This is a genomic window from Leifsonia sp. Y878, from assembly GCF_057669685.1.
The window spans coordinates 56,603-114,273 of sequence record NZ_JBYHFS010000005.1 but is presented as its reverse complement, the minus strand read 5'-3'; the positions used below and the strand labels follow the sequence as shown (position 1 = coordinate 114,273).

Annotated in this window: 46 protein-coding genes and 1 pseudogene (2 of these 47 running past the window's edge); 28 read left to right on the top strand and 19 right to left on the bottom strand. The window is 64.1% G+C overall.

The window, feature by feature from the left end:
- The 6 genes in view from AC25Y4_RS15650 to AC25Y4_RS15625 are tightly spaced (at most 49 nt apart) and all read right to left on the bottom strand, a layout consistent with a single transcriptional unit that may run on beyond the window.
- Positions 1 to 790, bottom strand: partial view of a family 43 glycosylhydrolase gene (locus AC25Y4_RS15650; RefSeq protein ID WP_488121360.1) — the 5' portion only. The gene continues 290 nt to the left of window position 1, outside the view; 790 of the gene's 1,080 nt are visible here — the first part of the coding sequence; the start codon lies at positions 788 to 790; its stop codon lies beyond the left edge, outside the window.
- Positions 787 to 2,028, bottom strand: a complete 1,242-nt coding sequence (locus AC25Y4_RS15645; protein ID WP_488121359.1) for a glycoside hydrolase family 1 protein — start codon at positions 2,026 to 2,028, stop codon at positions 787 to 789. The genes AC25Y4_RS15650 and AC25Y4_RS15645 overlap by 4 nt, the downstream gene beginning before the upstream one ends.
- A 3-nt stretch (positions 2,029 to 2,031) precedes the next feature.
- Positions 2,032 to 4,557 carry a family 78 glycoside hydrolase catalytic domain gene (locus AC25Y4_RS15640; protein ID WP_488121358.1) on the bottom strand — a complete coding sequence of 842 codons (2,526 nt, stop codon included), beginning with the start codon at positions 4,555 to 4,557 and terminating at the stop codon, positions 2,032 to 2,034.
- 2 nt (positions 4,558 to 4,559) lie between these two features.
- Entirely contained in the window at positions 4,560 to 6,836 is a 2,277-nt protein-coding gene (locus AC25Y4_RS15635) for a glycoside hydrolase family 3 N-terminal domain-containing protein (RefSeq protein WP_488121357.1), read from the bottom strand.
- Positions 6,837 to 6,845: 9 nt separating this feature from the next.
- Complete coding sequence (locus AC25Y4_RS15630; protein ID WP_488121356.1) at positions 6,846 to 8,168, bottom strand: MFS transporter; 1,323 nt, start codon at positions 8,166 to 8,168, stop codon at positions 6,846 to 6,848.
- A gap of 49 nt (positions 8,169 to 8,217) precedes the next feature.
- Positions 8,218 to 10,662 carry a glycoside hydrolase family 2 TIM barrel-domain containing protein gene (locus AC25Y4_RS15625; protein ID WP_488121355.1) on the bottom strand — a complete coding sequence of 815 codons (2,445 nt, stop codon included), beginning with the start codon at positions 10,660 to 10,662 and terminating at the stop codon, positions 8,218 to 8,220.
- 124 nt (positions 10,663 to 10,786) lie between these two features.
- On the opposite strand from AC25Y4_RS15625, the gene AC25Y4_RS15620 reads away from it, so the two are divergent.
- Entirely contained in the window at positions 10,787 to 11,746 is a 960-nt protein-coding gene (locus tag AC25Y4_RS15620) for a LacI family DNA-binding transcriptional regulator (protein ID WP_488121354.1), read from the top strand.
- Positions 11,747 to 11,791: 45 nt separating this feature from the next.
- Here AC25Y4_RS15620 and AC25Y4_RS15615 read toward each other — a convergent pair whose 3' ends face one another.
- The 3 genes from AC25Y4_RS15615 to AC25Y4_RS15605 all read right to left on the bottom strand — a co-directional run bounded on the left by AC25Y4_RS15615 (position 11,792) and on the right by AC25Y4_RS15605 (position 16,166).
- Complete coding sequence (locus AC25Y4_RS15615) at positions 11,792 to 13,489, bottom strand: ABC1 kinase family protein (RefSeq protein WP_488121353.1); 1,698 nt, start codon at positions 13,487 to 13,489, stop codon at positions 11,792 to 11,794.
- A gap of 38 nt (positions 13,490 to 13,527) precedes the next feature.
- The gene (locus AC25Y4_RS15610; protein ID WP_488121352.1) at positions 13,528 to 14,073 is read right to left on the bottom strand and encodes a PadR family transcriptional regulator; all 546 of its coding nucleotides are present in this window, start codon (positions 14,071 to 14,073) and stop codon (positions 13,528 to 13,530) included.
- Positions 14,074 to 14,165: 92 nt separating this feature from the next.
- Positions 14,166 to 16,166 carry a DUF7507 domain-containing protein gene (locus AC25Y4_RS15605; RefSeq protein WP_488121351.1) on the bottom strand — a complete coding sequence of 667 codons (2,001 nt, stop codon included), beginning with the start codon at positions 16,164 to 16,166 and terminating at the stop codon, positions 14,166 to 14,168.
- Between the two features lie 303 nt (positions 16,167 to 16,469).
- Between AC25Y4_RS15605 and AC25Y4_RS15600 the strand changes: the two genes are divergently transcribed.
- The 4 genes from AC25Y4_RS15600 to AC25Y4_RS15585 all read left to right on the top strand — a co-directional run bounded on the left by AC25Y4_RS15600 (position 16,470) and on the right by AC25Y4_RS15585 (position 19,107).
- A complete protein-coding gene (locus AC25Y4_RS15600) occupies positions 16,470 to 17,240 on the top strand; it encodes a potassium channel family protein (protein ID WP_488121350.1) in 771 nt (256 codons plus the stop codon).
- A gap of 68 nt (positions 17,241 to 17,308) precedes the next feature.
- Positions 17,309 to 17,869: a dihydrofolate reductase family protein gene (locus AC25Y4_RS15595; RefSeq protein WP_488121349.1), complete on the top strand. Its 561-nt coding sequence runs from the start codon at positions 17,309 to 17,311 to the stop codon at positions 17,867 to 17,869.
- Positions 17,870 to 18,006: 137 nt separating this feature from the next.
- Entirely contained in the window at positions 18,007 to 18,504 is a 498-nt protein-coding gene (locus tag AC25Y4_RS15590) for an N-acetyltransferase family protein (protein WP_488121348.1), read from the top strand.
- A gap of 60 nt (positions 18,505 to 18,564) precedes the next feature.
- Positions 18,565 to 19,107, top strand: a complete 543-nt coding sequence (locus AC25Y4_RS15585) for a dihydrofolate reductase family protein (protein ID WP_488121347.1) — start codon at positions 18,565 to 18,567, stop codon at positions 19,105 to 19,107.
- Positions 19,108 to 19,195: 88 nt separating this feature from the next.
- Here AC25Y4_RS15585 and AC25Y4_RS15580 read toward each other — a convergent pair whose 3' ends face one another.
- The 3 genes from AC25Y4_RS15580 to AC25Y4_RS15570 form a co-directional block, all read right to left on the bottom strand.
- On the bottom strand, positions 19,196 to 19,537 hold the full coding sequence (locus AC25Y4_RS15580) for a hypothetical protein (RefSeq protein ID WP_488121346.1): 342 nt from the start codon (positions 19,535 to 19,537) through the stop codon (positions 19,196 to 19,198).
- Positions 19,538 to 19,708: 171 nt separating this feature from the next.
- Complete coding sequence (locus AC25Y4_RS15575) at positions 19,709 to 21,175, bottom strand: HNH endonuclease signature motif containing protein (RefSeq protein ID WP_488121345.1); 1,467 nt, start codon at positions 21,173 to 21,175, stop codon at positions 19,709 to 19,711.
- Between the two features lie 313 nt (positions 21,176 to 21,488).
- Positions 21,489 to 22,196 (bottom strand): alpha/beta hydrolase, encoded by a 708-nt coding sequence (locus AC25Y4_RS15570; RefSeq protein ID WP_488121344.1) that lies wholly within the window; start codon positions 22,194 to 22,196, stop codon positions 21,489 to 21,491.
- A gap of 357 nt (positions 22,197 to 22,553) precedes the next feature.
- On the opposite strand from AC25Y4_RS15570, the gene AC25Y4_RS15565 reads away from it, so the two are divergent.
- From AC25Y4_RS15565 to AC25Y4_RS15535, 7 genes are all read left to right on the top strand, one after another.
- Positions 22,554 to 23,576 carry a LacI family DNA-binding transcriptional regulator gene (locus tag AC25Y4_RS15565; RefSeq protein ID WP_488121343.1) on the top strand — a complete coding sequence of 341 codons (1,023 nt, stop codon included), beginning with the start codon at positions 22,554 to 22,556 and terminating at the stop codon, positions 23,574 to 23,576.
- A 45-nt stretch (positions 23,577 to 23,621) separates the two neighbouring features.
- On the top strand, positions 23,622 to 24,878 hold the full coding sequence (locus AC25Y4_RS15560; RefSeq protein ID WP_488121342.1) for a sugar ABC transporter substrate-binding protein: 1,257 nt from the start codon (positions 23,622 to 23,624) through the stop codon (positions 24,876 to 24,878).
- A gap of 55 nt (positions 24,879 to 24,933) precedes the next feature.
- On the top strand, positions 24,934 to 25,902 hold the full coding sequence (locus AC25Y4_RS15555) for a carbohydrate ABC transporter permease (protein ID WP_488121341.1): 969 nt from the start codon (positions 24,934 to 24,936) through the stop codon (positions 25,900 to 25,902).
- Positions 25,899 to 26,717 (top strand): carbohydrate ABC transporter permease, encoded by an 819-nt coding sequence (locus tag AC25Y4_RS15550; protein WP_488121340.1) that lies wholly within the window; start codon positions 25,899 to 25,901, stop codon positions 26,715 to 26,717. The genes AC25Y4_RS15555 and AC25Y4_RS15550 overlap by 4 nt, the downstream gene beginning before the upstream one ends.
- A gap of 4 nt (positions 26,718 to 26,721) precedes the next feature.
- On the top strand, positions 26,722 to 28,656 hold the full coding sequence (locus tag AC25Y4_RS15545) for a glycoside hydrolase family 127 protein (RefSeq protein ID WP_488121339.1): 1,935 nt from the start codon (positions 26,722 to 26,724) through the stop codon (positions 28,654 to 28,656).
- A gap of 67 nt (positions 28,657 to 28,723) precedes the next feature.
- A complete protein-coding gene (locus tag AC25Y4_RS15540; protein WP_488121338.1) occupies positions 28,724 to 31,762 on the top strand; it encodes a LamG-like jellyroll fold domain-containing protein in 3,039 nt (1,012 codons plus the stop codon).
- A gap of 74 nt (positions 31,763 to 31,836) precedes the next feature.
- Entirely contained in the window at positions 31,837 to 33,564 is a 1,728-nt protein-coding gene (locus tag AC25Y4_RS15535) for an amylo-alpha-1,6-glucosidase (RefSeq protein ID WP_488121337.1), read from the top strand.
- A gap of 37 nt (positions 33,565 to 33,601) precedes the next feature.
- On the opposite strand, the pseudogene AC25Y4_RS15530 reads toward AC25Y4_RS15535, so the two are convergent.
- The 4 genes and pseudogenes from AC25Y4_RS15530 to AC25Y4_RS15515 all read right to left on the bottom strand — a co-directional run.
- Positions 33,602 to 34,561, bottom strand: a pseudogene (locus AC25Y4_RS15530) (Ig-like domain-containing protein); the annotation flags it as partial.
- A 15-nt stretch (positions 34,562 to 34,576) separates the two neighbouring features.
- Positions 34,577 to 35,896 carry an LCP family protein gene (locus AC25Y4_RS15525; protein ID WP_488121336.1) on the bottom strand — a complete coding sequence of 440 codons (1,320 nt, stop codon included), beginning with the start codon at positions 35,894 to 35,896 and terminating at the stop codon, positions 34,577 to 34,579.
- A gap of 172 nt (positions 35,897 to 36,068) precedes the next feature.
- Positions 36,069 to 37,712 carry a GmrSD restriction endonuclease domain-containing protein gene (locus AC25Y4_RS15520; RefSeq protein ID WP_488121335.1) on the bottom strand — a complete coding sequence of 548 codons (1,644 nt, stop codon included), beginning with the start codon at positions 37,710 to 37,712 and terminating at the stop codon, positions 36,069 to 36,071.
- 321 nt (positions 37,713 to 38,033) lie between these two features.
- A complete protein-coding gene (locus AC25Y4_RS15515; protein ID WP_488121334.1) occupies positions 38,034 to 39,230 on the bottom strand; it encodes a RimK family alpha-L-glutamate ligase in 1,197 nt (398 codons plus the stop codon).
- A 25-nt stretch (positions 39,231 to 39,255) separates the two neighbouring features.
- Here AC25Y4_RS15515 and AC25Y4_RS15510 point away from each other — a divergent pair, with 25 nt between their 5' ends.
- Positions 39,256 to 39,771, top strand: coding sequence for an ATP-dependent zinc protease family protein (locus AC25Y4_RS15510; RefSeq protein ID WP_488121333.1), 516 nt, complete (start codon positions 39,256 to 39,258; stop codon positions 39,769 to 39,771).
- Between the two features lie 22 nt (positions 39,772 to 39,793).
- Here the strand turns inward: AC25Y4_RS15510 and AC25Y4_RS15505 are convergent, their stop codons facing one another.
- Positions 39,794 to 40,288, bottom strand: a complete 495-nt coding sequence (locus AC25Y4_RS15505; RefSeq protein ID WP_488121332.1) for a DUF1801 domain-containing protein — start codon at positions 40,286 to 40,288, stop codon at positions 39,794 to 39,796.
- 152 nt (positions 40,289 to 40,440) lie between these two features.
- On the opposite strand from AC25Y4_RS15505, the gene AC25Y4_RS15500 reads away from it, so the two are divergent.
- From AC25Y4_RS15500 to AC25Y4_RS15480, 5 genes are all read left to right on the top strand, one after another.
- A complete protein-coding gene (locus AC25Y4_RS15500) occupies positions 40,441 to 40,902 on the top strand; it encodes a hypothetical protein (protein ID WP_488121331.1) in 462 nt (153 codons plus the stop codon).
- Positions 40,903 to 41,005: 103 nt separating this feature from the next.
- Positions 41,006 to 41,620, top strand: coding sequence for an HD domain-containing protein (locus AC25Y4_RS15495; protein WP_488121330.1), 615 nt, complete (start codon positions 41,006 to 41,008; stop codon positions 41,618 to 41,620).
- A gap of 258 nt (positions 41,621 to 41,878) precedes the next feature.
- Entirely contained in the window at positions 41,879 to 42,136 is a 258-nt protein-coding gene (locus AC25Y4_RS15490; protein WP_488121329.1) for a putative ATP-dependent zinc protease, read from the top strand.
- A 435-nt stretch (positions 42,137 to 42,571) separates the two neighbouring features.
- A complete protein-coding gene (locus tag AC25Y4_RS15485) occupies positions 42,572 to 44,491 on the top strand; it encodes a GmrSD restriction endonuclease domain-containing protein (protein ID WP_488121328.1) in 1,920 nt (639 codons plus the stop codon).
- A gap of 55 nt (positions 44,492 to 44,546) precedes the next feature.
- The gene (locus AC25Y4_RS15480) at positions 44,547 to 45,257 is read left to right on the top strand and encodes an AlbA family DNA-binding domain-containing protein (protein WP_488121327.1); all 711 of its coding nucleotides are present in this window, start codon (positions 44,547 to 44,549) and stop codon (positions 45,255 to 45,257) included.
- A gap of 543 nt (positions 45,258 to 45,800) precedes the next feature.
- Here the strand turns inward: AC25Y4_RS15480 and AC25Y4_RS15475 are convergent.
- Both AC25Y4_RS15475 and AC25Y4_RS15470 read right to left on the bottom strand, forming a co-directional pair.
- Positions 45,801 to 46,580: a PspA/IM30 family protein gene (locus tag AC25Y4_RS15475; protein ID WP_488121326.1), complete on the bottom strand. Its 780-nt coding sequence runs from the start codon at positions 46,578 to 46,580 to the stop codon at positions 45,801 to 45,803.
- Positions 46,577 to 47,197 (bottom strand): hypothetical protein, encoded by a 621-nt coding sequence (locus AC25Y4_RS15470; RefSeq protein WP_488121325.1) that lies wholly within the window; start codon positions 47,195 to 47,197, stop codon positions 46,577 to 46,579. The genes AC25Y4_RS15475 and AC25Y4_RS15470 overlap by 4 nt, the downstream gene beginning before the upstream one ends.
- 417 nt (positions 47,198 to 47,614) lie before the next feature.
- Here AC25Y4_RS15470 and AC25Y4_RS15465 point away from each other — a divergent pair, with 417 nt between their 5' ends.
- From AC25Y4_RS15465 to AC25Y4_RS15420, 10 genes are all read left to right on the top strand, one after another.
- Complete coding sequence (locus AC25Y4_RS15465) at positions 47,615 to 48,505, top strand: phosphatase PAP2 family protein (RefSeq protein WP_488121324.1); 891 nt, start codon at positions 47,615 to 47,617, stop codon at positions 48,503 to 48,505.
- Positions 48,506 to 49,030: 525 nt separating this feature from the next.
- Positions 49,031 to 49,888 carry a MurR/RpiR family transcriptional regulator gene (locus AC25Y4_RS15460; RefSeq protein ID WP_488121323.1) on the top strand — a complete coding sequence of 286 codons (858 nt, stop codon included), beginning with the start codon at positions 49,031 to 49,033 and terminating at the stop codon, positions 49,886 to 49,888.
- Positions 49,888 to 50,844 carry a phosphate/phosphite/phosphonate ABC transporter substrate-binding protein gene (locus AC25Y4_RS15455; RefSeq protein ID WP_488121322.1) on the top strand — a complete coding sequence of 319 codons (957 nt, stop codon included), beginning with the start codon at positions 49,888 to 49,890 and terminating at the stop codon, positions 50,842 to 50,844. Before AC25Y4_RS15460 ends, AC25Y4_RS15455 begins: the two co-directional genes overlap by 1 nt.
- A gap of 45 nt (positions 50,845 to 50,889) precedes the next feature.
- Entirely contained in the window at positions 50,890 to 51,723 is an 834-nt protein-coding gene (gene phnC, locus AC25Y4_RS15450) for a phosphonate ABC transporter ATP-binding protein (protein ID WP_488121321.1), read from the top strand.
- A 2-nt stretch (positions 51,724 to 51,725) separates the two neighbouring features.
- On the top strand, positions 51,726 to 53,462 hold the full coding sequence (gene phnE, locus AC25Y4_RS15445; RefSeq protein WP_488121320.1) for a phosphonate ABC transporter, permease protein PhnE: 1,737 nt from the start codon (positions 51,726 to 51,728) through the stop codon (positions 53,460 to 53,462).
- 37 nt (positions 53,463 to 53,499) lie between these two features.
- A complete protein-coding gene (locus AC25Y4_RS15440; RefSeq protein WP_488121319.1) occupies positions 53,500 to 53,934 on the top strand; it encodes a phosphonate C-P lyase system protein PhnG in 435 nt (144 codons plus the stop codon).
- Positions 53,931 to 54,620: a phosphonate C-P lyase system protein PhnH gene (gene phnH / locus AC25Y4_RS15435; RefSeq protein WP_488121318.1), complete on the top strand. Its 690-nt coding sequence runs from the start codon at positions 53,931 to 53,933 to the stop codon at positions 54,618 to 54,620. Before AC25Y4_RS15440 ends, phnH begins: the two co-directional genes overlap by 4 nt.
- The gene (locus tag AC25Y4_RS15430) at positions 54,620 to 55,777 is read left to right on the top strand and encodes a carbon-phosphorus lyase complex subunit PhnI (protein ID WP_488121317.1); all 1,158 of its coding nucleotides are present in this window, start codon (positions 54,620 to 54,622) and stop codon (positions 55,775 to 55,777) included. The genes phnH and AC25Y4_RS15430 overlap by 1 nt, the downstream gene beginning before the upstream one ends.
- Positions 55,777 to 57,603 (top strand): alpha-D-ribose 1-methylphosphonate 5-phosphate C-P-lyase PhnJ, encoded by a 1,827-nt coding sequence (locus AC25Y4_RS15425; protein WP_488121316.1) that lies wholly within the window; start codon positions 55,777 to 55,779, stop codon positions 57,601 to 57,603. Before AC25Y4_RS15430 ends, AC25Y4_RS15425 begins: the two co-directional genes overlap by 1 nt.
- Before the next feature lie 8 nt (positions 57,604 to 57,611).
- Positions 57,612 to 57,671 carry the 5' portion of an ATP-binding cassette domain-containing protein gene (locus tag AC25Y4_RS15420; RefSeq protein WP_488121315.1) on the top strand. It continues 711 nt past the right edge of the window, so the window shows 60 of its 771 coding nt (coding positions 1–60); the start codon lies at positions 57,612 to 57,614; its stop codon lies off the right edge, out of view.

Here is a 57,671-nt window from a genome sequence, read left to right as displayed (position 1 = left end):
TGAACACACTGCTGATCTGCGAGCGGAACGAGGTGCGGGTGGCGTCGTCAGGGTGCGCGTCTCCGAGAACCGTCCATGGACCGTGATAGTCGGGCGCACTCGCGAACTCGGAGAAGTTCGGAAAATAGCCGGTAGACCCTGAGGTCACCAGGTAGTGCGTGCCGCCCCGTTCGAAATGGGCCGGCGCCTCCCGGGTGAACGGCGGGCCGGGGTGCGGGAAGTGGCTGGAGTGGGTGCCCGTGACATCGGTGTAGTCATCGGTGAGGTCGGCGACGATGAGGTCGGTGTGCACTTTCTCGAAGTAGTAGTACGCCTTCTTCGTCTGCGGGTCGACGACGAGGTCGAAGTCGCCAGCACTCATGCCCAGCGGGGTCAGGCCAGTGCGCACAATCTCATAGGGGCCGAGCAGCGAATCTGCGACGAGCACGGTCGAGGCCTGAGTGTCGTGCGAGCCCTCCCCCATCACCTTGAGCCAGCAGACGTACTTTCCGGTCGCGTCGTTGAAGATGATGTGCGGGCGGTCCATTTTCTGGGCCGGATGCAGCGGCGATGACGGGTCGTCGAGCACCGGCGGGATGATCAGCCCGAGGTCCTGCCAGTTGTACAAGTCGGTCGACGCGTATGCACGAACACCCCAGTGCCAGTTGCCGCTACCGGGAGTGGTCTCCTCCTTGTTCTCGCCGTACCAGTAGTACGTGTCGTTCTCGAAGAAGATCGAGCCGCCGTGCACCTGGATGCGCTCACCCTTGGTGTCGAGCCAGACCTGGCCGGGGCGAATCGAGTCGTTCACAGGATGTCTGCTCCGTTTTTCTGTGCAAGAGATCCCAGCCAGTAGGCGCTGGGCTTGGGGGTTCGGACGAACGTGGTGCGATCCACGGCCACGAGCCCGAACGTGACATCGAAGCCGTGCACCCACTCGAAGTTGTCAATGAAGGTCCAGTGCAGGTAGCCGCGCACGTCGATCCCGTCAGCGATCGCGTGCGCCAGGCCCGCGAGTGCCACGGCCGTGTAGTCGATGCGGCGCTGGTCGTCGGCGGTGGCGATGCCGTTCTCCGTCACGATGATCGGGATGCCACTCGTGACGGCTGCAGCCCGGCGAACGGCAATCTCGAGAGCATCGGGGCGATATGCCCAGCCGGTTTGCGTCAACTCAGCGCCTTCTGGCGCTCCCTCGAGCCCATTGGGGCCGACGAGTTGGCTCGTATAGGACTGCACACCGACCCAGTCGTCGTCGCGGGATGCCTCAAGATACGTGTTTTCCCACACTCGTTCGTAGTACTCCAGCCTGTCTTCGTACCCGTCGCGGGCGACGAGGCTCTGGATGGCGATGGTCCAGCCCACCTTGACTGACGTCTTCGCGCGCAGGATGCTGCGGGCGCGCTCGTGCGCGAGCACCATCGTGCGTGCCGCGTCGCCCTTCGGCTCCGGCATCGAGAACGAGTTGATTCCCGCATCGCCGTTCACCGGCGACATCGCTTCGCGCATCCGCTCAAGGACGGCAGCCGGATCGGGATATTGCAGCGGTGTCGACATCTGATACATCACGGCGAACATGTTGGGCTCGTTGATCGTGGCCACCCACGTCACTCCGTCGAGGATTGCCGTCACCGCATCGACATATGCGCCGAAGCGATCGACGGCCTCCGGCGAGCTCCAGCCACCCTCTTTCACGAACCACAGCGGGCTGGAGAAGTGATGAAGGGTGACGACGGGTTCGATGCCCTGCGCGAGGCAGTACTCAATGATGCGCCGGTAGTGCGCCAGCTCTGCGGCGGAGAAGTCGCCGCGGGTGGGCTCGACCCTCGCCCACTCGATGCCAAACCGGAACGAGTTGAGGCCGAGCGACTTCAGCAGGTCGATGTCGTTTTTCCAACGGTGGTAGAAATCGACCGCGTCGCCGCTGCGCTCGGTGAAGGAGGAACCGGGCAGCTGCTCGAGTGCCCACATATCGCTGTTGACGTTGTTGCCCTCGTTCTGGTGCGGCGCGCAGGACGCACCCCAGAGGAAGCCATCAGGAAATACGGCCATGTGTTAGTCCTTTCGGATCGCGAGCGCCGCGCGCAGATCACGGTCGAGTTCCGCCCCCGCCCCCGGCAGCCGTCCGACGACGGCACTGAGTGGCAATGCGGCCATGTGAGAGCCGGCGGCCTCAAGCGGCACCCCCGGAAAATAAGTCCTGAAGACGGCAAGAATTGCAGGCCAGACATCCGGATCCCCTGAGATGTCTTTCATCAGGGTGTCCATCGTGAAGACGATCGCTTCGCCGTAGCCGGCGGGTGCTGGATAGCTCCACGAATGCGTGCCCGCTCCCACTTCTTCGCGCGCGCCGTCGGGGTGCAGCGGCAGCACGACCGTGGCTTCCACGCCATCCGGCACCGTCACGTCGAGGTGCATCTGGCCGGCGTCGACGCGCCATGACACCGCGGCGCGGCCGAACGGCGTGATGTGTGCCGTTCGAGCAGAGGTCAGGCCGCCGCCCGGTTGCGGTGCAACGAGCATCCGTCGCCAGCCCGCCTCGGCGCGAGACAGGCCACCGACGACGCGGTGCAGCCAGCTCGCGACCGCGCCCAGGGCGTAGTGGTTGAGCGAGGTCATGCCCGTCGAGTTGAGGGTGCCGTCGGGCAGCACTGAGTCCCAGCGCTCCCAGACGGTGGTTGCCCCCATCGTCACGGGATACAGGAATGACGGGCATCCCTCTTCCAGCAGCAGCTTGTACGCGACGTCGAGGTGGCCTGTTGTGCTGAGGGCGTCGGTGACAAGCGGCGTTCCGGCAAAACCCGTCGAGATCTTGAAGTGCGCAGCTTCTACAATCTCGGCGAGGCGCTGACCGGCCTTGGCACGCTGGGCGTCGTCGAGGATGTCGAACATGATCGTGAGGGCATAGGCCGTCGCCGATTCGTTCACGACGCGGCCAGACTCACTGACGAACTCGCGCCGGAAAGCGGCGCGAACCCGCTCGTGAAGCAGGGCGAAGTGTGCCGCGTCATCGAGCTCACCTAGCAATGCAGCTGCCTGCGCGAGCTCGTTCGTGGTCTTACAGAGGTAGGCGCTGGCAACGAGGTAGCGATCGGTCTTGCCCCCAGCAGGGTTGTCTGCGGGGGCATCCGGATCAAGCCAGTCTCCGAACTGAAAGCCGCTGCTCCACAGCCCATCCGCGTCGAGGAGCCCTTCGACCTGCCGCATGAACAACGTCATCGAGACATAGCTGGCGCGCAGGATGTCGAGATCGCCGTACTCCTCGTAGAGAGCAAACGGCACGCTGATCGCAGCGTCACTCCAGACCGCCGTCGGCGACGACGGGGTGGGCAGCACGTCGGGAACCGACCAGGGCACCGTGCCGGACGCCAGCTGTTCGGCAGCGAGATCCTTCAACCAGGAGCCCAGCATGCCGCGCACGTCGTAGAGGTACGTTGCCGTCGGGGTGAATGCGTTGAGGTCGCCGGTCCAGCCGAGGCGCTCGTCGCGCTGGGCGCAGTCGGTGGGCAGCCCAACGAAGTTGCCGCGCATCGACCAGAGCGTGTTCTCGTGCAATTTGTTCACGAGGTCATTGGACGTCTCGAACCACCCGGTGCGCTCCATGTCGCTGTGCACGACGATCGCACGCAGGGCATCGGGCGCAAGTTCGCCTGGCCAGCCGTCGACCTGCACGTAGCGGAAGCCGTGGAAGGTGAATCCCGGCTCCCAGGTCTCCGTTGCCTCACCCGCCGGGCCGCAGCCTCGCAGCGTGTACCGGTCGGTCGCCTCAGCGGAGCGGTTCGACTCGCGTTCCAGCTCGCCGCCGGGAGTGAGTATCTCTGCGTGGCGCAGCGTCACCGTCTGGCCGGCTTCTCCCGAGACGGTGAGCCGCACCCAGCCCGTGAGCACCTGGCCGAAGTCAACGATGGTCGCACCGGACGGGCTCGTTGTGATCGCGGCCGGTGACAGTTCTTCGATCCGCCGGATCGATGGTGCAGGGTTCACCTCGAGTGTGTCGAGATCCCACGCGAACGGATGCGCGGGCGCCCACTCCCCTGGCTCGATGCGCGCGTCATACGTCTCACCCGGGTAGATGCCGTTTGCGCGAACGGGCCCCGATCCCACCAGGAACTGCTCGTCCGCGCCAATCACGCCCGTGCCAATGACGTCGGTGCGATCGTCGTACTCAAGCTCAAGCTGCATGAACAGCGCCGGGCGGTCGGTGTAGTTGTGGCGCCGGTTCTCCCACGTGAGAGCACCCGCGGCCCAGCCCTCACCGACGACCGCGTCGAAAGTGTTCTGGCCGATCGCAATGTCGTCGGTCACGTCATACGTTGAGACCATCACGCGGTGCGTGTACGACGTCCACCCAGGGGCCAGCACCTCGTCGCCGACACGCCTCCCGTTCAGGTATGGCTCGACGATACCGAGCGCCGTGACGTGGAGGGTCGCACGCCGCACCGTCGCAGCGACGTCGAACTCACGACGGAAGTACGCGGCCGGATCGCCGTCGTTGCTCGGCTGGCTGGCACTGATGAACGATCCGAGCCACGGTGACACGATGATTCCTTTCGACGAACCGATGGTGTTCTCGGGCCGCATTTTCAACCCTTCTGAATGGTGAGTGCGCCGGCAAGATCGGCAGCCGACGTGCCGCCGATCCACAGGTCGATGGTCGTCGGATCCTGCAGCCAGGATCGCGTCGCCGCACTCCAGTAGCGGAGTTGATCTGGCCCCAGCTTGAAGGTGACCGTGCGGGTCTCGCCGGCTGACAGGGTGATGCGTTCGAACCCCTTCAGCTCACGCACGGGGCGTGACGACGTGCCGAACCGCTGGTGGATGTAGAGCTGCACGACCTCATCTGCCTCACGGTCGGAGGCATTGGTGACGTCGACGGATACCGTTGTTGATTCGCCCACCATGATGGCGTCTGATGCAAGGCGAAGGTTGTCGTACTCGAACGATGCGTAGCTGAGGCCATGACCGAACGGGTAGAGCGGGGTCGACTCCTCGTCCCAGTAGCGCTCGCCCTGCTGCTCGGGTTGGAAGGTACGCAGGTGCGAATAGATCATCGGCACCTGGCCGACGTGGCGCGGCCAGGTGAAGGGCAGCCGACCGGCCGGCGACACGTCGCCGAAGAGCAGCGCCGCAACCGCGTCGCCGCCGCGGGTGCCCGGGTACCAGACCTGCAGGATCGACGGGACGTGCCCGTCTGGCCAGCGCAGGTCGAGCGGGCGCCCTGACATCACGAGCACCACGACCGGTGTGCCGGTCGCGACGATGCGCTGCAGCTGCTCGAGTTGCCGGCCAGGCAGCTCGAGGCTGGAGCGTGACGCGTTCTCCCCGATCTGGTTCTGCCGCTCGCCCACGACCACCACAGCCACGTCAGCGGATGCCGCGAGCGTCACGGCCGCGGCAATCTCGGCGTCGTCGTCATAGTCAGCGGGAGTGTTCACGACGGTCGGATCCTGACGGTCAAACATCGACGCGAAGAGTCGCGCCGGAATCCCGGCCCCCGGCGCGTGGTCGATCCGAATGCCCTCACCGACTCGAGCGCGAATGCCCTCCGTGATGCTGACGGTCTCCTCCGTGTTGTGGCCGAATACCCAGGGCCCGAGGGTGTCTCGCTTACTGTCCGCCAACTGACCGATCACCGCGATCGAGCCGAGCCCGACCGGACTGAGGGGCAGCGTGCCATCGTTCTTCAACAGCACTGCCGTGCGCTCGGCGGTCACCCGCGCCAGATCACGGTGCGCGGGGTCGTCGAGCACGGGAGCCGACGCATCCTCGCTCACATAGGGGTTTTCAAACAGGCCGAGCTCGAATTTCGCAGTCAGCACGCGACGCACCGCCGTGTCGATGGTCTCCTCGTCGACCATGCCCTCTCGGACAGCATCGGGGATGGTTGCGTATGCCGGATCGAACATGCACATCTCCATGTCGAGGCCTGAGGACACCGCACGAGCTGCCGCATCCATCGGCGAGGCAGCGAAGTGCTGGGTCTCGAGAGATTTCACAGCGTTGGCATCGGACACGACAAAGCCCTCGAAACCGAGTTCATCTCGAAGCACATCGCCCAGCAGCCAGGAGTTGCCGCTCGCCGGCACCCCGTTGAGGTCCATATAGGCACTCATGATGTTGGCTGCCCCTGCGTCGATTGCCGCTTGGAATGGCGGCAAGTACACATTGCGCAACTCCGAGTCAGACACTTCCGCGTCGTCATAATCACGACCGCCCCGTGCTGCCCCGTAGCCGGCGAAGTGCTTTGGTCCTGCAAACACCCGCTCGGCACCAAGGTCGCCCTGGAAACCTCGAACATGTGCCGCTGCGACGACGGAACCCAGATACGGGTCCTCGCCTGCGCCCTCAATGATGCGGCCCCAGCGGGGATCGCGAGCAATGTCGACCATGGGCGCGAACGTCCAGTGGATTCCCACCGCTCGTGCTTCCCTGGCGGCGACCGACTGTGCTGCCTCGATCGCCGCCGGGTCCCAGGACGCCGCCTGCGCAATAGGCACAGGGAAGATGGTGCGAAGCCCATGGATAACGTCGAACCCGAAAATCAGCGGGATGCCGTGGGCCGTGCCATCGACCGCCATTTTCTGAAGACGGTTGGCCTGCGCTGCTTTCATGACGAACAGCACCGAGCCCGCTCCCCCCGCACTGATGGCGGCTTCGACCATCTGTGGCTGCCGGACGAATGCCTGCTGCTCCGGCGGCAGCGAGGCAACGTCGAGATCGGCCGGAACCTCGCCCAACCCACCGAAGTAGAAGTACTGGCTCAACTGGCCGGCCTTTTCCTGCAGTGAGAGCCGTGAGAGAAGATCGCTTACTCGGGCCTCAACGGGGAGAGAGGCATCACGATAGGGGAGGTTAGTCATGTTGATTCCCTACTTGGAGCCGCGGACGAAGACCATCACCAGAGTGCCACCGACGAGGGTGCACGCTGCTGCCACCAGGAGCACCAGTGCGTAGTTCTTGTCGCTGCCTGCCACCCCGATCAGGAGAAGTGGAACCGCAATGATGGGGGCCACCGCCTGCGCAATCGAGGTCGCATATTGGTTGATGCCAATGAACCGACCTGCTTCAACATCCCGATCGGGAAGCACGTCCAGCACGATTGCCTGGTCGACTGCCGAGAAGACTCCCAGCCCCAGGCTCGTGACAAGCGAACCAGTGATCAGCACCACGGTGACCGATCCACCGGTCGCCATAATGATGGCGCCCACGGTGAAGGCGATCCCGGCAAGAAGAACGAAGATGCGGCGGCGCTTGAGCTTGTCGGATAGAAAACCCCCGAGGACCGCGCCGCCAGCTGTCGCAACTACGCCCAGCAGCGCAAGAATCGTGATGAGACCACCGATGTCTGCCACCTGTCCGCCTGCCGACAAGCGCGAGGCGAAGAACAGCGTCGTGAAGGTCGTGGCAAACGTCACACCGAAGTTGAAGAGGAGTCGGCCGAGCCAATTCCAGGCAAAGTCCGGGTGCTTCCGCGGGTTGAAAACCATGTTGCCGAGGATCTTGCGGAAGCCGAGTTTCTGCTCAATAACTCGGTCGAGGCTGCTCGGCTCCTTTACCAAGAGCACGAACAGGAGGAAGAGAATCAGGCCGAGTGCTCCGGGCACCAGAAACACGAGAAAGTTATTGCCGATGAAGGCGCTGGCGAGTCCGACGCCCAGCACGGATGCGATCATCTGAGCGACACCACTGAGTCCGGCGACCTTACCGCGCTGCTCTTCTGGCAACCGGTCGGCCTGCGAAAGCAGCAGGACGTTCAGTGCTGTATTCCAGCCGATCGCTGTGATGATCCAGCCGACGAGCAGGAGCGGGATAGTGGGCGCACCCGCGATAAAGGCCAGGCCCAGCACTCCGATGATCGCGCCGAAGAATGCAAAAGGACGTCGACGGCCGAATCGACTCCGAGTGCGGTCGCTCCACATCCCCGTCAAGGGGCCGAGGACAGCCGTCACCGCCGCCGCGATTCCGATGACGTATCCGAGGACCTCTACATTGTCTGGCGCGAGCTCCTGCACCCGGAGCGAAAGGGAGAGGCCGATGGGGGCAACCAGCGCCGCGAATCCACCGACGGTCGCCAGGATGAGCAACCAGATGTAGCCGGCGCTCACCGGAGTGCGCACCACGTCTGAACGGCTCAGGGCATCGTCGGTGATCAGGCCCGCCACGTTGGTGGCGGGTGTTTCATTGTTTGTCATGTCGTGACTCCTTTGTCAGTGATGCAGGTGTGTGCTGGTGTGTGCTGCCTCAGCGGGCGCTGAGGGTGGTGATTGCGGGCGGGCATCCGTCGGCGACTGCCGTCACCGTGATGTCACCTGCTCCGGTCGGGCGCACAATGGCGAGCACCCGACCGTTGAATGTGGTGTGCGATGCGGCGGTGAAGCTCTCGGTGGTGACCGGGTTTCCACTGCCGAACGCAGCCAGCGTGGCTGGCCCTTCGACCGTGATGGTGACGAGCCGATCGACATCGCTTCGCACCACATCCGCTCCGTCGGTGAGGCAGAGCTCGATGAAGCCGAGGTCGGTGCCATCGAGGCGAAGCTGGGTGCGCGCGACAGACGCCTGCAGTGCAACGGATGCCGCGGCGCTCTGAATACGGATGCGTCCCGTCTCGGCATCCGCTACATAGCCGACGGCCGTCAGCTCGCCCGGCGCATAGACCGTGTCGAATGCCACTCGGAAACCCTCGATGGCCTTGCGACCCAGCGAGACGCCGCCCTGCAGCAGCTCGACTTCGTCGGCGTCGCTGTAGACGTCGACCGTGACCGGGTGGCCCTCGAAGCCGGTCCAACTCCAGCTCGGCGTCGCGTCGCCCCAGGCCCACGGCGTGGAGACGGCGATCTGCCGACCGTGGTTGGCCGGCGGGTTCACCGCAATGTACGGGTCCGAACGTAGGCCGAAGACGATCTCCCGAAAGTAGGAGACGGGACGGCGATGACCGATGATGTCGATGTCGCCACACCACGCGGTGAGCTCAGGGAATCCCCCGGAGAACGATGAAGCTCCGTCGGTCGCCTGATCGACGTAGCGGGTGGCCCCGATGCCGGTCTCGCCGAGGTAGTCCCAGCCGGTCCAGGTGAAGTCACCGATGACGTGTCCGTTGGCCTCGACCAGCGCCCAGTTGCCCACGATCGACGTCGGCCAGGTCTCTGTGCCCACGATGATGCGCTCTGGGAAGAGGTCGCGGTCGAGCTCGTAGCGCGCGTCCGCGTAGTTCATTCCGGCGACGTCGAGCACGGCGTACGATTCCTCGGTGCGCTCGCTGGCCGCCTGCGAGGTCTGGATGTGGCTCATCATCTGGCCGAAGCCGGCCATCATCGTGTTGACCCCACCCTCGGGGGCAGCGGCCGCGGTATCCCGCCTCGCCTGCATCTGCGGGATGATCGTGTCGAGCATCGAGACGAACCCGTTGATGCCGTTCGTGACGTAGCGAGTCGGGTCAAGGGAACGCACCTTCTCGGCAAGCTTGCGGCCCCAGGTCGAGCCGATCGGGCTGCCCGTCTCCGGGATCTCGTTGCCGATCGAGTAGAAGATCACGCTCGGGTGGTTGATGTCGCGGGCGACCATCGCCTCAACGTCGCGTTCCCACCACTCTGGAAAATCGAAGGCGTAGTCGAAGTCGCTCTTGCTCGACGTCCACATGTCGAAGGTCTCGTCCATCACGAGCATCCCGAGCCTGTCGCAGGCGTCAAGCAGCGCCGCGCTCATCGGGTTGTGCGCGCTGCGGATCGCATTGAAGCCCGCCTCTTTGAGAATGGCGACTCTGCGCTCCTCTGCCGCACGCATCGAGACAGCGCCCAGCGGACCGTTGTCGGAGTGGATGCACGCTCCCCGCAGTTTGACGACCTCACCGTTGATACGGAGGCCCTTCTGCGGATCCAATTGCAGTGAGCGGATGCCGAACGCGACCGACTGCTCGTCGACCACCGCGTCGCCGGCCCGGAGTTCCAGGTCTACCGAGTACAGGTACGGGGTCTCGACGCTCCAGAGGACGGGGCCTTCGACGTAGCTGCGCAAGCGAACGGTGCCGCGGGTGTGCGGGAGGAGTGTGATGGGCGAGGTCGCGCTGGCCACTGCTGTGGCATCCGCTCCGCGCACCGTCGCGGCGAGCACGAGCGTTGAGGTCTCGGCACTTGAGTTCTCGACCTCGACGGCGACCTCGACGACGGCGCGGTCCGTCTCAATGTCGGGGGTTGTCACCATCACGCCGTCAGTCGCGATGTGTATGGGGTTCTTCACGATGAGGTGCACGTCACGGTAGATGCCGGCACCGGCATACCAACGGCTGTCGAGGTGCGTGCGGCACTCAACGCGGATCTCGTTGTCGGCACCGAACTGCAGATAGGGGTCGATCTGAACGAAGAAGCGTGAGTATCCGAATGCACGCTGCCCGGCCAGGTTGCCGTTCACGAAGATGGCCGCATCGCGGTAGACGCCATCGAACTCAAGCAGCACCTGCCTGCCGCGCAGCTCCTCGCCTGCATGGAATGTCTTCTTGTACTCGAATGCTCCGCCCACGAAGTACCCGCTGGTCTCGCCTCTGGCGACATCCGCTCGACGTTCGGTCCCGATCAGGGCATCGTGCGGCAGAACCACATCGCGCCAGGCCGACGCGGTCGAGCCGGCCAGTTCCATGAAAGCGGTCACCTTGGGCCGGAAGCTCCAGCCGGTGTTGAAGATATCGCGGGTCATTCGGTCGAGCTCCTGTACGTCATTGTGAGGATTCCGCGAGCTGGTATCGCGCGTTACTTGGGTAGGTAACCACATTTAGTAACGCGCGTCAACTGTTCGTCAACGATCGCTATATGCTGGACCAATGATCGCGACCAGCGAAGATGTGGCCAGGCTTGCCGGCGTCTCGCGCGCCACCGTGAGCCAGATTCTCAATGGCCGCGGCGAGCGCTTCGCCAGCGAGACCAGGGAACGCGTCACGCAGGCCGCCGCCCAGCTCGAGTACCAGCCGTCGGCCGCAGCCCGGACGCTGGCCAAGGGCTCAAGCGACATCGTGATCGCGGTGATCCCGAACACCACATTCGGCGGCAATCTGCAGGACATCTTCCAGGCCGCCACCGAAGAACTCGCGTCGCGCGGGCTCACTCTGCTGTTGCACCTGTCAACGGATACGACCGCGCCCCTGGATCGCGTGATCACCGGCATGAAGCCCAGGGCAGTGATCTCACTCACCCCTTTCTCCCCCGCGGAACGTGACCTGCTCATCAGCCGCGGCGTGAAAGCGTTTGACCCTACATCGTCTGGCCAACGTGACGACCCCAACGTTCAGATCGGCGCCCTGCAGGCGCATCACCTCATCGACCGCGGATACACCCGTTTGGCTTTTGCCCACCTGCAGGATGCCAGGCAAGACCCCTTCGGCGAGAGCAGGGAAGAGGGCGTGCGGCGTGCCTCTGCGGATAGCGGCCTCCCGGAGCCCACGATCATTCGTCTCGGCATAGACCTGAACGACGCCCTCGATGCGGTTGACCACCTGGCCCTGCCCGGCATCGGGGTCGTCTGCTACAACGACGACGTTGCCACCACTCTGCTGTCTGCGGCGACCACTCGCGGCTGGACGGTCCCCGGTGATCTGGGCATCATCGGCATGGACAACACTCCCCTCTCAGCCGTGACGATCCCACCGCTCTCGACCGTTGGCTACGACTTGAAGGCCGCGGCCTACAACCTCATAACTGCGGCCTTGATCGGCATCGGGGAATCCGTGCCTGGCCGACAGCATGCCGACGCGCATTTCGCGCTCGTGCAGCGGAAGACCACCTAGCCCTAACTGCCAATACACCGTCGCCGTGATCAGCCGTCACCGTGCTCAGCCGTCGCGGCGCCCCGCGAACAGCACAACCAGCAGTGGAAGGATCGACCCGATCATCAGCACCGTGCCGAGCACCACATCGTCGGCACGAAGCACAGCACCACTGACGAGCAGTGCGCCGAACAGCACGGCCGCCACCAAGCGTCGCGCGATGCGCTCCAGTCGTGCGACGCGGCGCTCAAGGCGTGGGTTCGTTACCGCAACGGTGCCGTCCTCGATCCGGGTGACGAGCGCGTCGAGCCGCTTCGGGAGGCGCCACGCAACGCCGGCGATCTCAAGCGCCTGTTGTGCGACATCCGTCACGACGTTCCCCCGCTCGTCGCGCAGGAGCTGCGCCGCGTACGGCTCGATCGAGTCCCAGAGATTGAACTGGGGATCGAGAGCGCTGCAGACCCCTGAGGTCAGCGACATCGCCCGGATGATGAGCAGGAAATTCTCTGGGAGCTGGAACGGTAGCGAGCGGACCACCTCGCCGAACTGCTCGGCGAAGTCGCGGAACTCGCGCGGGTCAACGTCGCGCAGCTCGGCGAAGCCCATGCCGCCAAACCGGGCGAAGAGCTGAATCATCGCTCGTTCGAGCTCTGTCGTCTCGGCGGAAGGCAGTAGCACGCCGACGTCACGGATGGCATCCACCAGGCCTTTGCCGTCGCGTGAGGCAGCTGCAATGAGCAGTTTTCGGAGGCCCGTGCGTGTGCCGGTGGACACTTCGCCCATCATGCCGAAGTCGATGAACGTCAGCTTCCACGGCCGCCCGCCGGACTCGCCGGCGGCCGGGGCGACAGGGCTCACCGGGGTGACGAAGATGTTGCCGGGATGCGGGTCGGCGTGGAAGAAGCCGTTGGTGAACAGCTGGTCGAACATGACGGATGCGAACACCGGAGCCACTTCGGTCGGATCGATACCCGCAGCGCGGAGGGCCGCGCCATCGGTGATCTTGATGGCCGTCACGTCTTCGAGGGTGAGTACGCGCCGAGTCGTGCGCTCCCAGACCACGGCGGGCACCGCCACGCGGTCGTCACCGGCGAAATCTGCCGCGAAGCGCTCGGAACTTATCGCCTCGTGCAGGTAGTCAATCTCCTCGAGACTCGTCAGCGCGAACTCCTCAACCAGCGCTGGCATGTCGACACGGTCGGATACCAGCCGCACATGACTGAGCCACCCGCCCACCTTGCGCAATGCCGCGAGATCGACGTCGACGATCTCATCGATGCCCGGTCGCTGCACCTTGATCACCACTCCATCCAAGCCCGTCTCAGCTGCATCGACGGGGCCAAGCCGGGCGCGGTGAGCCTGGCCGAGGGATGCCGCAGCCACCGGTATCTCGTCGACCGTGGTGAACGCGCGCTCGAACGGCACGCCCAACTCCACCTCGGCGAGCGCGCGGATGGCCGGGAACGGCACCGGCGGCACCTCGTCCTGCAGCCCCTCGAGCTCGCTCGTGATCACGGGCGGCAGGATGTCGAGCCGCGACGACAGGAACTGGCCGACCTTGATCATCAGCCCGCCGAGGTCGACCGCGAGCAGGTGGAAGCGCTGGGCGAAGCGCAGCATCCGTTTGTCTCTGGTGCGCTCCGCGATCTTCGCGAGTCCGATGCGCGGAAGGAACAGCTCGTACCACCACGTCTGCGCCAGATTCCATCCGGCGAACCGCAGGATGCGGCGGTAGCGGGCGCGGGTGTCTCCAGCGCCGGGCATCGATTCCCCGGGGCCTCGACGACCCGACACCACCCGCGTCACTCCTGAGCGAGGATTGAGTAGAGCCGACGACGCGCTTCGTCGAGCACCGTCACAGCCTCTCGAATCTGTTGCGGAGATCCGGTTCGATTCACCTGCGCCGCCGCCTGGGCGAGCTCAATACCCGCTTTCGGCAGCGCGGTGAACTCGGGGGCGCCATCCGCTCCCGCGGTCTCCCACGGCGCCGACGCGCCGGTCGCAGAGGCCTCTTCGCGGCCTGCCTCGGTCAGTGCGTACGTCTTGCGACCGTTCGACTCCTCCGCTTTGATGAGCCCCTCGTCAGCCAGGAGCTGCAGTGTCGGATAGACCGAACCGGCGCTGGGCTTCCAGCTGCCGCCGCTTCGCTCCTCGATCTCGCGAATGATCTGGTAGCCATGCATCGGCTGCTCGGCGAGCAGCGCGAGCACCGCCGCGCGCACATCACCGCGGCCCATGCGGGAGCCCGCGCGCTTCTCGAATGTTGAGCGCAGCTGCTCCATCATCTGCCACACGCCCTCCCGAGGATTGCCGGCTCCAAACGCGCCGGTCGGGAACGAATTACCCATGATGACCTCCTCCGTGAACCGCGAACGATACTTAACGATATGTCGCGATGTGACGGTGCGATAGGGGCACTCCACATTCTCGCGCGTCGCTGCTAGTCGGGCTTGCGGGCGCTCCGTGGCCGTCTCGCGGTAAGAACGAACCCGAACCCCGCGAGCACGAAGAGGCTCCCCACGCGCAACGCGCCGCTGCTGTCAGCACCCGTGGCGGGCAGCCTGCCTGACCCGGTCGACCCCGCCGGCGCTGCGGGTCCTACTGACGAAGTCGGGGCGGGTGCCGCCGTCGGGGTTGCCGGCGGAGTCGGACTCGGCGTCGGGGTCGGAGTCGGGGTCGTTGCTGCCACCGTGATCGTGGCATCCGCTGGCGGCGATTCGACGGAGCCACCGTTGCCGGAAGCGACGGCGATGTTCGTCACCGTTCCCGCTGTCGCGTCGCTGTCGGTCACCACGTAGTTGCCGCGGCAGACAGTGCTGTTTCCGGGCGTTCCAGAGGCTGGGAGCGTATCGCTGTCGCAGGTGATGCCGGTGAGATGGTCGTCTCGTACGTCAATGCCGGTAATGGCGGTAGAGCCGGTGTTGGTGACCACATATTCGTAAGCCACGCTCTCGCCGACGTTGTAGGTGACTGTGGAGTCGACGTTCTTCTGCAACGCCAGAGTGATGGTGCCTCCCAGCGGCACATCAACCGACGATGGCGGCGAGGCGATGACTCCCGCTGGCCCCGTGCCTTCCGCGATTGCCGTGTTCGGGACGTACCCGCGTACGACGTCGGCTGCGGTGACCACATAGTCGCCAACGCACGTGATCGTCTGCCCAATGATCAGATCGGGAGACGGGCATGCGATCACGGGAACCAAGGGGTCGGTGACAGCGACATCCATCAGTGCAGACCCACCGCTATTGGTGACGACAAACTGGTACGGGATGGTCTGCCCCGCAAGGATCGGCTCCGGAGGCAGAGCGGATGCGTCCACCTGCTTGATGAGATCCAGCTGCGGCAGCGGGTCGAGAGCCTGGACGCGGACAGTGCGGATGAGGTGCACGTCGGTGAACCCCCCAGTGGATGCCGCGAAGCCGAACTTGTAGGTGGCGGGCACCGGTTGCGGTGCGGGGAAGGTGAGGACCTCCTGAGACCCGGTTCCGAAGTCGATGGAGACGGTCACCTGCGGATCGGGAACCGGCGTAATGACGATGGTCACCGTCCGTTTGGACGGCTGCAACAGCGCGGCGGCACCGGCAGCATCGGTCCCAGGCGGGAACGCGGTCAACGTGCCGTGCAATTGCCCGGGGAGTGTTGACGGCCACGGACTGGTCGTCGTGAAGTTCGAGGTCGTCGCATCGAGGAAGCAGTACCCGGTTACCCCGTCACCCGGTCCTCTGACGGTGACCATGTTCGCCCCTGGGCCGGGGATCCGAAACACCGTCCCCGCTGGAGAGGTCGTGGGGCAACCGGCGCCGCGTTGCTCCCAATCGCCGAAGTAGTTGCCGAGAACGTCGAGTCCGATGCCGAGGTAGCCGCCGTTCACGCCAGGGATCAAGGTGTTGGCCGGGTTGTTGTCGGGGAGTTTCTGCGCGTACCCGAGGCTGCCACCGAATGCGCCAGGCGCATCCAGGGTTGTTGCTCCGTCAACAAGGAAGAAAGATATGCCGTCAGCCGGCGCGGGAGTCTGGGTGCCGCCGTACTGCCACTGCTCGAAGCTGATCTCCATCCCGCTGGTCGCTGGCAATGGTTGCGCGTAGAGGACGGCTCCAGACTGATCGGTGGACGCGTCGGTAAGTTGCAGGAAGCCGTCGGGTGCTCCCCCGGCCGGTGGTACGGGGCCGACCGGTGTGTTGGAGCATCCGGTGAGTGCGTGGGCGCCCACAGGGAGGGACGCCACAGCCGGTGCGCCGGTCAGACAGGCGCTGCCATATCCTTCGAAGTCGGCAATCACGGTTGAGCCGGTGAAGTCCTCATCGACGAGTATCGGACCGGTAGCCTGGGCATTGGCGATGGACGCACCGCCGAGAGCGATTGCGGCGAACAGGAGCAGCGTCCCGGCCACGACGCTCGCGCGCCACGCCCCAGCACCCCGACCCTCATGACTTCGCGTCATGCGCACATGGTATGCGCATGCATGAGTAACGGACACCCTGCGGGCTACATTGCCGCGCCAGCACGATGGGCCCGTAACACGACTCGTCGATCACGATGTCGAATGCTTCGGCGCAGACGTGTTGCCAACACAGGTCGGCAGGATAAAGCTGACGATGGCGTTGAAGAAGGCCAGCACGGCTCTGCGCTGAGTTGTCGCGCTGAGTTGTCTGCGCTGAGGTGCCGGCCGATGCCGGGCATGATCCAGACTGACGATTTCGCGGCGAGCGGCCGAGAGCGCAGATCACCGTTTGGAGGTGATGTTGTGGCACCCAACGCTGAGGATGCGTCGCGACGGCAACAGTGGGAGAACAAGACCCAGACTCCCTTGCTGATCAGTTCGGCGTTCTTCCTGTTCGGCTATTCCCTGCTCATCCTCGCGCCCCAGCTGGGTATGGTGTGGCGCGTAATCGTGACAATTGCGCTCGGCGTCGTGTGGGCGGCGTACATCATTGACTTCGTCGTGCGGATATGGCTCACCCCGCACGGCCACCGGTTCGAGTTCATGCGGAAACACTCTGTGGACACTGTTTCGGTGGTGATTCCGTGGGTGCGGCCGTTCCAGCTGCTGCAATATCTGCCGCGCATCCGCTGGTTCAGTAATGCGAGCGGCGACTCGATCCGCTCACGGGTGGTGGTCACGGCCCTGGCGTACACGGCGCTGTTCGTCTACGTAATCTCGCTCGGTGTGCTCGCGGCTGAGCGCGGTGCCCCCAACGCGACAATCCGCACCTTCGGTGAGGCTATCTGGTGGGCATTCGTCACCGTGGCAACAGTCGGTTACGGTGACTTTGCTCCCGTCACCGTGGTCGGCAGGATGCTGGCGGTCGTGTTGATGGCCGGCGGTGTTGCAATCATCGGCACGGCCAGCGCCACCATCGTGTCGTTGCTGAACGAGCGCATCAAGCACGCGCACGAGCAACACGCGTACGAGACCGAACAGCTCGCCGCTGATCCCCCCGCCACTGACCAACCGATCACTGGAGAGTCGAATCGCCCAGCGCATCCACCGGTTGAGCCCGATCGGGAGGCGTGATGGCCGAGTCAGCGTCCGTGCAGCTGGGGACATTGTCACGATCCTGATCGACGCTGTAGCGTGACGCCATGCTGATCTTCTCAATGCACGTCTCTGTGGACGGCTTCATCACCGACCGCGACGGCGCATTCAGCTGGACAGAACCGAGCGAGGAGCAGTTTCGGTTCCACCTCGCGCAGACCCGCGAACTCGGCAGCTATCTGTGTGGCCGCCGGCTGTACGAGGCCATGCTGGTATGGGAAACGGATCCGTCGCTGCGCGACACCGAACTCCACGCCGCGTTCGCCGACGCATGGTGCGCTCTGCCGAAGGTTGTCTTCAGCCGCACGCTCGACAGCGTCCAGGGCAACGCTCGGCTCGCCACGGCGCCTCTGGCCGAGGAAGTTGCTGCGGCGCTCAATGCGACCGACAAGGACGTCTCGGTTGGCGGCGCAAACCTGGCCGCGCAAGCGATCGAGCTCGGGCTCATCGACGATCTGCGCATGTTCCGCCACCCGATCGTCGTTGGCGGCGGCATGCCCTTCCTGCCGCCGGTCACCACAGATCTTCGACTCGACCTGGTCGAGACCAGAACGTTCGGGCCCGTGATCTTCGAACGCTACGAACGCGCCCGCGACGAGTCGGACTGATACCGCCGCCCGCGCCTGAATGAGGCCAACGTCCACGTCATATCCGCTGCCATGAGCCGCAGCCAGCAGCTCTCGAGGCAGGCAGGCAGCTCGCGACAGTGCCGCCCACGTTCCCTGCGTTCCCTAAACTTGGTGGCATGAGTGTCGAGTTTTCCGTCCGTCCTGCGCAGCCAGCAGATGCCAAGGCGATGGCCGAAGTTCATGTCCAGTCGTGGCGAGAGACCTACCGTGACAATCTGATGACGGATGCCGTTCTGGACGACCCGGTGATTCAACCGAATCGCAGCCGATTCTGGACCGGTGCGCTGACAGACGAGCGGTGGGCGGCGAATCGAATCGCCGTGGCCGAGCACAACGGATCGCTGATCGGAATCGCGATGTCTGGCCCCGTCGATCACGAGCCCTGGTCGAAGCAGCTACACGTGTTATACGTGCTCAACGAGCACCATGGCAGCGGTGCTGGCAGGGAATTGTTGGATGCCGTCATCCACGAAGACGAGGACGCGGCACTGTGGGTCGGTGATCCGAATCCTCGGGCGCAGGCCTTCTATCGAAAGAACGGCTTCTCCCCCGACGGAACGGTGAAAGTTGACGACGGTGTGCGCGAGATCCGCATGACCCGCCTCACGGAGTAGAGCAACCTCTCCGCGCAGTCTGTCCCTTGTCTTTGCACGTTCCCCGGGCACGATGGGGCCATGAGCGCCAGAAAAGTCGTCGTGTGCGAGCTGCTGTCCCTCGATGGCGTCGCCGAGGCCCCCAATGTCTTCTTCACCGAATGGGACGACGAAGCGGATGCCGCCGGCGCCGCTTGGATTGCCACGCAAGATGCCGTCATCCTCGGCCGGCACAGCTATGACGAATGGGTGGGGTTCTGGCCTGGCAGCGAGATCGAGCCGTTCGCGACGTTCATCAACGCGGTCCCGAAGTACGTGGCGACATCCGCTCCCCTCCACCCAGAGTGGGCCAATGCGACGCCGATCGACGGTGAGCTGGTCGGCTTCGTGCGCGACCTGAAGAGCCAGCCCGGCGGCGATATCGGCGTGCACGGCAGTATCTCGGTCGCGCAGACGCTGCTGGCAGCCGGCCTGGTCGACGAACTCAGGCTCGTGATCGCGCCGACAATCGCGGGCGTCGGGCGGAAACTCCTGGTTGGGGTGCCGCCGATTCGTCTCGCCCCGATCCGAAGCGTGATCTCACCGTCTGGCTACCTGATTCTGGACTACCGCGTCATCGAGTAGGCGTCCCGCCTAACCGAGCCCGTCGCGGGAGTCGACTGTGGGCACAGTCGAGGGGTGGTTGCTCTTCCGGGCGAAGCCGGGAGTGGTCTCAGGCGTCCGGACTGCCTTGGCCGGGCAATCGTTGCTGGCCTGCAGCGTGGCGTCGCCCGAACATCCATCCGCCGCCGAATGAGAGCGATGCCACCCCGACAGCGAGCAACACGATCCCGATCTGACGCTGGGACGTCAACAGCTCGCCCGACGGAACGAAGGTCGTGTCGCTGAGCGGCGAGTAGGCGAACCAGCCGAAGCTCGCTTGTCCGCTGGGCACGAGAAGAAGTACCACTCCGATGACGGCCGCCACACTGCCGAGAACCACCATGAATATGCTTATCCACCGCGAGCGGCCTGCGCTGGCACCGCTGCCCTGCCCGATTTGTGTCTCCCCCATGCGGCCATGCTAACTGACCCGCTGAATCCACGCGGGGAGCACCAGTTCAACTCAGCCGGTATCGCTTGGCCGCTCCGGTTCAGCCGGTTCACCGATTCAGTCGGTTCGGTTCAGCCGGTTCGGTTCGGTTCAGCCGGTTCGGTTCAGCCGGTTCGGTTCAGCCGGTTCGGTTCAGCCGGTTCGCGGATGGTCGCGTTGATCGCGTCTATTGGCGAGTTGGTCTGCCATCCGGGTCGGGGACTTCGTTGCCACATGCCACCGTTGGTGTCCGTCCATCCAGATCGGGGCTTTCACCTGAGGCACCCCGTCGACCATCCGGATCTGCCACCCCGACCGGTGAATCGTGCGGTGATGGAACCAACACAGGGTCACGCCGTTACTCACCTCGGTCGGCCCACCGAGCGCAGCCGGGATCACGTGGTGGATCTCGGCCCACGCCGCCGGGCTCTGGCAACCGGGGATGATGCACCCGCCGTCACGAAGTGTGATTGCACGGCGCTGCTGGCCGGAGAAGCACCGGTCGGTGACCCCAAGTTCAATGATCTTGCCCTTCGCATTGATCGTCACCGGTTGCACTCCCCCGGCACACGCCATCTGCTCCACCGTCAGCATTGAAACGGGCGCCACTTGCCCATCAATGTGGCCGGCGCCCGTGCCGGCCAGGAGGTCTTCCTGCCGGACACTCACTAGGACGGTCGGGGCGGCCCCGCCGATCGAGGGTGCTTCGGCGCTTCGCGCGGCGGTGTCAACGACCATCGTGAACAGGTCGTGCCGTAGTTGGTCATTCGTACGGTCGTCACGCTCGAGCACGTCCCGGTCGATCTCTTGCTCCTGCTCCTCCGCGGTCAGAAACTTCACCTGCGCAGTCCGAGGCGACATATACGCATCCATCAGGCGCTGGAACTTCGCGGCCGTCTCCGGCATCAACGCACCCGACACGGGGATGAGACCATCACGCTCGGTCCCGAGCCGGAACCCGCGGTTCAACATCGCCCGCTTCTCATCGGGCTCCAGACCATCCGGGTCGATGAACGCCTTCCACACCTGCGCCTGCAGCAACGTCTCGTCGGCAGCCACCGGGATCGTGGGCTCGTCGTCCGGCCCGATCGGTTGCCCCGTCGCCGCAGCGACCAAGGCTTCCTCGGCAAGCTGGATCTGATCGACAGGGATCCGACCGCGCAACGGGCTGAGTGCCGCAATGATCACTTCGGCGCTGTCCCGGCCGAGCAGCCCGCTGGCTAGCCCGACCGCCACGGCCGGGAACTTCGCTGGGAACGCCGCCCCGTCCAACCCGTACTGGGTGCGGACGTGGTCACCCAACCGGATGCGCTTGGCGATGGTCTTCGCTGACACGCCTGTGAGCCGTTCCAGCAGTTCGGTGCCGCTGCGGCATCCGCGCTTGGACGAGAGCCGCTCAGAGACCTCCAGCGTCTTCCGCGACCGCTCCTCAATCTCCGCAGCGACCGCAACCTGGAACGCTTCCCCGCACCGGACAACCCGCTCGCCGGCCACGGCAAACTGCAGCAGCTCCTCATCGCTCGCACCACGGACCTTGGCACAGGGTTCGGTCGCCGTGAACTCATCGGGAAACGCCTGCAGAATGCCAATCGTGGTGCGGGATTCCTCATCTGTGAGCATAACTCAATAGTACAACTGTTCGATAGGAATGGCGAGCTTTTCTCATAACATGCGCGAATTTGTTCGAATTTCGGCTTAGCAAGTAAGCACGCGGTCGCCTCGCTCGCGAAGTCGGGCAATCTCCGGCACCAATGTCGCTGCTCAACCGCTCGCGGCATCCGTTGGAAAGCCCTTCGAATTGAGCAGACTATTCGTTCCCAGTGCAGAGTGTCCACGAGATGCCGAATGAGAGCGACGCCATCCCAACCATCACGAATGCTGCTCAGACGCTAGGACCCTTAGTGCAGCGGATGAGACAGCCACACCGCATGACTCACCCGTGCTGCAACAACGCCTGCAGCTGTTCGACGACCAGGTCGGGACGAGAAACGAACGGATGGTGCCCGACTGAAAGCTCGACAGAGCGTGTCGCCCGGTTCGCGTGGAAGCGTTGCAACTCCACCGACGTGCTGCGATCCTGCCCGCAGATGATGTACGTGGAATCGATCCCCTCCCAGCCGGCAGCACTCGTCGGGGTCATGAAGGCCCCGGCGGCCTGTGCCGTCACCCGCTCCCACGCCTGGCGCTGGGTCTGTTCGTCGGCGTCCTGAAGGAATCGAGCGCCGAACGAGGTTTCGTCGTAGCCAGACACGCTCAGCGTGCCGTCCCCATTGTCGCCAATGGACACCGGGTCGCTCTCACCGCTCATGAGCGCGCCCTGAGACTGTCCGATGTCGGGCAAATACGACGATACGTAGAGCAGGTGCGCAACCGCGGGATGCTGGCCTGCTTCGGCGATGACGGTGCCGCCGTAGGAGTGACCAACGACGATCGCGGAGTCGACATCGTCGAGTGCGCGGCGAAGGGCCAGTGCGTCAGCAACCAGGCCGCCGGAAACCTCCTCGGGCCCGGTCTCGCCACAGGAGGGCAGCAGAACGGCTCTGCTTTGGATTCCGGTGCGTTCCCGGAGCAGCTCCGCGGACCGCTGCCACCACCACTGCCCGTCACGCACTAAAGCACCGTGGACGAAGATCAGTTCCATTGAGGGTTCCTTCCGTTTCCGTGAACCGCACGCTCGTTCAGCCTGAGCGGAACGCTCTGATCGGGACGATGGCGCACGTTGACGGTATCGCTCCAGTGACAGTTACGTGAGAAATTCAGCTCACGGCAGCAAAAACTCATACTTCGCACGGGGCAATGGCGCTCGCGAAGCGGACAGCGAGCTACGGGCAGGTTTGCCAGAGCGGATGAGTCGCTCGCCGTGTACACCCGAAAGAGCGCCGAATCGGCGGCCCGGCTCAAAGCTCTCCGAGTTAGTCATTGCGCAGGGGCGACGAGGCTGTTAGTGTCGAACCGGTTCGATTCGAACCGGTTCGATAACTAGTCAACGGAGACCTTCATGGCGACAATCGGAGATGTAGCTCGCGCCGCGGGCGTGTCGCGGAGCACCGCGTCGTACGCGTTATCGGGCAAGCGTTCCATCTCCGCGGAAGTGCGCGCGAAAGTCGAACAGGCAGTTCGCAATTTGGGCTACACGCCGAACGCAGGAGCCAAGGCACTAGCGACCTCGCAGACGAAGGTGATCGGCCTGCTTGCTCGCTTTCTTGAGGATGAATTCGCTCCCGCGATGCTTCAGTACATCCTTGGAGTCACCAACCGTGCCCGTGAACGCGGATACGACACATTGCTTCTCACCGATGAAGACGGCGTCTCCGCGCTGAAGCGCATCTCAGATTCGCGGATGGTCGACGGCTTCATCCTGCTGAACGTCGCCGAAAATGACGACCGCCTCGGCATACTCCGCGATGCCGCCCAGCCTGGCTCCCTGGTGGGGCTCCCCGGCGATCCGACGGGCATCGACGCGTTCGACCTCGACTTCGTCGCTGCGGGACGTCTTATGGTCGAGACGCTGCAGGGTCTTGGCCACCGAAGCATGATCCTCGTCTCGCAACCTGAACATGTGCTCGAGCGCGGAGGAGCTTACGTCTGGCGTCTCGCAAACGCTGCGCAACAGCGCGCCGAGGAGCTCGGGGTGGAACTTCACCACCACTTTGCCTCGTCGAGTCAGCCGCAAATTGGGAGCGAACTTGCCGCACTGCTCGACGCCCATCCCTCCGCGACCGGCCTGCTCCTGAATAACGAGGCCGCAGCAGCTGCGCTGCCGAGCGTGCTCCAGGCTCGCGGTCTCTCCGCACCGGCCGACATCTCGGTCATCGGCCGCTATTCCGACGATTTCGCCCGCACGTTCTCGCTTCCATACTCAGCAATCGACAGCGCCGCCGACGAGCTCGGTCGCCGCGCGGTCGAGAGCCTGGTCTCACGCATCGAAGGCACTGCAGATGCGGAATCAACCGTCGTAGATCTGATCGCACCCAGGATCGACGATCGCGGCAGTACTGCGGTACCGCCAACCCGCCACTGACACACCAAGAGACCCGGGACCCCGGGCATGTTCAAGGAGGAACACATGATCACCAAGAAGCTTCGAGCGCCGATCGTCGTCGCCATCGCAGCACTCGCCGTCGGCACCCTCGCCGGCTGCTCTGGCTCGAACGGTGCCTCGTCAACCGACGCCGCCGGCACCTACTCCTGGTGGGACCCGTACCCCCAGCACGAAGAAGGCTCCGACTGGGCGAACCGCGTGCAAGCCTGTGGCACCGACGCCGGAGTCACGATCAAGCGCACTGCTTACGACACGACGTCCCTGACGAACCAGGCTCTCCTGTCCGCCCAAGAGGGCACGTCCCCCGACGTCATTCTCCTCGACAACCCAGCTGTCTCCACGTTGGCCGACACAGGGATGCTCACGACCACCGACGAGCTCGGGCTCGACACATCAGGAGTCGACGCGAACCTGCTCGCCGCAGGCGAACTCGATGATGAGGACTATGGCGTGCCTGTCGGGGCGAACACCCTCGCCTTGTACTACAACACCGACATCCTGACGGCTGCCGGCGTCGACCCTGCCTCAATTACCAGCTGGGCCTCGTTGACCGACGCCCTGGCCAAGGTGACGGCGGCCGGACACAAGGGCATCACCTTCGCGGGCATCAACACCGAAGAAGGATCCTTCCAGTTCCTCCCGTGGTTCTGGGGCGCCGGCGCCGACCTCACCGAGCTCGACTCGCCAGAGGCCGTCCAGGCACTCCAGTTATGGACCGACTGGGTGAACAAGGGCTACGCCCCGCAGTCTGTGATCGGCAACTCGCAGAACACCAGCTGGGAGGAGTTCATCACCGGTGACTTCGCATTCGCTGAGAACGGCACCTGGCAGGTCAACAGCGCCGCCGAGCAGTCCTTCCCCACCGGCGTCATCGAGCTGCCGGCAGTCGACTCCGGCGTAGCACCGGCCCCCACCGGAGGCGAATTCATCACTGCACCGGTGCAGAAGGACACCGCCCGCTATGAGACGACGAAGAAGATCATCGACTGCATGACGACGCCGGAAGGTTTCGTCGAGACGGCCAACACCTTCGCCTACTACATCCCGCCGACCAGCGAGGGTCAGGACCAGCTGCTCGAAGAGCACCCGGAACTCGGCACCTGGGTCTCGGCCGTGCAGGCCGCGAAGGGACGCACCAGCGACAACCTGGGCACCAACTACCCGCTGATCTCAGAGCAGCTCTGGACCGCCGTGCAGAGCGCGATCTCCGGGGCTTCCTCGCCGCAGGACGCGCTGGCCGCAGCTCAGCAAGCCGCATCCGCAGCGACCGACGGCAAGTGACCCGAGGTTCCGGGGCGGGCCTGCCCGCCCCGGAACCCCTGATGAAGGACATGTGATGACGATCTCAACGGCGCCGTTGGCGCCGCCGACACCCAAGCTGACCACAGTCCCCCGGCCCCCGGCACGGCGACGGCGGTCCGGGCTGAGCGGCTCCCGCTGGGTCGCGGCGGCCTTCGCCGCTCCCCTGCTGGTCTACCTGGCCGCGTTCTACGCGTATCCCCTGATCCGCAGCATCGACCTCAGCATCCATGACTACACCGTGCGCGCTTTCGTGCAGGGCAACGCGGAATTCGTGGGCTTGAAGAACTACATCGACGTCGTTTCGTCGCCGCTGTTCAGCCAGGCCCTCTGGAACACCGCGGTGTTCGTCGTGGGCTCGCTGATCTTCCAGTATGCGATCGGGCTGGCACTAGCCGTGTTCTTCCGCAACAACTTCCGGTTGAGCGGCATCCTGCGGGCCCTTTTTCTGGTGCCATGGCTGCTGCCGTTGATCGTCTCAGGGTCAACATGGGCGTGGATGCTCAACAGTGACAACGGCATCGTCAACTCGGTCCTGCATGCGTTCGGAATCGGCCAAATCAACTGGCTCACGTCGCCCGATACGTCGATGCTCGCCGTGGTCATCGCCAACATCTGGCTCGGCATCCCCTTCAACCTCGTCATCCTCTACTCCGGTCTGCAAAACATCTCCGGAGACGTGTACGAGGCGGCCTCCTTGGACGGCGCCGGCCCATGGCGGCAATTCTGGAGCATTACTTTTCCACTGCTGCGGCCGGTCTCTGCAATCACATTGCTCCTCGGGCTCGTCTACACCCTGAAGGTGGTCGACATCATCTGGATCATGACCAACGGCGGCCCCGCGAACTCCACCACTACGTTGGCGATCTGGTCGTATCGCGAAGCATTCGGCACCGGCCAGCCCGACCTCTCGCCGGCTGCCGCCGTCGGCAACATCCTCATCGTCATCGCGCTGATCTTCGGGTTCCTTTACCTGCGGATGCAGCGACGTCAGGAGAACTCATGACCGCCCGCCGATCGTGGTGGAAGACCGCCCTCGGAGTCGTCCTCACCGCCCTGATGCTCTTCCCCGTCTACTGGATGGTGAACGTCTCGTTCACCAAGACCCAGGACCTCAGGCTCAGTCCACCCCACCTCTTCCCGGTGGACCCGACCTTGGACGGATACACCGAGGTGCTTCGGCAGCAGCTGCCGAACCTCGGCACCAGCCTGCTCATCGCGTTAGGGTGCGTCGCGCTCACCGTGGTGATCGCGGCCCCGGCAGGCTATGCGATCGCTCTCCTGAACCTCCGAGGCGGGCGCACGCTGAACTTTGTGCTGCTCGTGGCGCAGATGATCCCTGGCGTGGTGATGGCCATGGGGTTCTATGCGATCTACGTACGGCTGGGTCTGCTCAACAGCATCGGCGGTCTCATACTGGCCGACTCAACCATCGCCATCCCGTTCGGGGTGCTGCTGTTCACCGCCTTCATGAGCGGCCTGCCCGGTGAGCTGCTGCAAGCGGCACGGATGGATGGCGCCGGCGCCTGGCGCACCTTCACGTCGATCGTGCTGCCGCTCGGCCGCAACTCGGCGTTGACGGTGGCGTTGTTCGCCTTCCTGTGGGCGTGGTCTGACTTCGTGTTCGCCTCGACCCTTGCGCGGAACTCGGTGTTGAAGCCGGTCACCCTCGGCATCTACTCCTACATCGGTAACAACACAACGCAATGGAACGCCATCATGGCCACAGCTGTGGTCGCCTCGATCCCGGCAGCGGTCCTGCTTATCGTCGCCCAGCGCTACGTCGCAGCCGGTGTCACCGCCGGCGCAGTGAAGGACTAAGAACGTGACTCTTCCTGCACCGAACGCCCTGTCGGCGTTTGCTCCCCGTCGGCCGACTGCTGTGCCCGTGGCACCGTCTGCAGGAGCACGCCATGGCGTGGGCGTCACCGATGTAAGCCTGAGCCCGGCCGGCTTCTGGGGCAGTCGGCAGAACGTCAACGCAGACGCCACCCTCGGGCACTGCCTCGAGTGGATGGAGCGCCTGGGGTGGATCGAGAACTTCGATCGCATCGCGCGCGGCGAGACCACGCGGGACAGGCCTGGATGGCAGTTCTCAGATTCGGAGATCTACAAACTTCTGGAGGGGATGGCCTGGGAGCTGGGCCGCAGCTACAACGCCGCACTGGCAGCGACTTTCGATGCACTGGTCGAGCGCATCGGCGCGGCGCAGGACGACGACGGCTACCTCAACACCGCTCACGGACATCCCGGGCTCCCGCCTCGCTATTCCGACCTGGCGATGGGTCACGAGCTTTACAACATCGGCCACCTGTTGCAAGCCGCCGTCGCACGGCTCCGCACCGGCCATGACGACCGGCTCGTGCACATCGCTCGGCGAGCGGCCGACCAGATCTGTGAAGAATTCGGAGCGACCGGCCGCGAAGCGGTCTGCGGTCACCCCGAGATAGAGGTGGCGCTCGTCGAGGCGGGGCGCGCATTCGGCGAGCACCGCTACCTCGAACAGGCACGCCTGTTCATCGAACGCCGGGGCCGCGGCACCCTGCCAGTGCGGCCGCTTCTGTCAGCGGAATACTTTCAGGACGACATCCCGGTGCGAAACGGCACCGTGCTGCGTGGGCACGCCGTCAGGGCCCTGTATCTCTCAGCCGGCGCTGTCGACGTGGCCACCGAGACCGGAGACGACGATTTGCTCGACGCCGTCGCACGACAGTGGGAACACACGGTCGCTCGACGCACCTACCTCACCGGCGGCATGGGCTCCCGGCATCAGGATGAAGGCTTCGGTGGCGACTGGGAGCTTCCCTCCGATCGCGCCTACTGCGAGACCTGCGCTGGCGTGGGATCGATCATGCTGGCCTGGCGGCTCTACCTGGCGACGGGAGATGTGCGCTATCCGGATCTCATCGAGCGAACCCTCTTCAATGTCGTCGCCACCTCGCCAAGTGAAGACGGCCGATCGTTCTTCTACGCCAACCCACTGCAACAACGGGAAGCCGGGGCTGCCGCGAGCGACGGCGTGAACAACCGGGCTGAGGGCGGGGTGCGGGCTCCCTGGTTCGACGTCTCCTGCTGTCCGACAAACGTCGCCCGCACTCTCGGTTCGCTCGGCTCCTATCTGGCATCCGTCGACGACGAGGGGATCGCAGTTCTCCAGTACGCGGCGGGCGAGATCCGCGCGGGCGCTTTCGTGCTCCAGATCGAGACTCTGTACCCCGACGCTGGGACGATCGCCGTGAGGGTGCTGGATGCCCCGTCGACCGAAGCACGACTCCGGCTGCGCATCCCCGGGTGGGCGGATGCCGCCACAGTGAGACTGAACGGCGGCGACCCGACGATCGCCACCCCCGGATGGGCAGACATCCGGCGGTCGTTCCAGAGCGGTGACCTGGTTACCCTCGAACTGCCTGTTGCCCCGCGGCTGACCTGGCCCGACCCGCGCATTGACGCCGTGCGCGGCACTGTCGCCGTCGAACGCGGGCCGCTCGTCCTGTGCCTGGAGTCGACGGATCTGCCCGCCGGCATCGACCTCGACCGAATACGGCTCGTTCCCGACGCGGGTCTGCGTGCACACGGCGACGGGGCACTGGCCCACGGCACACTCAGCGACGTGCCGGAAAGCTCCGAGCCCCTTCCTTACCGAGCCAATCGGCCACAGCCCGCTGAGCCGCGACCGATCGAACTTACCCTCGTGCCCTACCACCGCTGGGCGCAGCGCCGCCCATCCACGATGCGTATCTTCCTTCCGGTGACCGGCTGACACTCGCCGGCTCGACCCACGAGCGCCCCGCCACTCATCGCACTATCACGCAAAGGAGCATGACGATATGAGCCCCCATTCATCCACGGCACGAAGGGGACGCGGCTTAAGAGCCACTTCGGTCCTCACCGCCCTGGCGGCCACCATCGCGGGTGCGGCTATCAGCGCCCCCACCGCCCAAGCCGCCCCCACCGCAGCGAACACTCTGGTGGTGCACGCCGACCAGCCGTTCCGGCCGGCTACCCACATGGCATCGGGCAGCCTCTATGGCATCGCCGACGCCGATTCACCCTCCAGCGAGCTGATCTCGGCGATCAAACCGCACACCTTCATCCAGATGCCCTTCGGCGGCAAGCAGCAGCCCACAGGCGATATCGGCGACACCTGGCAGGTCGCGGCCGACCACGGCGCGAACGTTGTTATCCGACTCTCCGACTACTACGCCGGTTGGCCGTATCAATTTGATTGGGCAACCTGGGACCAGATGGTCACCGATCAAGTTCGTCAGGCCAAGGAATCTGGCATGACAAACCTCGCTGCCTGGGCGCCGTGGAATGAGTCGACCGGAACGTGGAACGCCGCGAAGAACGGATCGTTCGAAGACTTTTGGGTGCACACCTACCGACTCATCCGCAGCCTCGACCCCGACACTCCGATCCAGGGTCCGAGCTACTCTGACGACATTTCCGAAGCCCGGCAGTTCTTCACCGTGGCGAAAGCCACCGACACCATCCCCGACATCCTGGCGTGGCACGAGCTGATCCGATCGTCGAAAATCGTCGGCGACCTCGCGACGATCAATGGCATCCTGAGCGACTTGGGCATCGAGGAACGGCCGATCTCCATCGAGGAGTACGCAGCACCTGCGGAGGCCGGTATCCCCGGGGCGCTGATCGGCTACGTCGCAAAGTTCGAGCGGCTCGGCATCCACGACGCCGAACTGCCGTTCTGGAACCAGTCCGGCACGCTCGGCGACCTGCTGACGAAGCGCGACGGAGTTCCGAACGGCGCCTATTGGATGTACACCTGGTACGCCGATATGAGCGGCGATATGGTCACGACCACCCCGCCGGGGAACACCAGCTTCGACGCGGCCGCCTCCGTGTCAGACGACAAAAACCAAGTCGAGATCATCACCGGCGGCAACAGCGGCGCGACCGCCATCACCGTCGACGGGCTCGACACACTCCCGGTCGCCTCAAGCGGAAGCGTGAACGTCAAGCTGGAGTACACGCCAAGTTACGGTCGGACCGTCGCCGTCGACGGACCCATCACCGTCTCCACGACGACGTACACGGTCGGTGCCGACGGATCGATCAGCGTGCCGATCACAATGAACCCCGCGTACGGGTACCACATCGTCGTGACGCCTGCCAGCGGGTCCGACGACCTGAGCGGCGCCTACACCGTCACGAACGTGAACAGCGGCCTTGCACTGGACACCGCTGACGCGGCCCCGGCAGCGGGCACCCTGGTGAAACAGCACACTGCGGCGAGCAGCAGCAGCCAGACTTGGAAACTGGTCTCGGCCGGGTCGGGCCTGTACAAGATCGTGAACAGCTCCAGTGGGCTTGTTCTTGCCATGCAGACCGTCGACACAAAGAACAACACCAAGGTTGTGGTCGCTGCCGATGCCGGTACCGACGACCAGCTGTGGCAGCCGATTCCAGATGGGAAGGGCTCCTACCGGTTCGGCAACTACGCCACGGGCCGCGTGCTCGCGGTCGCGGGCATGAGCATTGACGACGGCGCACAGGTGGTGCAGTGGCTGGACGGGAACCCGTCGTCGAGCTGTACCGCCGCTGGGCCGCGCCAGCCAGGGAAGCTGGGGAATGCCGTGAATTTCTGCGGCACCAGCGCCTATGTGGCACTCCCCACCGGGGCCGTGAGCGGCCTGACGGGCGACTTCAGTGTGTCGACGTGGGTGAATCCCGCATCAAACGGCACCTGGCAACGCGTGTTCGACATCGGCACGGGCAGCCAGAAGAGCATGTTCCTGACCCTGAACGACGGGTCCAAAGTGCGCTTCGTCATCACGACCAACGGGGCAGGCGGCGAGCAGCGGCTCGTGAGCAGTTCGGGGAGCCTGCCGCTGAATCAGTGGTCTCTGGTCACCGTCACGGTGTCGGGCACGACGGGCAAGCTCTACGTGGGCAATCAGCTCGTGGCGACCAACACAAGCATGACCGTGCATCCGTCGGACTTCGGGCAGAGCACGCAGAACTATCTCGGCAAGTCGCAGTACTCGTCTGACCCTGCCTACAACGGCCTGATCGACGACTTCAACATCTACAACCGTGCCCTGTCCGCTGATGAGATTCTGAACCTCTCCACTGGCGTCGCAGGCACCGGCAACGTGGTGAAGTACAGCTTCGATGAGAACACCGGCGCCACCGTGCCGGACTCCTCCGGCACTGGCCGCAACGGGACGATCGTGAACGGAGACACTGCAGGCAGTGGCACCAACGCAACCACAACGTCGACGGACGCGCAGACCGCGGATCATTTCTGGAAGCTCTCCCCCGTGGTGATCGAGACGCCCGACATCGAGAAGCCGGATGCGGTTCTGGTAACACCCACCGCTGCCGGCCCGTTCTCATCGTTGGCGCTGCAGGTAGATGCCAGTGACGATCGCGGTCTGAAGCGGATTGTGGCGAACATCTACAAGGACGGCAAGCTCGTCAAGAGCACACAGTCCGCGGTCGCCGACGGGGCGCTCACCGGGTCCCACCAGTCGACGGTACAGCTGCCAGACGGCGCATACACGATCAAGTACAACGCCGAAGACCTGGCCGGCAACATCGCGCGGACGGGCACGTTCGCCGTGACTCTCGACGCCACGGCCCCGACCGCGACGGTCAAGACCGGAGACATGTTCACGCGCGGAGCAGACGGTGTCTACGACCTCGTCAGCTACAAGCTGAACGATGCCGGGCTGATCGACAAGGTGACCATCAACGGCGTCGTGAAGGATCTGACGGACAACGCCTGGTCTGACGTCAATTTCATCAAGCCGGGAGTGTTCGGTGCGGTCACGGGCGCCAACACGTTGGTCGTCTACGACGTGGCTGGAAATGCGACGACGATCCAGTTCTCGCTGAACTGATCACCTGATCCCTGTGGCGCCCGGCTGTGGGTGCGGGCGCCACAGGGATCAACAACCACCAGGAGAAACACCCCATGACATCGCCCTCTGCATCCTTCTTCGACATCAGCGAGATGCCGTACAGCCGGCGTGGCTCATGGCTCGACATCTCGCCGGTCGTGGCGCTCCACACGGTGCGCGAGAGCCTGCACCTCGTCTCTCACCAGACCGGCATGCACGCGATCTTCGTCTTTGAGCCCCTGCACAACGGTGTGCCGGTCACGGCCAAGATTGAAGCGACGCCTTCGACCCTTCGATGGACCACGCCGACCGGCGTCATCGAAGCCGTCTTCGAGAACGAGAGCACCGTGCGACTGCGCGGTCGGACGTCGGAGCTGCGCATCGCGGACGCTGCGCCTGGGCTGACACCGTTCACCGGAACCTATTTCTTCACAGACCCGGTCGATGGCGCGGCGGTTTTCACCTCGTATGAGTCGGGCCGTCGGTACCGGGTCACGTCGCTGACCGGCACTCTTACCACCACCGGGACCGAACTCCTCGGAGCCGGCGAACGGTCGATCGTCGCACGCGGCGACGAATGGGAACTCGCTATCGAAGAATACGAGACCGCCAGAGCTCCCTATGTGCCCGCCTTCTCCTTCGACGATGTGGTCGCAGCAGTCGCCGCAGAATTCGACGAATACGTCGACCGCATTGCGCCGTGGAGGAGCGACCGCACCCCCGCTGCGTCGATGGCGTGTTATGTTCTCTGGTCAGCGACCGTCTCGCCGCGCGGGTTCCTCCAGCGCGAGTCGATTTTCATGTCGAAGCACTGGATGGACAAAGTGTGGAGCTGGGATCACTGCTTCAACGCGCTCGCCCTCGCGCCGGGGTTGCCCGAGGAAGCCCTCGATCAGTTTCTCGTCGTTTTCGACTTCCAAGACGCGGCCGGCGCGCTGCCAGACTCAGTCACGCACTCGGAGGTGCTCTACAACTACGTGAAGCCGCCCATCCACGGCTGGGCGTTCCGCCGACTCAGGGCCGCACTCGAGAGCCCGCTCAACGAGCAGGTGCTGAATGAGGTCTACGACTCGCTCGTACGGTGGACCCGGTTCTGGCTTGACCGCCGGCGCGTGCCCGGGCATCCGCTTGCCCACTACCAGCACGGCAACGACAGCGGCTGGGACAACTCCACCACCTTCGACAACGACCGCGTGATCGAAGCCCCCGACCTCGCCGCCTTCCTCGTGGTGCAACTGGACGTGCTCGCCGAGCTTGCCGCCGAAATCGGCCGCACCGATGAGGTGCCGGAATGGCGGCGGGAGGGCCGCGCGATGCTGGACGCCTTGCTTGAGCTGTGGGACGGGGATACCTTCGTCGCCAAAGCGGCGACGGGCGGTCGCCCGAGCAAGAAGACATCGCTTCTAAACAACCTGCCGATCATCGCCGCCCCTCATCTTCCGGACACCACAAACAGCCTCATCACGGCCAGGATCTCGCGACACCTCACCGAATTCGGGCCCTCGACCCAACTCGTAGACAGCGACGAGTACGAGTCGGACGGCTACTGGCGCGGCCCCATCTGGGCACCATCGACGGCGCTCGTCGAAGACGGACTCCGTCGAGCCGGTCACAGCGAGCTCGCCGATCAGATCAGCGAACGGTTCCGCCGCCTCTGCGAGCGCTCTGGCTTTGCGGAGAACTTCGACGCTCTGACCGGCGAGGGCCTCCGCGACCGCGCCTACACCTGGACGGCGAGCTGCTATCTGATTCTCGGCCGGGAATTCGAGCAGCGCCGCCCGCCCGCACCGGCTCAGAGCTGAATGCGGCGACCGCGACCACCGTCATGCTGCTTTCTTCTCAGCCGCGTGTGAAGCGTCGACGAATAAGGTACGCCGCGGCGCCGAGGAGCAGAAGCACGACACCGGCAGCGAGGATGCCGCCAACCTCGGTTCCCGTTGCGGCGAGCGCCGATGCCGCCGCTACCGACGTCGCGACCGCCGCCGTCGAGACAACCGCCGCCGGGTCAACCGGCGCCGTACCAACCGCGAAGGTGTTCGACGCTACAACCGCGTTGCCGGCGCTGTTGCCGGCAGAATCCGCCAGACCCGTCAGGTTCACAGAGATCACGTTGCCCGTAGTGGCGGTGTTCGGGTCGGGCGTGAATATAGCGCTGAAGGTAACCCCGCCATCGGCGGATGCCACGGGTGACAGCGTGCCGTTCGCCACGGTCACGTTGGCGTTCGAGAACCCGACGACCGCCCGCGAGAAGCGGAACGTGACGACCGAGGTCTCCCCCGCGCCGATCGCTGTGTTGGAGACCGTGATGACGAGGGTCAGTGGCGCTGCGGCCACGTTGTCGACCGCGTAGTTGTTCGAGTCAACCGTGCCGACGCCGGTGTTGCCGGCGAGGTCGCTCACACCGGCAAGAGCAAGCGTGATGACGTTGGTTGCATCGGAGATGTCGGCCATCGGGGTGAACGTGGCCGTCCAGGTGATGCCGCCGTCTGAGGAATTCACGGATGACAGGCTGCCGTTGGCCACGGTGAGGTCGGTGTTGTCGAAGCCGGTGACGGCCTCGGAGAACGTGATCGTCACGAGGGACGTCTCGCCAGCCGCAAGCGCGCTGTCGGCCACGATGATGGTCGATGTCGGAGAAAGGGTGTCGATTGCGTAGTTGTTCGAGTCGGTGTTACCGAAGCCCGCGTTGCCGGAACTGCTGCTCACGATGCGGGCGAGGTCAAGCGTGATCCGGTTGGTGGAATCCTCGACGCTGCCATGGGGAGTGAACGTGGCCTTCCACGTTATGCCGCCGTCGCTGGAAGCGACATCCGGTCAATAGTGGTACGCCGCCGAGCAGGTCTGCTGATCGGCGGTCTGTCCTCGCAGCCCTTCGATGACCTCAGGAACACCGTCCGCAGCCGGGTCGGTTGGTGCGGCATCGTCAGGAGGTGTGTCGCTGGCATCCGCTTCGGGAAGAGGCGCCTCGTCGATTGAGGCGGGCGGCACGACGGTCACTTCCGCTCCGAGAGCGCCCTCGTCCAGGGCGAACGGTTGGTCCGACTGGATCTTCTCCATCAGCCGGTCGGCCAGCTCAGGATCAGGAATGACCTTGTTCTGGTCGTCAGGGTCGGTCATGTTCGGGAACTGAACGAAGACGAGCTTCTCCAAATCGAGATCCTTCAACGTCATCGCCATGCTGGCCATTCTGGTGAGGTCGGCCAGCGAGTCCGAGAGGCTGACATTCTCCGCCGCGGCGTTGGCGAGCTTCAGCACCTTCGACACGTCGGTCAATGTCTCGCTGCTTTTCATCACCCGCATCAGCGATGACATATAGGCCTGTTGCGACGAAATACGGGAGAGGTCGCTGCCATCTCCGACGCCTTTGCGAGAACGCAAATAGGACAGCGCCTGCTGGCCCGACACATTGGTGACTCCGGCGGGCAGGTCGAGCCCCGACAGCGGGTCGTTGACAGCCTCGTCCAGGCAGATGGGCACGCCGCCGACCGCGTCACTCATCGCCACCGTGCCCGCGAAGGTGAATGTGGCGGCGTACGGGATCATGAGTCCGGTGAGCTCCTCGACGGTTGCGCGCACACACCCGAGCCCGCCCCGCTCAAAGGCCGCATTCAGCGGCTGGGCGGACATCGCCCAGAATTCTTCGCCGCTGGCAGGGTCGACGCATTCGGGGTGAGGGATGACGAGATCGCGGGGCAGACTCAGTACGACAGCACTCTTGTGATCGGCCGCGACGTGGAAAACCATGTTCACATCGTTCAGGATGGCGTCGCCGCGGTCGCCGTATTCTTCGCCTTGCTCCGTGGAGTTGTCGGCGCCGACCACAAGTACATTGAAGCCGCCCTCAAACGCGCCAAGGGCAGGAAGCGGTTCATCGTTCCCGTTCGAGATGTCGACCGCGTTGCTGGAAACGCTGGCTCCCAGCTGCCAGACCGCGAACGCTGCCACGCCCGCCCCACTCACCAGGATGACGGCTAGCGAGGCGGCAACAGTTTTCAGAGCTGGCAGGCCGATCGCTCGCCAGCGGGACAGAGGTCTCTGATGCCGCGGTGTGTGCATGGCTGGCGTGCCGAGGTTCGCTGTGGCGGGGTTCTGTGGGGCAGGGCTGGGTGCTGTCTTGACTCGTTGCCTCGTCATCACGCTCCTTTAACGCACACTCGCGATCGCACACAGGAGACTAACGTGCTGCTCGCATGAACATGTTGCAGTCCGTGCGGAGCGTCGGTTCTTCGCGAAGACGCTGGCCCTAGGCGGAATGCCCGCGGGGAGCGCGGTGTCAGTGGCCCCTGTTTGGCTAGGCTCTTGCTTTTTAGGTATCGCAGCCGATGCCGTCCTTGTCGCGGTCGAGTTTGGTGCTGTAACCCGGTTGTCCTGCGTAGAGCGGAGCCGCTCCCGCAGCGCGCACAGCGTCGCAGTTGGCGTAGTAGACCTCGACTGGCGCAGGAGCAGGTTCAGGAGCTGGAGCTGGAGCAGGAGCTGGTTCTGGAGCTGGAGCTGGCGCTGGCGCCGGTGCCTGAGGTGCAACAGCCACTACAGGAGCCGGTGCCGCAGCGAACGAGGAGGTTAGTGCCAACTCGTCCGGGCAGGAGCCGAGGATTCGGCCCATAGCGTCGTGCTCAGCCTGGGTGACCCACAGACCGTAAGTCGCCTTCACTGATACCTGGCGGGCGACATAGCCACAGCGAAACGCCTTATTCGACGGCAACCATGTCGCCGTGTCTCCGTCGCCCTTTTGTGCGTTGGAGCTGCCATCCACAGCGAGGAGGTTAAGGGGATCGTTTGCCAGCGAAACGCGCTGGGCTTGAGTGAGCTGCTGAGCGCCCGTCTGCCACGCATTCGACAGAGCTACTACGTGGTCGATCTGCACGAACGCTGACGTATCCTGACCTCGAACGAACGCGATTGAGCCGGCCGTGAATGGCGAGACAAGGTCGCCGGTCATTACTCGGCAGGATCCCGATTTGGTGATTGCAGTCAGGTCTCGAGCGAGGATGTCATTGCGGGTGTCGCACCCGTTGCGATCAACGTCTATCCAGGCGGTGCCGAACATGCCAGTGCGGTCGTAGCCGGTCTTTGCGGCTTTGCCCTTGACGGGGAGAGTTGCGAGGAGACCGAGCGCTGTAGTGTCGGTGACGCTTGTGTCAACGGCTACGACTGATGCGTCCTCCGTCGGCGCGGAGACGGTCGAAGGGTCGACCGGTGCTGCTTCGGAGAATTCCGGCGCGGGTGTTGTTGTCGGGGTCGGGGTTGCACTGGGTTGCGCGCTAGCTGCGGGCCGCTCAGCCACGCGAGCTTCACTTCCACCAGTCGCCGCAGCGGCGACGCCACCTGAGATGAACAGGGCAAGACTGGCGACCAGCGCAATCGCAGCGGTCTTACGGGCTGGAATTGACGCCCCTGTCCGCCGGCCGGTGACTGTCACGTACACAGCCGTCACCAAACCGGCCATCCCAAGAATTACGAGAATCGCTGGGAAGCCGCCGACGATCGCGTACATCAGCGCGAAGAAAGCGACCAAGCCGCAAAGGATCCCGGTATTGAGAGTCGGCTTGAACCGCGCCAGCTTTGAGGTAGATACCTCAGGGCGCTGAGTCTTCGCTACCTGGTCTGTCCCGAGCATAAGGGCATCGAGCACGCTCTTCACTCGGGCACCCTCGCCGCGGGACATGCAGAAGTCGACAGCATTGCCTGAAGCAATCAACGACACTTTCGCCTTCAAGAACCCATCTGGCGAAGTCGTGACACTCGTCATGCTCGTGACGGGGATCGTCTCGGTCACGCTCTTGCCGCCCCTGACTCGAGCCACCAGCCCAGCTGCGGACTTCCCATCCGTTTTGTTCCGAGGCCGCGTCCACTCGATTCGATCCCGGAAAACGGAGACGGTGGCGTTCTTGTCGTCGATTCGAGCCGCAAAAATAAGGAATGGTGTTGTGTCGCCTGTTTGAGCCTTCATCGGCTCTCGTTGGTGCTCGCTAAAGTCAGTCATCTGGTCCCCTATCTCACTGCACTCAGTCCCGAGTCCAGATATGCCTCTTTGAACGTACTGGAGGCAGAGATAGGCCGAAGACCGGGCGCACCCCCCAGAAAGGGACGCAACCGACGCTGCTGGTGGGGCCATTCGGCTCGTGGCTATTCGCGAACATCGAGTTGTTCAGCTGGCATCAGACCGATGCGCCCAGTTCCCCGGTTGCGTCCTTTTTCTTGCTCTTCGCCGTGCTTGATCCCGGTCGCCCGGGTGACCCCGTCAGGAGCGCACCTCCCCCAGTACGGCGCCCTACTCCTCGACTGCGGGGATCGGTTCCTTCGGGAGCTTCCGCACCTTGGTGCGCCGACGACGGCGTTCGGGCACCATCGAACGCATCTCGTCGAGCTTGCCGAAGCAAAGCAGCCTGTCGCTGGCCTCAAGCACGAGATCACCCTTGGGGTTGGGCACGACAGTGGCCCCGCGGTGCAGCGTCAGCACCGTGATGTCACGCTCGCCCAATCCGGAGTCGGCCAACCGTTTTCCGACGAAATCGGCGTTGCTGTAGACGATGATCTCGGCGACGCCGTATCCCGTTGAGACGCTGAGACGCTGGCGCACGTCGATCTCGGGGAAGCCGACCTGGTCGGAGATGTAGTCGATGATCGCACCGGCCACATCCAGGTTCGTTGCCCGCTCGATACCCTCGAGACCCGGCGACGAGTTGACCTCCATGATCAAGGGGCCGTCGTTGCCCTCAAGCATGTCGACGCCGGCGACGCGCAGACCCATGATCTGCGCGGCCCGCACGGCGGCCCGGTGGTACTCAGGGGTCAGCTCGACCGGCTCAACCGTGCCACCACGGTGCACGTTCGAGCGGAACTCGTCGCCGCTGGCCACCCGGCGCATCGCCGCCACCACGCGGTCCCCCACCACAAGGGCACGGATGTCGCGGCCGCGGCTCTCCGAGATAAAGCTCTGAATCAGCACGTTCTGCTTCGTCGAGTGCAGCGTCTCGATGATCGCCTCTGCGACCTTCACCTCTGGTGCGAGGATCACGCCGATGCCCTGGGTGCCCTCAAGCAGCTTGATCACCACGGGGGCGCCGCCCACTCGCTCGATGGCCAGGCGAACATCCGCTCGGCTGTGTACGAACGCCGTCGCCGGCATGGCGATGTCGTGCCGGGACAGAATCTGGCTGGCCCGCAGCTTGTCGCGCGCGTTAGTGATGCCGTTCGCGGTGTTGGGTGTGTAGACATCCATCTGCTCGAACTGGCGAACAACGGCGGTGCCGAAGTAGGTGATCGAGTTGCCGATGCGGGGCAGGATGGCGTCGTAGTCCGACAACAGTCGACCGCGGTACTGCAGGTCGGGCTCTGCGCCAGACAAGTCGATCGCGAAACGCAGCGTGTTCAGCACCTTCACCTGGTGCCCGCGCTGCAATCCTGCCGCTTTGAGCCTCTGGGTCGAATACGACTGTGGGGCACGCGAGAGGATAGCCAATTTCATCGGTGGAACCTGCCAAGATAAGTGAGTGAGCGAACCGATCTATTCAACCACTATTGCGGGCTGGCGCGAGTGGATCGGCCTACCCGGTATCGGCGTGCCGTGGATCAAAGCGAAGTTCGACACTGGCGCACGCAGCTCGGCCCTGCACGCCTTCGACGTCGAGGAATTCACCCGCCCAGCCGACGTCGACAACGCAGGCGAAGCGGATGGCGCATCCGTCGACTGGGTGCGCTTTCGGGTGCGGCCCTGGCAGCGGTCGGAGAATGACGACGTCGTTGTCGAATGCCCGGTGCACGATCGCCGCGTGGTGCGCAGTTCTTCTGGACACACCGAGGAACGCATCGTCGTGCTGCTCGACATCGAACTCTTCAATCGGACGATCACGGCCGAGACGACGCTGAGCAACCGCGACCAAATGGGCTTCCGGATGCTCATCGGCCGCGAGGCGCTGAGCCAGGGATTCCTGGTGGATGCCAGCAAGTCATTTCTCGGTGGGCGAGCGCCGAAAGAGGTCCGCCGCCACAATCGCGGGCGTTCCTGACCGGTTGGGGCGCTCCCACGGTTCAGTGTCTCTTGCCCCCGAGACCAGGAACGGATGCGACCTGCTTCATCCACGCCGCGACCTGGCTTTCGTCAAGGTCGTCCACTGACTCAAGCTCCACACCCCGTGTCGATTTGCCCATGCCCACCGGCGTCACCGGCGGTACTGGCTCAAGCACCGCGCCATTGATAAACATCAGCTTGACGTGACCGGCGAATCCACCGCAGCTGAAGCACCACCCGTCGCCGACGCCGTAGTACGCCATGCCCCATTTCACGGAGCGCTGAAGATCGGGCAGCGTCTTGGCCGCCAGCGCATCGACCGCTTCGGCGATGTCGCGCTGCGGCTGCGGCAGGCTGGCGATGTACGCGAGGACCGGCTTGTCGCCGACCGCCGCTTTCGCGGGGCTCGCCCTGCCCGTCATGGCTTCCGGCAGCGTCCAGGCGGCGTCGTCTTGTGTCGCAGTGACCTTTGCCGGTTTCTGGACTTGGCTCTTGCCGATCCCACTGTCATCCATGGCCGAATTTTACGCCTGACACATTTGCGAGGGTAGGACTCGACGCGTTGCTACGCGACAGGCTGATGGGCATAGCGCTCGGGCAGCGGGCTGGGCCCTCACCGGATATCTCCTGAACTCGCCGATCCCCCGCATCCTCAGTGGTTCGCTGGGTGCCGCTATGGTCAGGTGTGCTCACCTTGGATATCGCCCAGTCAATGCTGTGGTTCTGGACGGCCTACGTAGTCGTCACCGCCGTCGGAATCGGCCACACGGTCTTCAACTGGAAGGTCCTCGGAATGAACGACGAGGGCGTCACAATCACGTCGGTGTACGACATCTCGTCGTACCGTCTTACGCTGCCGTGGCATCCGTTGTACAACATCCTGTTGTTCCCTCCGGCTGCGATTGCGTACTTCGCGATCGTGCGACCGGATGACGTCTGGGCTCACGCATGGACGTTGGCCATTGTCTGGGCGGTGGTCGCCATCGTCGTCGACGTGATCGGCTGGGTACTCATCCGGCACCCCTGGAGCATGACCTGGCACGGCATGTATGTGGCGTACCAGCCGTGGCTGACCCTCATCTATGCGGCGATCTTCGCCGCTCCCCTGCTGGCAGCGGTGCTCGTGTAGCAAGCCCGTTGGCGGATGCCGCCGCCTGACGTCTGACTCCTGACGCTTTGGTGGCATCATCAGAAATTTAGTGACCGCCTCGGCGAGCGCGTAGCCTGCGTACGTGACCGACTTCCCGCAGCTCCCCGACAGCGCACTCGCGATCGACGCGTTGGAACTCGCATCGACGCTGGAACACGCCGCGATCTTGGCGCACAGCGTCCGGGTCTTCCTTCTCGGCCGGCTGATCGCTGACCGACGAGGGTTTCGCCAGGGGGCGGACTTCGACGCGGAGCTGTTCTTCGTTGCAAGCGTCTTCCACGACATCGGGACCACCGAGCGTTTCAATGGGCCGCAGCGGTTCGAGGTCGAAGGCGCCGATGCGTCTAGCGCCTTCTTGACCTCACACGGGTTTTCCGGGTCTGACGTCGACGCGGTCTGGGAGGCGATCGCTCTGCACACATCGCCTGGGATCGCTGAACGGCGCGGGCCTCTAACCACACTCGTCCGCGCGGGCGTCCTGATGGACTTCACGACGCCGACGGAGGTGACCGATGAAGCGGTTGCCGCCATAGAAGGCGCCTACCCACGTGCTGCGATCGAGGAGGTTCTCGGCTCAGCGGTCGTGACTCAGTGCATCGCAAACCCAGCCAAGGCACCTGCCTCTTCATGGCCGGGAGATCTCTACCGCGCCTACTTGGCTGACCCGGCCCACCGTGGTGTCAATCCAGCCTTCTGACTCGGCTCCCGCGTTCCCGGCACCCCGGTTGTCAGAGCGGGCACGATGCCCGACGAGCTGTTTGCCTGACGCCGCTACGGCGGCGCCTGCCTGATACCAGCCGCCGGAAGCGTCACCTCGGTCACCCATGTTGACAGAACAGCAAAGATGTACACGGCATCGATGGCACGAAACGATGATCATGGCCAACACGAACCAAGTATGAGCAGCTTGGTAGGTCATGGCTTCGTGAGAGCCGAACGACGACGACGTTGTCGAATGCCCGGCGCACGATCGCCGCTGGTGCGCAGTTCCTCTGGACACAGCGAGGAACGCATCGTCGTGCTGCTCGACATCGCACTCTTAGGGCGAACGATCACGGCCGAGACGACGCTGAATAACCGCGACCAGATGGGCTTCCGGATGCTCATTGGCCGCGAGGCGCTGAGCCAGGGATTCCTGGTGGATGCCAGTAAGTCATTTCTCGGTGGTCGCGCACCTAAAGAGGTCCGCCGCCACAATCGCGGGCGTTCCTGACCTGTTGCGGTCTTCACCACACCTCGTGACGTGGAAACGCCGCTACAGGCGTCGTCGGCGTCTGCCCCGAGCCTGAACCAGCCGCCGGAAGCGTCACCCGACGCACCGATGGCGATGGCGCCGTCAGTTCCATCCGACTTCATCGCCTTCAAATCGACACATTCGGGATGAGGGATGACGACACCGCGAGGCAGGCTCAGTACGACAGCGCTCTCGTGATCGGCCGCGACGTGGAAAACCATGTTCACGTCGTTCAGGATCGCGTCGCCGCGGTTCACCATCAAACTCCCTCAACCATCACACGAAAACAGATCAGTCAATGTGCTGCGCGGCCGTTTTGCGGAACGGATGAAGCCATCACAACGACACGAGCCGACCATGACCAATAGGTCGACGCACCCCGATAGAGTTCGCATGGCTAGATAGGAGCAAACAGTGGGAAAACTCGCCGTCGAATCGATCGGTATCGCGGAATTGCTGGACAGGCTGCGCACTAACGCTTGGCTTGTACCCGCCTTCCAGCGTGATTTCGTGTGGTCGGAAGCTGACGTTACGAGCCTCGCTCTATCCGTAATAGAGGCACGACCAATCGGAATGGCGACTCTCTGGGAGCAGCCAGACGATAGCGAGCTCGCACTTGTGCCAGCCTCAATCCCAGATACGCAAAACGGCGAATCAATAGATGTGGCATTGTCTGTGGCCGAGGAGCGGCCAAAGAATTTCTTTGCGGTATTGGATGGTCGGCAACGCGCTACTGCCCTTGCAATGGTCTTTGGCGGATTGCGGGCAACAGACGCTAGACGGCGGTTCTCGGGCCGCTACTTCCTGGACGTGTCCCATGATGACCCGAGTGGTCGCGTTCGTTACATCCGAGAAGCGCAAGTGAAGAGCAACAAGTTCGACCAACTTGGCGTCTGTATTGGGGCTGGACTATTTCCCCTCGCGGCTGAATCCGATAGCGACTTGATGGGCCAGTGGTATACGTATATCCAGTCGATAAACGACCCGTCCAACTACCCTGACCAAGTGCTACCTGAGCCGGATGAGCTCGCACGGCGAAATGGCATCCTGAAGCAAGCTTTCAAAGGAATCACGGACACCGTCCTGGCGGTATACATCGTTCCATCGGAGTACACACTCGGTGAGATTTGCGAGATTTTTGAAACGCTTAACACAACAGGAACAAAGGTCTCCACCGTCGACTTGCTCCACAGCTGGCTTTACAACGACACGAGCACGGAACTCGAACCGATCCTTCTGCGCGATTGGATTGACAATTTGGGAGAGCTTGAGGGAGCTGTCGGCTGGGCCTCCAAGGCGAATCGCCCAGAAATTATTGCCCAAGCTGTGACGGCATGCTACGTCGCGTTGGATTCCGAGAAGCCCTCGCCTCGCGCAGTCGGCGGGAAATCAAAATCTATCGCAGTGACATCTATAAAGGCAGGCGACCTTCTCGCCACCCCGGCCGACTTCTGGAAGCAGGTCATTGCGAACGAGCGGAGCCTCGCTGCCTATATCGGCGACTTCCAGATGTGCGTAGCAGGCCGAAATTTCCCACTATCAGACTCGCCCTACCCCGTGACGATGGCAATGTACTCCGCGCTCCGTTGGTACATGGACCACGACAGTCGGTATGCAAAACAGTGGAATCTCGAAGAACTGAACGCACTGTTCAGAGCATTCTTTTGGCGCAACGCTCTTGCCACTCGATACGACCAAGGTTTCCTGAGCCAAAGTAGCACCGACATGAAGGTGCTAAAGGAGATACTCTTTCGGCGGGCAAAAGCACAAAACGCCAATAATTGGGCTACTACAGCCAACGATGAATTGCAGTCATCGCTCGACTTGCCCGTTCCTGAAGTGGCGTTTCTTAAGAACCAGCTGCTCCAGGCCAAGCCGGCTGGCGCGCTAGGACGAGCACTCACTCTTATAGTCCGGACCCGACCACCACAAGATCTCGTAGCCCCCGAGGTTTCGATCGCTTACCCGAGCTCGAAGCCGGTGGAACTTCACCATCTCTATCCTTTGAACTGGTGTGCCAATAATAAGCACGGAAAGCTCGGAGAGATCCTGGATTCCAACAAGGCAGAGTTCGACTATGCCAAATCGGTAGCCAATCTCACCCCCCTAACGCGCGAGAGTAACAATGCATGGCGGGCCAAGACTCCCGGGCTGGCAATGTCGGGAAACGGGGTCACATTTGAGTCAGCGAAGTCGCGGCTGGAGAACCATTTCATTTCCTCAACAGCATTTGCTGCACTAGTTGCTGACGAGCCTGACCCCCTAACCTTCTGGGAATCGAGGGCGTCCGCGATCGCAAAGGACCTGCACTCCAGGTGCACCGTCGAGCTTTAGCTAGATCATGATACGCGATACACCAGCAGCCATGGCTCCACTGTTAGCACGAGCTTTGACCACAGGGGTCGAGACAAGCATCGCCGAGCTCGCTAGTTTGCTTGGATTTCCGGCGGACGATCCTCTAGAGGCAGTGAACGCGGTCGTGCACACTATCGGAGCATGGGGGCTGGAACTGAACCCCGGCCAGGCTCGCGGAACCGTTGAATCTCCGCGAGTACTCCGTGTACCAGATGTCACCGCTTCCGACGCGATGTTTGCCAAGTTGATAGCCGAGGGCGAAGGGCCGAGCGTTGAGTTTAAGAGTTCCCTAATGTGCTCTATCCGCGATTGGCTCCGGGACGGAAGCCTGACGGAGCATGTTTCCCTACCCGGGGAGGTTCTCAAGACCATTTGCGCTTTTCTGAACAGCGACGGTGGCGACTTACTCATCGGAATCAACGATGACGGCGAAGTGTGCGGAGGTATCGAGCGCGACCTTGAACTCAAAGGCTGGGACTTGGACAAGTGGCAGCTGCACCTTGTTTCACTCATTGAGGGACGCTTTCTCGACGGCTCGATGGTGATGCCCTACGTCCGGATACAGATCCACCTACTCGGCAGCGCAGCGGTTGCGCACATTTCAGTGATGCACCGAACGACCCGCTCCTTCGCTCGAAGGGAAAAATCTAGCCGATACGAGTTCTTTGTCCGGAACGGTTCGCGATCTGACTCGCTCGAGCTCCCGGCCTTCTATGCCCACCTACAGTCGCGGGGAGGAATCTAGCCCTACCAGCGTCGATGATGTTCCAATAACACAGCCGGAAACGTGACCTTTATGATGCTCGCTGCTTGGGCTTGGCCCACGCCCGTGCTGACGCAGCCGTGTGACCGAGCGTTGCTGCAGCAGACTGCGCTTGCAAACTAAGAGCGTTCACCCGGTTTTCGACTCGACTGGGAATTACTGAGGCCAAGTAAACAACATCGATCACGTCGTGATGGCGGCGATCGCCCCGGCGATCCCCTGTGAGGATTGATCGAGGCGCGCGGGTATGACGCGGGTATGAATGGGGAGCGCGTTGACCCTGCACCGACCGGGGCAGAACGGAGCGTGTCCGGCTCGACTCATTCTCGCCTCACCCTCGCTGATTGCGACGCTTCGCCTCATGACCAACACAGCCACCCATACTCGGTCCAACCAGATCGTGACCTGCAGTACCTACGGATCGTTACCCACGTTGCCGTGAAAAACTCAGGTAAGACACCGAGGGGCTTCTCTGAGGGACCTGCGCACCGTGACGCATCAGCGTTCGTCCGCCAACGGACGCTGCTAAGGCGTCGTAGGCGCCTGCCCGATACTGAGCCAGCCGCCGGAAGCGGCGCCCGGTGCGCCCGTGGCGCCAGCGCCGCCAGTCCCCTGCGACTTCATCGCCTTCAGCTGACGCTCGATGTCGGCTCGTGACGCCAACTCGGACAGCTGACGCTCGATGTCGGCATCCGGTGCCGCTGTCAGGTCTTGCAGGGCGCCGCTCGACAGCAACTCGTCGGTGGCCTGCGCGCGGGCCTGCATCTGGGCGACGCGATCACGGGCCCGATCGAGGCTGGCGCCGACATCGTTCATGTTCGCGCCGACCCCCGCAACGGCCTCGTTCGCCCGAACCTGTGCCTCGGAAGCACTGTAGGTGGCCTTCATCGTCTCTTTCTCGACGCGGAACGCGGCAATCTGCTCGGCCAGCCGACGCTCCCGCTCCTGCAGCTGGGACATCTGCTTCTGCAGCGAACCGTGCTGCGCCTGCAGCGCCCCCACCTGGCCTTCGAGCGCGGCGCGGCGTTGAAGGGCCGTGCGGGCGAGATCCTCGCGCCCCTGCTCCATCGCTTCGATAGCTTGAGCGCCCAGACGCCCGTAGCGCGCACCCATCTCCTCCCCCTGCAGCTCGATGCGCTTCTTCGCCGTTGCAACTTCGGCGACGGCCTGGCGCACCTGGTGGAGCAGCTTCACCTGCTGCTCGTAACTGTCATCGAGGGCGTCGCGCGGGTCCTCCATGCGGTTCAGCGCCTTGGAGGTCTTGGTGCGAAAGATGGTGCGCACCCGTGCGGTGTTGTCACTCATGACTGGACTCCTCTGGTCTGGAAGCGATCAGTTGATTGGTACTTGGTGGGGGTGTCGGCGCGGAGGTAGCCGCCATTCAGATGCGCCAGCTCCTCCAGCCCCGCGTGCAGGGCAGCCGTCTCCAGGTCGACCTCGGCATGCAGGGAAGAAAGCGCGGCGCCGGTGGGGTCGCCGAGTCCGTCGGCAACGGATGCTCGCAGCTTGCGGATCATGTCGGAGATTTGGTCGACCGCCAGGCCCGCTGCGGCCAGTTCATCGGTCAGTGCGGCGGCATCCGTCTCGCTCTCCATCAGGCGCAACTGTGCCCGCAGGGCGGTCCCCTCTGCCTCGATGCGCCGGAACAACCGGGGAAGGTCGCCGCGACGGCCGTTGCTGCGAACGGCGAGGTCGATCGCCGCCCGTCCGCTGTCGAGGGCCTCATTGAGCTGCATCTGCAGCGCGAAGACCTTGCGTCGTGGACCCCAGCTCCACTGCGCGCGACTCTTTAGAACCGCCCCGTTTATCGTGCGGCTTCGGCGGATGCGGCGATACAGCATCCGCACAATCAGGAAGAAGGTGAGCGCCGAGACGGCAATGATGACCGCGAAAGAAATCAGCACTCCGAACAGGATGTCCATGATTTCCTCCCGCACCGCGTCGCAAGCTTCGAGTCCATGAGTTGCACCTCCGTGTTGTCTCGCGCGCGACCCCAGTGTCGCAATCGCGATATATCTCAACTTACGCGTTCGGGAGCGCGAGCGAAAGGAGTCTCGACAGATCCTCAGTGATGAAGTAAGGGAGCAATGCTTGAGGCCGGCGGAGTTCTGTCGGACGGGCAAGCGCGCACTATTCGACGGCCGTGCTCACCGGCGTGCCATGCGACTCTGAGACGTCGCCGGCGGAGCGTTCATCAGCTGGACACTCAACACAATCACCGCGTTAGCTACTTGGTCACAGCTACGCAATATTTTCGATCTTGAGTTGCGCCGCCTTCCGCAGGTCGCAACTGCTACTACTCGCTCAGACAATCCAAAGCTGTACCCCAAGGAGAAGCAATGACCGCCGAGATCACCATGGCCGGCGCAGCACCGGAGTCGTCTCCGAAAACTCCTCATAGGTCGAGCGAGCGGCGCCCCGGTCACCTCTTATGGTGGGGAATCGGACTCGTCGCCACCGCGAGCGCCGTCGGAGCGATCTTGGCCTTGAGCTCAGGCATGCCGTTCTTTCAGCCCTTGGATGACGTGTGGCGTCGAGCGGTGGGTGAAAGCCCCGATAGCGGGCTGCATGAGACGATCGTGCCGCTGTTTCTTGAGCAGCTCGGGGCGCTTTGGGGCGGCCTGATCTTCCTAGTCATGCTCCCGATTGGTGGTGTCATAGCTCTGGTCAGCGGTGACACGACACTGTTTATGACAATCGCCAGCGGTCTTCCAGCGCACTGGGGAGCGCTGCTGATTGTCGCCATCATGTTTGCAGTCCCCCTGTTCATCGGCCGCTGGCGATCGACACTCTTCCTGCTTAGCTCGATTGTGATGGCCGGCGTGCTTCCACAGATCCTGAAGAATGTCGCAGACCGTCCCCGTCCAACCGAGGATCTAGCAGCCGGACTCTTCGGCCCGCTCGGTCAGATCGACCATGGCTCGTTTCCTTCTGGCCATGCGGCGATGGCCGGCGCAATAGCCGTCATGATCGTCGCGCTTGTTTCCTCCGCTCACCGCCTCGCTGGCAGGATCGGGACCATCATTGCGGTCATGCTCGTCCTTGGAATGATGTGGCAGCGAACACTGGTGAACGCTCACTGGCTATCCGACACCTTCTTTGGATCGCTTCTCGGCATCGGTGGCGGGCTTTTCGTGTGGTGGCTGTTCTGGCCTTTGCTTCAGCGCGACAAGATCCGGCCGATAGGGTTTCTCCGCTCACCGACGTTGGGACTTCAGCAGCCCCGTTGACGTTCTTGTAGATCGTGTTCCACGTCGTGAACCGACAAGTCGCCTCCTCCTCGAGTGTGAACCGCGTCTAGCTGCAACAAGTCATGAGGTTAGTGAACCTCGGCTGAGCAACGAGTAGGGCCAGCGACAACCCCTTCGGCAAAGCCAAGGTTAAGCAGTAGCCGGCTGCGTGGTGGAATACGCGCATTGTTTACGTTATCCCCGGCTCCTGCGAAAAATGTCAGCTCCCGTCACGACGGATGCAATTGCTCCAATGACCGTGAATGCGAATTTCAGCCGCCCAAAGTAACCGCCGAGCTAGCCGCGAGCCCTGCGACTCCCGTGGAGAACACAATGCACCGCGCTGGCGGGTTGGGGTGCTCGGTCGCGACGGCCAGGGCTGATCACCGCTCCATGACTTCACCACAGACGCCCGCTCGAGAACCTAGCGGAATAATCTTCCAGTTCTCAATGGCCAGCGGAACGTTTGTTCCATTTGGCACGCGGGACACCGCGTGGTAACCATCGATTCGTAGCTTGGCAAGCATGAAGAGCACGATCGAGCAGGCCGCGACCACCGGGGCCGTCGGCCGTGCCGCCGTCTCCATCGACGTTCTCGAAGTGCTTCGAGCGGCGCTGCCGAACCTCTCGGCCCGTAGCCGCCAGAGTGCGCAGTTCGTTCTTGAGTACCCCGATCGCGTCGTCGGGATGTCCGCCGCCCGCCTGGCCGCCGAGACCGGCACTTCGGTCGGCACTGTGGTGCGTCTCTGCCACCAGATCGGGCTGCCAGGCATCCAGGCGCTCAAGCTGCGCCTCGCCGCCCAACTCGGTCACGGCCGCGTTGCCGACCTATTGACGGACGACCGTGTGGGAACGGTGATCCTCGCGCACATCCTCGAGGACATCCGTCGCACCGCTCTCGCCGTCGACCATGCTGCGATCGAACGCGTCGCCGCTTCGCTGCGCGACGCAGATCGCGTATTGATCGTCTCCAGCGGAACGTCGCAGCCGCTGGCGATCGATTTCGGCAACTGGCTGAGTTCGGCAGGCCGCGCCGTCTCCTACCCGACCGATGGTCGGACGCAGGAGGCCGTCGCCCAGCAGCTCAGGGCGGGCGACTTCTGCTTCGCGATCAGCCACTCAGGGAGCACTGCCGCCACGATGCGTCCGGTGCAGATCGCCGCAGATCGGGGCGCGTTGACCGCCGCCCTGACGAGCTACTCCGGTGCGCCGCTCGCGCGCCTCGTGGACACGGTCGTCACCGCCGGCGCCGCGGGTGACGGCATCCGCGGCGAGGACATGGCCAGCCGCATGGTCCACCACGCAGTGCTGCAGGTGATCACTTCTCTTGTTTCCCCTTCGTCCACCATCCACCAGGTTCCACTTCAACCAAGGAGCAACTGATGTACAAACGAATTCTGCCAACCGCTGCCGCCCTCCTGCTCGCCACGGTGGCGCTCACCGGCTGCGGCGCAAGCGCCGCAGGTAACGACACGGCTGCGGCCGCGGGCGCGATGCCCGACAAGATCGTCATCTCCGCGATCCCGACCGAGGATCAGACGGCCCTCGATATTGAGAGCTCGGTGACGTTCAAGGTGCTTGAGCGCGAGTTGGGAATCCCGATCGAGTTCCACGAGGCCACCAGCTATGCCGCGACCATCGAGGCGCAGCGTGCCGACAAGGTCCAGATCGCAACGTACGGCGCCTTCTCGTACGTCCTCGCCGCGGACAGCGGAGTGGATCTCGACATCATCGGAACGCTGATCTCTGCCCCGGAGGCTGAACTCGGCTACTACTCGGTCGCCAGCGTGGCCGCCGGCTCCGACATCACATCGCTCGAGGATGTCGCCGGCAAGACCGTCTGCTTCGTCGATCCTGCATCCACCTCCGGCTATCTGTTCCCATCCGCCGGCCTGCTCGACGTCGGCATCGACCCCGAGACCGACATCACCCCCGTGTTCGCCGGCGGCCACGATGCTTCGGTGCTCGCCCTGGCCGATGGGCAGTGCGAGGTGGCGTTCAGCACGGAGGGAATGGCCACCAAGCAACTGATTGAGTCCGGGCAGATCGCTCAGGGGCAGCTCACTCAGATCTGGAAGTCAGAGCTGATCACCCCTACGCCCGTCACGGTCAGCAAGAGTCTGCCCGCGGCCCTGCGTGAGCAGATCAAGACGATCTACCTCGAGCAGCTCAACGTCGACGCGCTGAAGGCCAGCGGCGACTGCGACGAGACCGCGGAGGACGGCTTCTGCGGCATCGGCGGCTGGGGCTATGTCGCCATCGACGATGCGGCCTACGACGGCGTGCGCAAGGTGTGCGAGGTCACGAAGTCCGACGCCTGCGAGATTACCAACCTGTAAGCAGCGAACGATCACCCAGCCGAGCAGCACCAGAGGAGAACAGACATGACGCATACGCCTGGCGAGACCGCCATTCGGCTCCGCAACGTGACGAAGCAGTTCAATCAGGACGTCCGCGGCCTCGATGATGTCTCTTTCGAAGTGCCCAAGGGGCAGCGACTGGTGCTGCTCGGCAAATCCGGTTCGGGCAAGTCGACGATGCTGCGAAGCATGAACCGGCTTCAGCAGCCGACTACCGGGATCGTCGAGATCTACGGGCGCGACATCAACGCCGCCAGTCGGCGCGACCTGCGTCGCACCCGCAGGGAGATCGGCTTCATCTTTCAGAACTTCCATCTCGTCGGCAGCATCTCCGCCCTCGAGAACGTCTGCACCGGGTTCCTCGGTGGGCTCGTCGGGCCCCGTTCCGGGCTCTGGATGTATCCGAAGTCGGATCGGCGCACTGCCCTCGAACTCCTGGATCGCGTTGGCCTCGCCGATCGCGCATTCCAGCGCACCGACACTCTCTCTGGCGGGCAGCAGCAGCGCGTCGCGATCGCCCGCGCGCTGGCGCAGAGCCCCTTGATCCTCCTTGCCGACGAACCCGTGGCATCTCTCGACCCCGATTCGAGTGCGGCGGTTCTCGACCTGCTCACCCGCATCAGCGACGAGGATCAGCTGACTGTGGTCTGCAGCCTGCACCAGGTCGAATACGCGCTCGCATTCGGCGAGCGGATCATCGGCCTGAAAGACGGTCGGGTCGTGTTCGACAAGAACACTGACGGGTTGAGCCGCGAAGAGGCGATGACGATCTATCGCGAGCCGATGAGCGCCACAGGTCTTCCCACCACGGCGCAGATCACGCAAGTGGCACAGCCCAATGCGGCAGCAGCGATCTGAACATGAGCACACTCCTTGAGCGCACCCCGGTCGGTTCGACCGGGGTGCAGCCTTCAATGCCCAAGAAGCCGCCGATGTCGTGGAGCAAGCGCGGCCTCATCGTCGTGATGCTCGGCGTGCTCGGCTTGGGAATCTGGTCGACCGTCGAGCTGCGTATCAACATCGCCACCTTCATCGACGGTTGGGACAACGCCGTCGACTTCCTCAGCCGCACAGTGCCGCTGAAGTTTCCCGAGCCGACGCGGATCGTGGAGATGATCGGCCAGACGATTGCGATCGTCGTGCTCGCCACCGTTCTCGGGCTCGTGCTCAGCCTGCCGATCGCCTTCCTCGCTGCGAAGAACACCACCGTCAACCCGACGGTACGCGCCATCGCTCGTTCGCTGATCGTGCTCGAGCGCGCCGTGCCCGACTTCATCATCGCCATCTTCTTCGTGCGAGTGTTCGGCCTCGGAGCTCTCCCCGGCGTCCTTGCCCTCGGCATCGGGTCGATCGGTTTCATGGCGAAGCTCTTCGCGGATGCCATCGAAGAGGTCGACCCCGGACCCCGCGAGGCGCTGCGCGCCGCCGGCGCCGGGATCTTCCAGCAGATCGTTGGCGGGGTGTTGCCGGGGCTTCGCCCCACGCTCGTCGCCACGACGCTGCACGCCTTCGACATCAACCTGCGCGGCTCGGTGATCCTCGGCTTCGTCGGCGTCGCCGGCATCGGGATGTACATCTCGGCAGCCCTCGACACGATGAACTACCGGCTCGGCCTCGGGCTGACACTGATCCTTCTGGTCCTGTGTCTGCTCGCCGAACTCGTCTCCGGCCTCGTGCGCAAGGCCCAACTCGGACACCAGTCATCGTCGTCGCCGAAGTCGCGGCGCTGGCTCGCCGTCTTCCTGCCGCATCTGCCGGAGAAGGGCTGGGCGAAAGGCAGGTCAACGCCTGCCGAGCGCCGCGCGGCGACGGCGGGGCGCATCTCGCCGCCCTGGAATCGCCAGCGCATCAATCGCACCCTGTGGACAGCACTCACCGTGCTGCTCGTCCTCGGCTCGGCGATGGCATCCGGCATCACGCTCGATCAGCTCACCGGCGGCCTCGCCAAGGCGCTCGCAACCATGGGGCTGTACTTCCCGCCGTCCGACGGAGGCATTCCCCTCAAGCTCCTGAACTCCATGGTCGAAACCGTGCAGATGGGGTTGGCCGGCACCGTCATCGGCCTCATCGTCGCGATCCCATTCGGTCTGCTCTCCGCACGCACGATCGCGCCGAATGACACGGTGGCAGCGATATTCCGTGGCATCGTCGTCACCATCCGCGCTATTCCCGGCATCATCGTCGGCATCTTCTTCGTGGTGATCACCGGTCTCGGTGCCACCGCCGGCGCCCTCGCGCTCGCAGTGGGAGCTATCGGGTTCTTCAGCAAGGTGATCGCCGATTCGCTTGAGGAGGTCGACGTACGTGTGGCGCACGCCATCCGCTCTTCTGGTGCCAGCAGCTCTCAGACCTTTTTCGCCGCCACACTGCGCCAGGTCGCACCGGCGTTGTCGGCCCACACGCTGCACCAGCTGGACTCCAACCTGCGAGCCGCAACCACCCTCGGTGTGATCGGTGCCGGCGGAATCGGCTTCTACATGATGAACGCCTCCCGCGTACTCGACTACGGCGTCGTCACCACCTGCCTCCTTCTTGTCGTGATCACCGTGCTGCTCTCCGAAGCACTCGCGGTGTGGGCGCGGCGCGAAATCCACTAACCCTGATCCACACTCCTCGCGGAGAAGAAAGGTCGAAATGACAGACACACTCACGAGGTCGGAGATTGTCTCCGAGCTCAACATGGCGAATGCCGCCGAGGTGATCGCACTCTCTCACCTCTGTCTCGAAGACGATTCCGACGTCGTGGTCACCCGCCCCCCGGTCGTCGGCACTGTCGTCACGCAGGTGCGTGAGCCGATCGCCGAGGAGCGCTTCATCCTCGGTGACGTGATGGTCACGCAGTCCGAGGTGCGCCGTCGCGGCGTCGATGGCTGGACGATGCGGATGGGTTCTGACCGGCTCGCCGCGCTCGCCGCCGCGATCTGCGCGACCGAGTTCCACGCAGACGGCCCGCGCCGAGAAGAAGTCGTCGCGCTGTGCGAGAACACCAGGGCTCGCCGCGTCGCCGCCCGCGCCGTCGAGTGGGAGCGACTTTCCCCATCCATCGTCGAGTTCGAGGAGATCCCGTGACCACCATCGACACCTCTCTCGCCCCGGTTGTTGCAGACGGATGGCAGCAGCTGCGAGAGCTCACCCCCACGGCTTCACAGCAGGTGTTCCGCAGTATCATGAACGCCTTCGCCCGTCCAGGGACGGTGCATCGGCTTCCGGCTGGTGAGCTGCCGACTGGCGTCTCGGCCGCGATCCTGCCGATGCTCGCCCTCGCCGACATCATGACCCCGGTGAGCGCGCTGCGCGCGACCGAGGCAGGTTCGGGCACGCAGTCCGAACGCGGCTTTGTGCCCGACGCGGCAACGGATGCTGTGGCCGCGATCGCTCGCATCGTCGGTGCCCCGGTGACCGCGGCATCCACCGCCCGTTATGCACTTGCACTCACCGAATCCACCGAGATGAACGTGCTGTCCCCCGGCACGCACTGGTCGCCGGAGACGGCGGCCACGCTCGTGCAGCGCGTCGCCGCAATCCACACAGACGCGATCCGCACCGACGATGTCACCTCTGGCTGGCGCCTCACCGGCCCCGGCATTCCCCCGCACTCCCCCGTCGAGATCGCCGTTGCCGGGCTCAGCACGCAGTTTGTCGCCGTGCGCGCCGCGCTCATCTCTGACTACCCGGCTGGCATCGACAGCATCCTCGTCACCGACGACGGAACGCTCATCGCCCTGCCGCGCACCACTCGAATCGAGGAGATCTGATGTACGCAGGAACGAACAAGGGTGGCACTGAGGCGATCATCGCCGCCGAGCGTCTCGTGCTCGAGCGTCGCGCGCAGCTCGACTCCGGGCTGACCGCAGAGTCCGTCATCGCGAGCTTCCCGATGGCGATTGACCGCATCATGGGCGAAGGCGGGCTCTGGGACCCGTCCACCGCGGCCGCGGCCTTCCTGCAGGCCAGTGGCGACATTTCCGAGGCCGTGCACCTGATCCGCGCACACCGCTCGACGCTCCCGCGCCTCGCGCACAGCGACCCGCTGCGGCCGCGCGAGATGAAGCTCCTCCGCCGCGTCGTCTCGACGCAGCGCCAGCCAGACGGCCCGATATTGCTCGGGGAGACGGTCGACTACACCGCCCGCATCCTGCACGACGGCCCCGAACTGCCGTTGCCGATCGTCGAACCGCTCGACGACACGCCGCTGGAGCATCCGGCTGATGAACCGTTCCGGCGCTTCCGCGACTACCTCTTCGACATGGGTGTGCTGGTGGACCGCACGCTCGAATCCGACGAGGAGCCGTTCGACATCCAGATGGTCGCCGCCCGTCTGCCCGCGAAGCGGTCCGCAGTACTGTCAGCCTCCGCGCAGGCTGACAGCGGTGCGCTGATCAACATCTGGTACCAGTCGGTGCTCGGCCCTGACGACTACGCCGCTGAGCACGTGACGCTCGGCGAGGTGCGTCACGGCCGGCTGCCGTTGCGGGTCGCCGATCCGCACACCGGCGAGCTGGTGCAGATCGGCGAGCTGCGGGTCTCCGAGTGCGAGGCGGTCTCGCATCTCGGTTCGATTCGCGGTGAGGACCCGACCACCTACGACATCGGTTACGCGATGGCATTCGGGCACAACGAGCGCAAGGTCATCGCCGCCGCGAGCCTCGACGTCTCCATCGTGCGCTACTCGGGCATGGAGGCCGGCCGGCGCCTCGAGCAGGTCATGCTCTTCACCACCGATGGCCTTGCCGCGAGCGGATTCCTCGAACACCTGAAGCTGCCGCACTACGTCACCTTCCAGTCGATGCTGGATGCCTCGATCGCTGCTCGCGACGAACAGGGCGCTGCCCTCGAACGACTCCTCGCCTCGAACGGCGACGACCACGCATCCGATTGCGACTGCGAGAACCACCAGGAAGGAAACAGCTGATGACCATGCTGACCGAATCACGGGCAGGCGACGTGGAGGACTCGGGTGTCGCGGCATCCGCTGCCATGCTGACCGCGCTGCTGCCACCTGACCCGCATGCAGGACGCCCCATCGTGATGGACGAGCAGGCCAAGCGCGAGTCGCGCCGTGCTGTCATCGCGGGCATCTGTGTGCCCGGGTACATCGTTCCATTCGGCTCACGCGAGATGCCGGTCGCCCGCGGCTGGGGCTCTGGTGGACTGCAGGTCACGCTCGCCATCGGCGGCAGTGACGACAATGTCAAGGTCATCGACCAGGGCGATGAGGAAGGCGTCAACGCGGTGAACCTGCGCCGCCTGATCGTCGGCACGCTCGGCAGCGGGTCGACCGCGGACACCGACGAATCCACCATCGTGCAGTCCAGGCACCGCGTCCCAGAGGAACACATGGGCGCGCACCAGACGCTGGTGCTGCAGGTGCCCCAGTCAGAGCCGCTGCGCGCCGTTGAGAAGTCCGTCTTCGAATGCAAGCGTCGTCACGCTGAAGCGGACTACGCCAAGATGTGGGTCGCGCTCTACGAGCAGCTTGCGCTGACCGGTGTGATGGGTGCCGGGGCTGGTCACCCGGTGCTCGTGCATCACCGGCACCTGATGTCGCCGAGCCCGATCCCGCGCTGGGATATTCCGCGACTGCACCAGAGCGATCATCTGACACTCCTCAGCCACGGCCGTGACAAGAAGATCTACGCTGTGCCGCCGTACACCGACGTCGAGCCGCTGAGCTTCGACGATGTCCCGTTCGAAGTGGAGCACACCGAAGGAGTGCGCTGCGCGAAATGCGGCACGGAGGAATCGTTCATGGTCGAGACGAAGACCAACGAGTTCATCTGCTCCGACGTGCAGTTCTGCCTCAAGGTGCGTGCGGGGGTCGCCGATCTCGACGCCCACGAGCGGATCATCCCCCGTCAGTACTACCCCGATCCCGCGCTGCGCGTGCGTGCCAGGGCGAGCGTCGAGGTCGGCATGCCGAGCGCTCCCGCGAAGGGCCAGTCGGCCCCTGGGGAGGAATGGTCACTGAAGGTGGAGCGCCTCGGGAAGGTGTTCGCCGGCAGCCGCGCGTCCAGCGAGGTCATCGCTGCGGCTGACGTCTCCTTCGACGTCGCCCCCGGCGAGGCGCTCGGAGTGATCGGCGAATCCGGTTCAGGCAAGTCGACGGTGATGAAGTGCATCATCGGCGACGAGGCGGACGCCACCGGATCGGTGCGTATCGGAGCAGTGGGCGATGGGAAGATCAACCTCCTCGACCTCGACAGCTCTGCGCGCCGCCGACTGCGCACCAACACACTCAGCGTCGTCTACCAAGACCCCGCCATGGGGCTCGACCTGAACATCTCGGCGGGCGGCAACATCGCCGACGCCCTGATCGCGGCCGGGTGGCGCTCGTACCACGCGATCCGGGCCAGGGCCGCCGAGCTGCTCACCCGGGTCGACGTTCCGCTGGAGCGCATGGATGACGTGGTCGGCCAGTTCTCCGGCGGCATGCGCCAGCGTGTGCAGATCGCCAAAGCGCTGGCCACCGACCCGCAGGTGCTGCTGCTCGACGAGCCGACCACGGGACTGGACGCCTCGGTCGCCGCCGGAGTCCTCGATCTGCTGCGCGAACTGCTGAACGAGCGCGAGCTCGCCGTGGTCGTCGTCAGCCACGACTTCTCGGTGATTAAAGCGCTCACCGACCGGGCCGTCGTGATGCGTCAGGGGCACGTGATCGAGCAGGGCCTCACCGACCAGCTCCTCGCCGACCCGCACCACCCATACACCCAGCAGCTCGTCGCTGCCGCGCAGAGTTGAGAGGAATCATGAACACGAGCATCCAGAGGCCCATCCTTTCGGTTCGAGAGCTGACCAAGTCGTTCACC

Excerpts from the sequence above, each read along its gene's own strand:
- AC25Y4_RS15640 (WP_488121358.1), bottom strand. The coding sequence starts at position 4,557 with ATGCGGCCCGAGAACACCATCGGTTCGTCGAAAGGAATCATCGTGTCA.
- AC25Y4_RS15470 (WP_488121325.1), bottom strand. The coding sequence starts at position 47,197 with ATGGACATCCTGTTCGGAGTGCTGATTTCTTTCGCGGTCATCATTGCC.
- AC25Y4_RS15645 (WP_488121359.1), bottom strand. The coding sequence starts at position 2,028 with ATGGCCGTATTTCCTGATGGCTTCCTCTGGGGTGCGTCCTGCGCGCCG.
- AC25Y4_RS15535 (WP_488121337.1), top strand. The coding sequence starts at position 31,837 with ATGACATCGCCCTCTGCATCCTTCTTCGACATCAGCGAGATGCCGTAC.
- AC25Y4_RS15550 (WP_488121340.1), top strand. The coding sequence starts at position 25,899 with ATGACCGCCCGCCGATCGTGGTGGAAGACCGCCCTCGGAGTCGTCCTC.
- AC25Y4_RS15565 (WP_488121343.1), top strand. The coding sequence starts at position 22,554 with ATGGCGACAATCGGAGATGTAGCTCGCGCCGCGGGCGTGTCGCGGAGC.
- AC25Y4_RS15430 (WP_488121317.1), top strand. The coding sequence starts at position 54,620 with ATGTACGCAGGAACGAACAAGGGTGGCACTGAGGCGATCATCGCCGCC.
- AC25Y4_RS15595 (WP_488121349.1), top strand. The coding sequence starts at position 17,309 with ATGCTGATCTTCTCAATGCACGTCTCTGTGGACGGCTTCATCACCGAC.
- AC25Y4_RS15425 (WP_488121316.1), top strand. The coding sequence starts at position 55,777 with ATGACCATGCTGACCGAATCACGGGCAGGCGACGTGGAGGACTCGGGT.
- AC25Y4_RS15460 (WP_488121323.1), top strand. The coding sequence starts at position 49,031 with ATGAAGAGCACGATCGAGCAGGCCGCGACCACCGGGGCCGTCGGCCGT.
- AC25Y4_RS15635 (WP_488121357.1), bottom strand. The coding sequence starts at position 6,836 with ATGACTAACCTCCCCTATCGTGATGCCTCTCTCCCCGTTGAGGCCCGA.
- AC25Y4_RS15585 (WP_488121347.1), top strand. The coding sequence starts at position 18,565 with ATGAGCGCCAGAAAAGTCGTCGTGTGCGAGCTGCTGTCCCTCGATGGC.
- AC25Y4_RS15630 (WP_488121356.1), bottom strand. The coding sequence starts at position 8,168 with ATGACAAACAATGAAACACCCGCCACCAACGTGGCGGGCCTGATCACC.
- AC25Y4_RS15605 (WP_488121351.1), bottom strand. The coding sequence starts at position 16,166 with ATGACGCGAAGTCATGAGGGTCGGGGTGCTGGGGCGTGGCGCGCGAGC.
- AC25Y4_RS15575 (WP_488121345.1), bottom strand. The coding sequence starts at position 21,175 with ATGCTCACAGATGAGGAATCCCGCACCACGATTGGCATTCTGCAGGCG.
- AC25Y4_RS15615 (WP_488121353.1), bottom strand. The coding sequence starts at position 13,489 with ATGCCCGGCGCTGGAGACACCCGCGCCCGCTACCGCCGCATCCTGCGG.
- AC25Y4_RS15625 (WP_488121355.1), bottom strand. The coding sequence starts at position 10,662 with ATGACCCGCGATATCTTCAACACCGGCTGGAGCTTCCGGCCCAAGGTG.
- AC25Y4_RS15520 (WP_488121335.1), bottom strand. The coding sequence starts at position 37,712 with ATGAAGGCTCAAACAGGCGACACAACACCATTCCTTATTTTTGCGGCT.
- AC25Y4_RS15590 (WP_488121348.1), top strand. The coding sequence starts at position 18,007 with ATGAGTGTCGAGTTTTCCGTCCGTCCTGCGCAGCCAGCAGATGCCAAG.
- AC25Y4_RS15505 (WP_488121332.1), bottom strand. The coding sequence starts at position 40,288 with ATGGATGACAGTGGGATCGGCAAGAGCCAAGTCCAGAAACCGGCAAAG.
- AC25Y4_RS15570 (WP_488121344.1), bottom strand. The coding sequence starts at position 22,196 with ATGGAACTGATCTTCGTCCACGGTGCTTTAGTGCGTGACGGGCAGTGG.
- AC25Y4_RS15555 (WP_488121341.1), top strand. The coding sequence starts at position 24,934 with ATGACGATCTCAACGGCGCCGTTGGCGCCGCCGACACCCAAGCTGACC.
- AC25Y4_RS15515 (WP_488121334.1), bottom strand. The coding sequence starts at position 39,230 with ATGAAATTGGCTATCCTCTCGCGTGCCCCACAGTCGTATTCGACCCAG.
- phnC (WP_488121321.1), top strand. The coding sequence starts at position 50,890 with ATGACGCATACGCCTGGCGAGACCGCCATTCGGCTCCGCAACGTGACG.
- AC25Y4_RS15610 (WP_488121352.1), bottom strand. The coding sequence starts at position 14,073 with ATGGGTAATTCGTTCCCGACCGGCGCGTTTGGAGCCGGCAATCCTCGG.
- phnE (WP_488121320.1), top strand. The coding sequence starts at position 51,726 with ATGAGCACACTCCTTGAGCGCACCCCGGTCGGTTCGACCGGGGTGCAG.
- AC25Y4_RS15440 (WP_488121319.1), top strand. The coding sequence starts at position 53,500 with ATGACAGACACACTCACGAGGTCGGAGATTGTCTCCGAGCTCAACATG.
- AC25Y4_RS15465 (WP_488121324.1), top strand. The coding sequence starts at position 47,615 with ATGACCGCCGAGATCACCATGGCCGGCGCAGCACCGGAGTCGTCTCCG.
- AC25Y4_RS15560 (WP_488121342.1), top strand. The coding sequence starts at position 23,622 with ATGATCACCAAGAAGCTTCGAGCGCCGATCGTCGTCGCCATCGCAGCA.
- AC25Y4_RS15525 (WP_488121336.1), bottom strand. The coding sequence starts at position 35,896 with ATGACGAGGCAACGAGTCAAGACAGCACCCAGCCCTGCCCCACAGAAC.
- AC25Y4_RS15490 (WP_488121329.1), top strand. The coding sequence starts at position 41,879 with ATGCCCGGCGCACGATCGCCGCTGGTGCGCAGTTCCTCTGGACACAGC.
- AC25Y4_RS15540 (WP_488121338.1), top strand. The coding sequence starts at position 28,724 with ATGAGCCCCCATTCATCCACGGCACGAAGGGGACGCGGCTTAAGAGCC.
- AC25Y4_RS15475 (WP_488121326.1), bottom strand. The coding sequence starts at position 46,580 with ATGAGTGACAACACCGCACGGGTGCGCACCATCTTTCGCACCAAGACC.
- AC25Y4_RS15455 (WP_488121322.1), top strand. The coding sequence starts at position 49,888 with ATGTACAAACGAATTCTGCCAACCGCTGCCGCCCTCCTGCTCGCCACG.
- AC25Y4_RS15620 (WP_488121354.1), top strand. The coding sequence starts at position 10,787 with ATGATCGCGACCAGCGAAGATGTGGCCAGGCTTGCCGGCGTCTCGCGC.
- AC25Y4_RS15580 (WP_488121346.1), bottom strand. The coding sequence starts at position 19,537 with ATGGGGGAGACACAAATCGGGCAGGGCAGCGGTGCCAGCGCAGGCCGC.